We start from the raw sequence: 42,121 nt of genomic DNA, 5'->3' as shown, positions 1-42,121 counted from the left end.
CCGACGGGGCACAACAGGACCAGTCACAACCACATCAACAAAACAGTCAACATGACCATGCATCTGCACCAAAACTAGCGACACCCAATCATAGGTTCAAGCATCACCACCGGCACACACCACAAACATGGCACACAGCACGCAACCACACGTCAATGCAATCAAAAAAATAAAAAGTACATTGGCACACTATCGAGTTCTCAAACAACAACCGCACACCCAAACACACCACCAAACACGGTGGCACATTCAAAGCGACGAAGATTGACACTAACAAAACATTCTCAACAACGCAAACCAGCGCCGTATCACAGAACCTATTTCATTATGTCGGCCAACGGTAGTTTTCCTAACCGCCATCTCACCATCCAACCCGGTAAAGAGTCTGTCTGGCGGGGCGTTGTCGGTCTCGCTGACTCACATAAAGTTACACACACACCAACAACAACACAAATCGCCAGGACAGACGGCATTTTTATAACTTCATATCGGGGTTCTTTTGGGCGCCATTGACACGCCCGACGACGTACAACGCGAGCGTCAGAAGCACCACGAGCAATGCGCAGCTAGCCGCGATGAGCATGCCGTTCCCCGGCTCTGGGTCACGGATGAACTGCCAAAGGATCATCACTGCCATGAACGTCACTACCTGCTTGCGCCCCCACGCCAACGGCATTGCAAGTCCGGTGAGGATCAAGATGAACGTGGTTAGGAGGGGTGCGGCGGGGAGAGTGTGGGCGTCGAAAAGTGAGGGAAGGGCTCGGAACGCAACGTAGATCCCCGCGGATACCACCACTGCCCCCATGCCGTGCAGGCCCCACGCGCGGCGCGGAATGCCGTACGCGCGGGCGGTCGCTGGCGAGGCCGCGCCCCACACGAGTAGATTGCCGCGAAGGTGCCGAACAGGAACAGGTCAGGGATAGTCGCCACGAATGGGACCCACTCTTTGTCGGCGAACGATTGGACCGCGAGCTGCACGAGGGCCGTGGCCACACCAAAACCTGCGGCCAGGAGAAGCGGCTGCTTCCAGAAAAGCTGGAAGATGAGGGGTTGGTCGAGGCGGAGACCCATGATGGCCGATCCTTCATCGGGGGAGCTGAGTTCGTCGCCGGTGGTGGCGTCGTTACGTACGTACAGGGCGAGCCACGCGGTGACCAGCGCGATGGCGAGCAGACCGTACAGCGATGGGCTCACGATGAACGTCGGGATGCAAAGGACGGCCCAGACCGCGAGGGCAGCGCGGCGCTTGTACGCGAGGGCGCGCTTGCGGTTCATCCCGTAGGAACGAAAAACATTCTGCTCGGGGATAAGGGTCGCGTAGAGGAGGAGCGAGGAGAACGTCGCCGCCATGATGATCAGCGGAATACTACCCAGCCAGTCGGCAAAAATGGTCGCAGCGCCCATGAGCAGGCCAAAGAGTGTCATCCAGAAGCGCCATTTCGAGCCCGCGAATAGCTGCGCGCGGAAGAAACCGGGGCGGACAAAGGTCTGCATTTAGCTCACCTCCAGAAGGTGCTCGATAACATCGCCGAAGTCGATGGGCCGCAGGGGGTTGTGCAGGCCGAGGCGTTCGGCGTGGGCGTCGGCATCGTCGGCGGTCACGTGCGCGCTGACCTTGCCGTCGCGGCCCAGCACCAGGGCGCTGCTCAGAATTTTCGACGCCTCTTCGATATGGTGCGTGGCCATCACAAACGTGCGCCCACCCTCGGCGACGTCGAGGAGGTGACGGTAGAACACGTTGGTGTTGTGGACGTCGAGGCCGACGTAGGGCTCGTCGAGAAGCGTGAGCTCGGCGCCGGACGCAATGCCGATAATGTTGCCGACCATCGCCCGCTGCCCGCGTGACATCTTGCTGTACGTGGTACCGAGCGCCTCGTCGAGGTCGAAGTCGTCGATGAGGCGGCGCGCGAGCCCATCGTCCCAGTTCGGGTACCGCAGCTGCGCGCCCTTGAGAATGTCCTTGCCGCTCCAGCTCGCCGGGTAGCCGACGTCGACGCCGGTCAGCGCGACGCGGTCCATCACCCCAGCATTATCGAATGGAGGCAGACCGAAGACCTCAACCTCGCCGCCGGAGGACTTCAGCTGGCCCGCGACGATCTGCAACAACGTCGACTTACCGACGCCATTTCGCCCCAGCAGTCCGTGGATGCCGCCAGGCGGCAGGTCGAAGGACACCCCATTGAGTACGTGCTTCTTCCCGAAGTGCTTCTCCAGCCCATCGGTGCGGATAATCATTGCGTTCATCGATACATTCCTCTGCTTTCTGCTACTCGATATACAAGGTCGATCAAGTCGTCACGGCTGAGGCCGACGCGGACGGCTTCGTCGACGAGAGGGGCAACGAAAGTGCCCGGGAATGCCTCCCGGCGCGTTTCCAAAATCCGTTCGCGCGCGTCCGGGGTGACGAACATCCCGAGTCCACGGCGCTTCTCGAGGACGTGGGCGTCGACAAGGAGGCCGAGGCCCTTGCGTGCTGTCGCGGGGTTGATGTTGTGGAAGGCTGCGAGCTCGTTTGTCGACGGCGCCCGCTCGCCCGACTTCAGTGTCCCGTCGACGATGAGGTCCTCCACCAACTTTGCGATCTGCACGAAGAGCGGCTCAGAATCTCCAACCACCAATCCTCCCTTCAGGCTCATCGGTTAGTTACTCCACTAACTAACTATAGAACCATGGTCAGGTGGCTGGCAAGGACCCCTACGAAAATTCTTCGACTACTAAGGTGAGTAGGGACACAAACATATGTAGCCTTGTGATGAAAAGAAATTAACGACAATAAAGAATCGGAATTTAGGAGCCATGCTTGAACGCACACTGGTGTTCGTCGACACTTCTTACCTACTGGCGAGCTTTTACAACTCATGGGAGATCGGCGCCCGAGCACAATTAGAAATCGACTTACCCGAGGTCGTCGCCAACCTCGGAGTCATGATCAGCCACCAACTCCACCAACCCATCCACCGTCAAATGTGGTACGACGGCATCCCCGACTCCGGACCCCACCGCTACCAGCGCGCACTGCGCTCCTGCGACGGCGTCCAACTCCGCACCGGGCAACTCATCGAATGGGGTGAACGACGCACCCAAAAAGGCGTCGACACCCGACTCGTCGCAGACCTGGTCATCAACGCAACACGCGGCCAATTCAGCGACTTCGTCCTGGTCTCCGGCGACGCCGACATGATCCCCGGCGTCGAAGAAGCCACCAACAACGGCGTCCGCGTCCACCTCTACGGATTCGGCTGGGACTCCATGTCCTCCGCCCTCCGCCACGCCTGCGACACCACCACCATCCTCGACCCACGCGAAGACTTCGCAGACTCCATGCAACTCCGCGTCCTCGAAGGACCCCTCCCACCCAGCATCCGCGAACGCCCAATCGCCGACGCCGAACCCGTCGAAGACAACCAAGGCCCTACCGAAGTCCCCGGCCTGGGCCCGGACCCGCTCGCTGCGCCAGAGGAACCCGCTTCGGATTCGGCGCCAGCCTCGGACGAGCCAGTCGACCCACCGGCCGCGGAAACTCCAGTTGCCGCGGTGGCCCCGTCGCCTGCGGACATGCCGAAGTCAGGCCCAAAGCCTGGCCCGGTATCCACGGAACCACCGACACCGGACGAACCTGTCGCACCCGCCGAGGAGCCAAAGCCGGAAACCATCTGCGACGAAGACACCGAGGACGTACCGGCCCCCAAACCGGCACCGAAGCCGTCGATGATGGCGCCGCGCCGCAAACTCCGCTCACGCTACGTCCCACTACCAGAAGAGGTCTGGACGTCCTCCGGTTTCCAAACCCCCTACGACGTGGGGCAACAATACGCAGCCTGGTGGTTCGAGAACGCCGCCTCCAGCGAGCAGCGCGACAAGGCACACATGCTTTCCGGCGGCGGGCTGCCACCGGAGATCGATAGGCCGCTGCTGCAGTTCGCCTGCGAGACCCTGCACGAATACACCCTGACGGAAACCCAGCGCGTCAACCTTCGCGACGGCTTCCACTCCGGTATCCGGGGCGTACTCATCAACATTCGCCGCGAAAGCTAACACACTTTCGATACAACAAGGCCCCCGCCCGACACATCCAGGTCGGGTAGGTTCAGGTCGGGCAGGGGCCTTCTTTTTGTGTTGTGCGCTGCGGTTTTTCTAAATGTGAGTAACAGGATTGTAGTATTCCCCATTTCGAATGTTTTTTCGGGGATTACTACAATCCTGTTACTCCCATTTGCAGCGTTAGAGGCGCAAAGCTAGTCCTCGCTGGACTCGCCGGTTTCGATTTCCTTCGGCGCCTCGGATGAAGACGACGAGGACTTGCCCCCAGAAAGTTCGGCGCGGATCTGGTCGAGGCGCGCACTGGCGGCGACGTCGCTGCCAGCGGACTCGATTTCGGCCATCCGGTCGGTCATGGAAGACTTGGCCAGCTCCTGTTCGCCGAGCGCCTGGGCGTAGCGGCGCTCGATCTTGTCGCGGAGACCGTCGAGGGTCGGGACGTTGTCGTCGCCACCGAACTGGTTCATGGAGTCCATGGTCTTGGTGGTCTGCTCTTGCATTTTCGCCTGGTCAAGCTGGGATTCCAGCTGGGATACCTGGGCGAGCTGCTCCTGCAGGCGCGCCTCGGATTCCTTCTGCTTCGCTTGGGCTTCCTGCGCGGCTTGCTCGGCGGCGGCGTAGGCCTGCTTGGTTTGCTCGAGTTCCTGCTCGACGGACACCAGCTGGGTGGCGATGACCTCTGCGGCGGCGTCGTCATTCGTTTGGAGGGCGGTCTTGGTCTTCGCCTCGAGGTCCTGCTGGGACTTCAGCAGGCGGTCCAGTTTCATGCTGAGCTGGTTGCGGTTGCCAATGATGGCGGCTGCGTGCTCAGTGATCTCCTGGTGCTGCTTCTTGGCGGCGGCGACGGCCTGCTGGATTTGCACCTTCGGGTCGGCGTTTTCGTCGATCTTGGTGTCAAAGGACTGCATCATGTACTTCCAGCCCTTCACGAATGGGTTTGCCATTACTGTTCCTCCTGAGCGTTTTGGGCCTCGACCTGGCGGCGGACCTCGTCCATATCGAGTGCTTTGACCTGTTCGACGAGGTCATCGAGTGCGGATTCCGGCAGGGCACCGGGCTGCTCAAGGAGCAGGATCCCGTCGCGGAATACCAAGAGCGTGGGGATCGCCTGGATCTGGAGCGCCTTCGCAAGCTGTTCATATTCTTCGGTGTTGAGCTTCGCGAAGGTCACCTCCGGGTGCTTCTCGGAGACCTTCTCAAAGACAGGCGCGAACTGTCGGCAGGGGCCGCACCAGGACGCCCAGCAGTCGACGATGACGATACCTTCGCCGTTCACAGCCTCGTCGAACGTGTCCTCCGTGAGGTCGATTGTGGCCATAAGGCAGCTCCTTTTCGTTTTTGTTAGATTGGCAGCTATTAGTGCAACACTAACAAGTGCGGGGCGATTCCCGCAGGAAAGAAGGATTCACTATGGCAACGCAAACATTTCAGGTTGAGGGTATGAGCTGCGGGCATTGCGAACTCAGCATCCAAGAAGAGGTTGGGGAAATCCCGGGCGTGACCTCGGTGAAGGCTGATCACACAACCGGCAAGGTTGTGGTTGAGGGCGCAGAGGTGAGCAGGGAGGACGTCGATAAGGCGGTTGAGGAAGCGGGGTTCAAGCTGCTCTAATGTCGAATGCACAGATAGAACTCGGCGTTTCGGGCATGACGTGTACGTCGTGCTCGTCGCGGGTGCAGCGGAAGCTGAACAAGATGGAGGGGGTCGAGGCGTCGGTGAATTTTTCGACGGAAACCGCCTCCGTCGAATACGATCCGACGCTCGCGGACCCTGATGCGTTGATCAAGACGATTCGGAACGCGGGCTACGATGCGTTCACGTTCACCGACGCCGACGAGCCGCTCGTCGACGCCCCCTCCGAACCCGAGCGCGACCCCCTCTTGTGGACCATCGTCTGGTCTGCGGTGGTGTCGCTGCCGGTGATGCTGGTGTCGATGATTCCGGCGCTGCAGTTCACGTACTGGCAGTGGGCCGCGTTTGCTGCCACGACCCTTGTGTATTTCTCGGCGGGGTCGCTGTTCCACCGCAATGCCCTGTTGAACTTGCGTCACGGCAGTATGACCATGGACACGCTGATTTCCATGGGCACCACGGCCGCCTACGGGTGGTCGATCTATGCGCTGTTCTTCGGCAACGCGGGCGAGCCGGGCATGAAAATGCACATGAGCCTGATGCCGAACGCGGCAGCGATGGACGAGGTCTATCTGGAGACGGTGTGCGTCGTTATCACGTTTTTGCTGCTTGGCCGCTGGTTCGAGCACCGCGCGAAGGGGCGTAGTTCCGAGGCGTTGCGCAACCTGCTGCAGATGGGTGCTAAGGACGCGACGGTGCTGCGCGACGGCGTGGAGACGCGCGTGCCGATCGCCGATGTGAAGGTCGGCGACACGTTCGTGGTGCGCCCAGGCGAGAAGGTCGCGACGGACGGCACGGTGGTCGAGGGACGCTCGGCGATCGACGCCTCAATGCTCACCGGCGAGTCTGTCCCCGTCGACGTCAAGGAGGGCGACGACGTCACGGGCGCGACCCTGAACACGCACGGCCGCCTCCTTGTACGGGCAACGCGTGTTGGTTCGGACACGACGCTGGCGCAGATGGGCCAGCTGGTCAAGGATGCACAGGCAGGCAAGGCGCCGGTAGAGCGGCTGGTGGACAGGATCGCGCAGATCTTCGTCCCAACCGTGATCGCTATCTCGGCGGTTTCCCTGGTGGCGCACCTCCTGTTGGGCTACAGCGTGGCTGCTGCGTTTACGGCGGCGGTGGCTGTGCTCATCATCGCGTGCCCGTGCGCGCTCGGCCTGGCCACCCCGACCGCCATCCTGGTAGGCACCGGGCGTGGCGCCGAGCTGGGCCTGCTTATCCGCGGCCCGGAGATCCTGGAGTCCACCCGCCAGGTGGACACCATCGTGATGGACAAGACCGGCACCGTCACCACCGGCCAAATGACCGTGGTTGACGCGAATGGCAACAGCGACGCCCTAGCACTCGCCGCCGCGGTGGAGGCGCACTCGGAGCACCCGATCGCCCGCGCCATCGCCGCCCACGTGCAGGACGCTCCCAGCGCCGCCGTCACCGATTTCCGCAACGAGCCCGGCATCGGCGCCAGCGCGACCGTTGACGGCAAGCACGTCCGGGTGGGACGCCCAACGGTTGACCTCGGCGAATACCGGGACGCCTTCGAATCCATGGAGGCGACGGGCGCGACCGTGGTCGCCATCGAGGTCGACGACGCGCCCAGGGGAGTGATTGCGGTACGCGACGCCGTGAAGGAAGACTCCCGGGTGGGCGTCGAAAAGCTGAAGGAGCTGGGGCTCGAGCCGCACCTGCTCACCGGCGACAACCGCGCGACCGCGCTCGCTGTGGCGCAGGAAGTGGGTATCGACGCCACCAATGTCACCGCCGGCGTACTCCCCGCCGACAAGGTCGAACTGGTACGCAGCCTGCAGGGCGCGGGCAAGCGCGTGGCAATGATCGGTGACGGCGTGAACGACGCCGCGGCGCTCGCCCAGGCTGACCTCGGCATGGCGATGGGCGCGGGTACCGACGTGGCCATCGAGGCCTCTGACATCACCCTGATGAATGACTCGCTGGTGAGCGCCGCCGATGGCATCCGTCTCTCGCGCGCGACGCTGCGCACCATCAAAGGCAACCTGTTCTGGGCCTTTGCTTACAACGTGGTGCTCATCCCCGTGGCAGCCATCGGGCTGCTCAACCCCCTGCTCGCAGGCATAGCGATGGCCTTTTCATCCGTGTTCGTGGTGACGAACTCGCTACGGCTGCGCCGCTTCCGCGCTACGCGCTAAACAGGCCGCGGAGGCGGTGCAGCACACCGCTCGGCTGGGAAGTAGCGGCCAGCTCGTCGATGCTGCGGGGGAGGTTCAGCAGCATCGTCGAATCCTGGTTCTTCGCGACGGTAATACGTTCCTCTAATTGGGCCACCGTGTGGGCGCACGCTGATGGTGCGTCGTGCATCATCCGGACAGACATTGTGATTTTTCCTTCGTTCGTACCTGTGTTAGGTCACAATGCTAGCCAGAAAAGCGCAGCGTGTCATACATGGCGAGCCAACCCTAAGCAAGGGCAGGCTTGGCTGCCCACCCCCGGACGGGTGCAGGATTAGCCGTGCGCCATGTTCACGAAGCGCGAGTAGTGCAGCTGGTGGGCCACCGGAATCGTGTCAATTGGTCCGCCGCGGTGCTTCGCCACGATGATGTCCGCCTCGCCGGCGCGCTCGTCGTCACGGTCTTGGGAATCCGGGCGGTACAGCAGGAACACCATGTCGGCGTCCTGCTCGAGGGAGCCGGACTCACGGAGGTCGGCGAGCTGTGGCTTCTTGTCGGTGCGGGCTTCGGGGCCACGGTTGAGCTGCGAAATCGCGATCACTGGGACCTCGAGCTCCTTCGCCAACAGCTTCAAGTTACGGGAGAACTCGGAGACCTCCTGCTGACGCGACTCCACGCGCTTGCCGGAGCTCATCAGCTGCAGGTAGTCCAACACGATCAGGTCGAGGCCCTGCTGCTGCTTCAACCTGCGTGCCTTGGAACGGATCTCCATCATGGTGAGGTTTGGGGAGTCGTCGATAAACAGTGGGGCGTCCTGGATCTCCTCGAGGCGGCGGGTGAGCTTCTCCCAGTCCTGCTCCCCCATCTGGCCCGAGCGCATCGAGGACAGCTTGATCTCCGTCTCGGCCGAAAGCATGCGCATGATGATCTCGGACACGCTCATTTCCAGCGAGAAGATCACCGAGGTCTTGCCCTGCTGGATCGAGCAGGAGCGCATGAAGTCCAGCGCCAACGTCGACTTACCCACGCCCGGGCGGGCAGCGATGATGATCATCTGGCCCGCGTGCAGGCCGTTGGTGAGCTTATCCAGGTCGATGAAGCCGGTCGGTACGCCCTGTTCCAGGCCGCCGCCCTGCGCGATGGCGGCGAGCTCGTCGACGGTGTCCTGCAGCAGGTCGCCGAGGACCTTGTAGTCCTCGCCGGCGTTCTTGCGGGAAATCGCGAAGAGTTCCTGCTGCGCGCGGTCGACGACGGCGTCGATCTCCATGCCGTCCTCGCCCTCGTAGCCGAGCTGCACCACGTGCGTACCGGCGTTAACGAGCTGGCGAAGGATCGACTTCTCCTCAACGATCTCCGCGTAGTAGCGGGCGTTTGCGGCCGTCGGCACCTCGGAGATCAGCGTGTGCAGGTATGGCGCTCCGCCTACCCGCTCGAGCTCGTTGTTGCGGTCGAGCTGGCCCGCAACGACCACCGCGTCGATGTCGGAGCCGTGCGAGTACAGGTCCGTGATCGTCCTGTACACGAGCTGGTTCGCCGGGAAGTAGAAGTCCTCCGGGCGCAGCGCATCCGAAACGTCCGTAATGACGTCCTGGTTGAGCAGCATCGCGCCCAGCACCGAGCGCTCTGCGCGCTCGTCGTGTGGGGGCTGGCGGTACTCCTTCAGGTCCTTGCGGCCGCGGTTGAAGTTCGACGCCCCGCCGTCCCACTGGCGCGGTTCCGGTGGCACCGAGGACTCTGGCGGCTCCGGTGGCAGAACGTAGTCGTCGTCATAATCGTCGAAGCTCGCAGCGCTCGAGTTCTCAGCCATGCAGCACCCTTTACCCTTTCGTGTCGCACAACAGCGTACCGGATAGGCCCGACATTCACGTACCACCAGGTGAATTATCCACAGGGCGTGTGGATAGTTTTGCATCGTGCCTGGGATTGTTCCACAGGTGGTGTGCACAACGTGTGGAGAACGTGTGGACAAGCCCGTAGATAGCAGGCCACGATCCGATATCACTGCTGCTCAAAGGCTTTTTATTCACTTCTCGGCAACAGCCTACCCCCGGTGGATAACCCGCTACCAGCCGGTTTGACGCAGCGCCTTTCAGTGCGCTAGGCGCTTGGCCCCAGGAACAAAACACGCCGAGCTGTGGAGAGTTATCCACAGTTGAAACAGGCAAACGAAAACGGGCCCCGCTCCTCACAAGCGGGACCCGTTCTCAAGCTGTTGTCGTTGGACTACCTATCGGTAATCGTCGTTATTTGCTAACGACCTCGAAGTTCACTTTGCCTTCCACATTGTCGTGGAGGTTTACCTTGACCTGGTATCCACCGGTCTTGGTAACAAGGCCCTTCGGTACATTGATGCGGCGCTTGTCCAGGGATGGACCGCCGGCTGCCTTGACAGCTGCTGCGATGTCGCCAGGCTTGACGGAGCCGAACAGCTTGCCCTTCTCGGAGGTACGCACTGGTACCTGCACGCCGGTCAGCTGGTCGAGCTGGTCACGCAGCTCCTTGGCGTGGTCCAGGTCGCGGACCTCGCGCTCCTTCTGTACACGCTGAATATCACGGATCTGCTTCTCTGCGCCGCGGGTAGCTGGGATAGCCAGGCCACGTGGGAGCAGGAAGTTACGGCCATAGCCGCCCTTGACCTCGACGATCTCGCCTGCCTCGCCAAGGTTATCAACGGCAGCGGTGAGGATCAGTTTCATGAATCCTAACCTTCCTTGAGTTGAAAATGCTTATGTGTGGGAAATGCTTAGAACGGGGGCTCGTCGTCCATCCCGCCGAATCCTCCGGCGGGTGGAGCAGAGTTCCACGGATCGTTTTGCGGCTGCGACTGCTGTACCTGCTGCTGTTGCTGTGCAGGCTGCTGCGGCGCCTGACCAAAGCCGCCCATATTCTGAGGCTGCTGTTGCTGTTGCTGTTGCTGCGGGCGTCCGTACCCGGAGTTGCCGTCGCGTGGCGTGCGCTGCACGTTCGCGGTGGCGTACTTCAGGGACGGGCCTACCTCATCAACTTCGACCTCAAACACGGTGCGGTTTTCGCCCTCGCGGGTCTGGTAGGAACGCTGCTTCAGGCGACCGTTGACGATCACGCGCATGCCCTTCGTGAGGGATTCTGCGACGTTTTCTGCCATCTGGCGCCAGCAGTTACAGGTCAAAAACAGGGCCTCGCCGTCTTCCCACTGATTCGTGTCGCGGTTGAACTGGCGTGGCGTGGACGCGATGCGGAAGTTCGCTACCGCTGCACCACTCGGAATAAACCGCAGTTCCGGGTCCGCAACCAGGTTGCCGACGACGGTGATCGGTGTATCGCCTTGTGCCATTGTTTTGACTCCTTCGTTTCCGTGGTTCCGAAAGCCGTTCTTTACTTGTCGGTACGCAGAACCTTGGTGCGCAGGACTGATTCGTTCAGGCTCAGCACACGGTCGAGTTCTTGGACGGTATCTGCTGCACATTCAAGATTGATGACAGCGTAGATGCCCTCTTCCTTCTTGTTGATTGGGTACGCAAGGCGCTGCTTGCCCCACACATCAACGTTTTCTACCTTGCCGTTTTCCTTACGGACGATCTCGAGGAACTTGTCCAGGGACGGGGCAACGGTGCGTTCATCCTGCTGTGGATCGAGGATGATCATTACTTCGTAGTGACGCACGGACCTCATCACCTCCTATGGTCTAGATTTGAATAGTTTCGGCCGCCGCACTGTGCGGTGGCAGGAGGGTCGTTGCGTCAAGCAACCCCACCAGCGTACCCCACCCGTTACGCTGGGCAAAATACTTCTCGACGCCCCTTCCGCCCTTACTGCGGGTTCGGCGCGGCGACGAAGACCGCGAGAATCACCGGGATGACGGTGATGAACACGAACGCGGTAATGCCGTAGCCGACGGCGCGAGGGGTTTCTTGACGGTTCGTCGCTACGAATGCTGCGGCGATGAAACCGAATCCGACTGCAATTGAGGCGATTCCGGTAACGGTTGCGGATCCCATGCTGGCTCCTTCCAATCTTCAGGTGTGCTCAGAAGCGGGTCGTGGCCGTTGTGCGCGGCGGCGACCTTGTCCTCGCGCTTGCCGAACATCTGCTGGATCACCAGCACCATAATCACGATGATGAACGCATCGCGGGCGACGATGACGGTGTCGAGCAGCGCGCCCGGCACTCCCTTTTGGTCCTCGCCCATCATGTGCCACATCAGCACCGGCCAGACCATCATGTCGACCGTCATCCAGGAAAGCAGGAGGCGCCAGTACGGCAGGGCCAGGACAGCGGGGACGATGAACCAGATGGAGTACTGCGGGCTCCACACCTTGTTGAAGAGGAGGAAGAACCCAACGATGAGGACGAACAGCTCGGCCACGCGCGGGGTACGCGGCGCCTTGAGCCCGAGTATGAGTACTGCGGCGCACCCTGCGAGGAAGAGCACCAGCGTGACCGCGTTCAGGATGACGGGGGCACCTTCGCCGCTGTCGAAGCCGCTCCAGCCGAAGACGCGGTTGATCACGGCGTAGATGGTGGTCCACTCCCAGCCGCGGTCCGTGTTGAGGCGGTTGAATTCGTTCCATGCCTCCGGGTTGTGCAGGTACACCGGCAGGTTCACCGCCACCCAGGTCAATGCGGTGGCGGCCACCATCTTCAGGAAGGGCACGAAGGTGCGCTTCCTGATCGCCAGCACCAGGTAGGCCCCGAGGATGAACAGTGGCCACAGTTTGAATGCGGTGCCGGCGCCGATCAGGACGCCTGCCAGCCAGTACTTCTTGTTGCGCACGGCGAGCATGGCTGCCACGACGAAGAAGATGGATGGGATGTCCCAGTTGGTGAACAGGTGCATGATCAGCAACGGGGAGCCGACGACGAGCAGGGTGTCCCAGATTCGGTTACCGGCTAGCTCGGCCACCATGCGCGCCGTGACCACCCAGATGGCGGCCAGGATGAGCACGGTGACGTAGAAGTACCAGCCGGATTCCGGCAGGATGCGGGAGACCGCAAAGTAGGTGTTGCGGGAGATGAACGCGCAGAACTGCTGGAACAGGCCAGCGAGCACCGGATACTCCATGTAGCGCGTCAGGTCGCCCTCTACCCAGGAGAAGTCGTAGACGAAGCCCGGCTGGTCCAGGCCGCGGCCGCCGTAGAGCGGCAGGATGTCGTTGTAGCAAAAGGAGGTGTACTGACGGTTGCCATCCCAGTTGACCTGCATGATGCCGGCGTCATCAAGCTTGCCCATCGCGCAGTTCGACTTCGACAGCGCGCCGAGGCCAATGAAGACGTAGGCGAGCGCGAAGATGGTGCGCAGCGGCGTCCAGAACTTAGAGCGACCAATTTGGGCGAAGCGCCCCATCGGCCCGCCGAGGAACTCAACCCACCCGCGGGCGGCGGGTTCGGTGAGGGCTGGCTGGACGCGGTCGTTGGGGTCAGGCCAGGTGGTTGCTGTCATCGTTTCTCCGTTAGCCAAAGATATCGTTTATAACCTGATCAATCGCGTCCTGTACTGGGTCCGGTCGCGGCGCGGGAGCCGGGGCTGGCGCGGGGGCTGGGGCTGGTGCCGGGGCCGGTGCCGGTGCCGCCGGCTGGCCAGGTCCGGCCTCGCCTGCAGGGGCGTCGGCGGCGCTGCTCGGCGCGGCGGCGTCCGACGGAGTGCCCGTGGTCGAGTTGCCGGAGAAGCCGCCGTAGTAGCCGCCCAGGTTCACGCCGCCCGAGTACGGGTTCACACCCCAGTAGACAGGTGCAGCTTCAGGGAAGTACTCAAAGTCCTGGCCCTGCAGGAGGGAATCCAGCACGTTCTTCCAGATCCGGCCTGGGGTGTCCGCGCCGAACATGTTGCCGCCGTAGGAGTTGAAGATCGCCGAGGTGTTGTCGGCGGTACCGACCCACACGGCCACCGCGAGCTGCGGCGTCGAGCCAACGGTCCACGCATCCTTGTTCAGGCCGGTGTTGCCAAGCTGGGCGGTACCAGTCTTCGCGGCGGACGGGCGGCCGCCTGCCAGCACGGCGTTGGAGTACGGTACGACGGACTGCATCGCCTTGATCACGTTGTCAGCGACCTGCTGGGAAACGCGGCGCTCCGTGTAGCCGGGGTCGAACTCGTAGAGGACCTCGCCGTAGGCGTCGGTGACGCGCTGCACGAAGTGCGTCGGGTGCGCCAGGCCGCGGTTCGTCAGCGTGGACACGGCCGTGGCCATATCGAGCACACGGGACTGATACTGGCCCAGCACGATGCCCTCGTAGGGCTGGCCACCGTTTTCACGCAGCGTGACCGGGATGCCCGGGATGGAGCGGGCCACGCCGAGGGCGTGCGCCATGTCCGCGGTGTCCTGCGTGGTGTTGTCCAGGTCGTCCTGGATGCGCATGAACGCGGTGTTCGAGGAGGTGCGGATGGCGTCGAGCATGGAGATCATGCCGGAGCCGCCGCCGTCCCAGTTGGTCACTACGTGGCCGCCTGGCAACGTCACCGGGGTGGCCGAGTACATCGCGTTAAGCGGGATGCCCTGCTGCAGGGCCGCTGCCAGCGCGAAGATCTTGAAGGTGGAGCCGGTCTGCAGGCCGGCGTTGGCGTAGTCCCAGCCGGAGGGGTCGTCGCCGCCGTAGTAGGCGCGCACCGCACCCGACTTCGGGTCGATGGCGACGACGCCGGTGCGGGCGTCATCCTGCAGGTAAGACAACTGTTCGCGGGAGATGCGCTCGACCTCTGCCTGCGAGTTCGAATCAATCGTGGTGGTGATCTTCAGGCCGCGGTTGGTCAGGTCCGACTCGGAAATGCCGATGGTGGCGAGCTCCGTCATCACCTGGTTCTTGATCAGGCCGTTCGGGCCGCTGGCCTCGGTGTAGGCGGAATACGTGGCCGGGTCGCGGGTCTCCGGGTACTGCAGCCCGGCGCGCTTCTCCCGGTCGAGCTTCTTCGTCTCGACGAGCCCGTCCATGACGTAGTTCCAGCGGGCCTTCGCGCCGTCCGGGTTGGTCCACGGGTCGAGCTGGCTCGGCAGCTGGATGGAGGAGGCGAGCACGCCGCCTTCCTCCAGCGTCAGCTCGCTGGCCGGTTTGTCGAAGAAGGCGTGCGCCGCCGCCTCGATGCCGTAGGCGTTGCGCCCGAAGTAGACAGTGTTGAGGTAGGCGTTGAGGATCTCTTCCTTCGACCAGGAATGGGTCATCTTGATGGAGTACACCAGCTCCTTCGCCTTGCGCTCGTAGGAGTGCTCGTTGCCAACGAGGGCGTTCTTCACGTACTGCTGAGTGATCGTGGAGCCGCCACCGGCGGAGGTGTTACCCGTGACCTGGCCGATCAGTGCGCGGCCGAAGCCGGTGAAGGAGAAGCCGGAGTTGTTCCAGAAGTCGCGGTCCTCGGCTGCCAGGACGGCGTTCTGCACATCGACGGGTACCTGCTCCAGCGGGATCTGGACGCGGTTGCCCTCCGGCGGGACGATGCGCGCCAGGTCGGTTTTGCCGTCGTTAAAGTAGAGGTTTGAAATCTGCGCCGTTTCGATCTCATGGGGCTCCGGGATGTTGGCCCGCTGGTAGTTCCAGATAAACCACACTGCCGGGATGCTGGCCAGCAAGACCAAAAGCAGGAGCATGGCTAGGACCCACTGGCCAGCCCGCGACTGGGACTTGGATGGGGTCTTGGTTTTCTCGTCTACGTTAGTCACACATTGTCCCTGTACGATCACCTACAGAATTGCTACAGCACACACTACCCGTATCCGGCGTTTTTACCGCACTGGAGTGGCGGTCCATTCCTGGAGTAAGTGGTTCCAGTGGCAGTGGGGGCACACTTCGACCTTGTGCACGGTGATGGGGCCGACCTCGCCCACAAGGGTGTCAATCTCCACTTCGCTGCGGGCGGTGCCGGTGCGTCGCCCGAGTTTTTCGCTGTAGACCCAGCGCACTTCGCGCATGTCGCGGCCGCAAATTGGGCAGTTTCTTTTCGACGCCTCTCCGTGATGTTCTGCCGCGGCGCGGAGGAGGAAGTCGGCGTCGCAAAGCTCTGCTTTGGGGACGAGTCCTGCGTGGTAGGCGCGAAGGGCCGCCCGGCGTTGCCATTCGTGCGAAACTTCGTGCTGGTAGGTGAACATCGCCGCCATACTAGCGCAACAACATAGTTTCCTTCACCTATGTATAGAATGATTCGTCACACGTTTTTGTTCGTTTGTACAAGGCAGGTTCTTATGACTGATCGTCCTGATGCGCTGGAGTTGGCACAGCGTGTTCGCCCGGCGATGACGAGTTTGTACGTCGCGTATTTCCGTAATACGGAACGCTCCGACCTGACTGGGCCGCAGTTGTCGATTCTGCGCCGCCTTGAGGTGGAGGGACCGAGCCGCATCAGCCATATTGCCACGTCGGAGGGCGTGCGGATGCCGACGGCCTCGAACACCATCAACCAGCTGGAGAAGCGCGGCCTGGTGCACCGCACGCGCTCCGCGGAGGACAGGCGTGGCGTGCTCGTCGACCTGACTGAGCAGGGCAAACACGAGCTGATCAGGGTGGGCAAGGAGCGCACCCAGTACCTCGCGAATATGCTCGACACGCTTGACGACGCCTCCCTGCAACAGCTGGACGCCGCCACCGACGCAATTGTGAGGTTGGCGGAAGTCTACGCGAACCCGGAAACCTAATACACTAAGTCGGTATGGCGCCACGATCTTTCTCTTCCGAACTCGCCCAGTCCTTTACGGCTGAGCGGCCGCTTCGTGTGCTTGTGGGCTGGGACGCTTCCAACTCGGAGGCGATCGAGTTCGCGGCCTGGCTGGGGCGCAGCCTCCCCGTGACAGTGCAGGTGGCGGCCGCGGTGACGGGTTCGTGGACGAAGTCGCTGTCCTCGAAAAAGTATGACAAGTGGCTGCAGAAACAGAGCGAGACGATCACCGAGAAGGCGACCAAGGCGCTGAAGCACGGGCTGCCGCACGCCCAGTGGGCTGACCCGGTGGCGCAGGTGCTGGAGCGCGGCAGCCTGGCGGAGTGCCTGTATGAGATGGCGGACGGTTTCGAGGCCGATATTTTGCTGCTCGGCTCGAAGTCGAAAACTGCGAAGGGTCGCTTCCTGCCTACCTCCGACGCGGACGAGATGATGCACTCCTCCCCGCTCCCGCTGGGGTTGGCGCCGAAGGGCGTGCAGCTTTCGAAGAAGGGCATCACCCGCGTCACCTACGCGCTGATTGATTCGGGCGCGGTGCGCCCGAGCTTCTCCGGGCTTGCCTACGCCGCCACGCTCGCTTGTCTTCTCGACGTCCCCCTGCGCATCATCGCGTTTTCCCCCAACGAGGGCGGCGGCTTCGACGACCAGGAAGACCAGATGGAGTGGAACGAGGCCGCGCTCGGCCTGCTGGACCGCGCGCGCGACTCAGCGTTCTCGGTCGCCGAAAACCTTGGCCCGGAGTACACCGAGCGTCTCGACGTCTCCTCCTTCGTCGCCACCGGCAAGGGCTGGAAGAAGGCAATCGATTCGGTGAAGTGGAAGAAGGGCGACATCCTGTGCCTGGGCTCGAAGCCCTCGGGCCCGCTGAAGCGTGTGTTCGTGGGCACCCGCGAGGGCGAGTTCATCCGCTTCGCCCCGGTGCCCGTCATCGTGTACCCGCGAGGGGAGCATTAGTAATGGGCGAAGTATTTGACCACCCCGAAAACGACCTGCACTCCGGCGCGGACCGGTTCTCCCGCGTCCGGCCGGAGCCTGCCAGCTTCGACGAACTGGCGTTAGAGCCGGACCCGTTGGAGGTCGCAAGGCGCAACAAGGCGTCGACGAAGCAGGCGATCACGCTCGCAGTGGTGACGGTGCTGGGCACCCTGCTGTTCGCGTGGGCGCTCGCCGCCGTCGCCCGTGTGCAGGGCGGCCCGCTGTGCGAGGTCGGGGACGCGACGTGGCTGTGCACCGAGACGTGGCGGACCTGGTGGGCCGTCGTCACCTCGATTCCGCCGGTGGCCGGTTTGCTCACCTGCGCGGTGCTGATGGTGCGCAAACTCAACCGCTACGAGCGCTGGATCCCCTGGATGGGCGTGTTCTGGCTGCCCATCGTGCCGTTCACCATGTGGTGGCTGACGGTCACGATTGGGATGCTGGCGCTTGATGCGACGCACTAGCGCTCTCAGCGCAATCGGCGCAGTACGGGTTCTCCTCCCGGCAGGCCTCGCAGCTTAGGTACTGGTGGCGGCACTCCGGCTCGTTCGCGCAGTTATAGAACATGTTCGACGGCGCCCCGCAGTGCACGCAGTGGCCTAGCTGCACGTAGTCCGGGTCGTTCTCCGGGCCGAACTCGGTGTGCATCCGCTTATCGAACACGTACAGCGAACCCTCCCACAGTCCCGAGTTGCCGTACTTCTCGCCGTAGCGGACGATGCCGCCGTCGATCTGGTAGACCTCCTCGAAGCCGCGGTTCTTCATCAGGCTGGACAGGATCTCGCAGCGGATGCCGCCGGTGCAATACGAGATGACCGGCTTGTCCTTCATCCAGTCGTACTTGCCGCTCTCCAGTTCCTTGATGAAGTCGTGGGTGGTGTCCACGTCCGGGACCACGGCGTTCTTAAACTTGCCGATCTCGGCCTCGCGGGCGTTGCGGCCGTCGAAAAATACAACGTCCGGGTTGTTGGCCACCAACTCGTTGACTTCCTCCGGCTTCAAGTGTGTGCCGCCGCCGACGACGCCGTGCTCGTCGACCTTCAGCTCACCCGGCGCGCCGAACGCCACAATCTCGTCACGCGCCTTGACCGACAGCTTCGGGAAGTCCTCCGCGCCGCCCTCGGACCACTTGAACTCGATGCCGCGGAAGTACTCCTTCGTCTTCTTCACGTAGGTCTTGCACGCCTTGATGTCGCCGCCGACGGTGCCGTTGATGCCGTCCTTCGAGATCAGGATGCGGCCGGTCAGTCCCAGGCCCTCGCAGAGGTCGCGCTGCCAGAGGCGTACCGCGTCCGGGTCCGCGATGGGCTGGAACTTGTAATACAGGAGGATCTTGCTCGTCATGCCCACGAGTCTAGCGCTTGTGGTAGAGCCCCTTCTTCCAGTACTTCGGCTCGGAGGTCACTAGCACACCGAGGTTGCGGAAGATGCCCTCGTCGACGGAGCCCAGGATGGTGCTGGTGTGCGCGTCGCATCCGCGCAGGTTCTTCAGCTGCTCCAGCGCCGCCGCCGCATCACTACTTGTCGACGCCGACACCGACAACGCAATGAGCACCTCATCAGTATGCAGCCGCGGGTTCACGGACCCGAGGTGGCGCGTCTTCAGCGTCTGGATCGGTTCAATAGAATCCGGGGACAGCAGGTGGACGGAATCATCAATCCCAGCGAGCACCTTCAGCGCGTTCAGCAGCACCGCAGCCGACGGCCCCAGCAGGTCCGTCGTCTTGCCGGTCACGATGGTGCCGTCGGGAAGCTCCAGTGCAGCGCCCGGGGAACCGGTGGCCTGTGCGACCTCTAGCGCCGGGGCGACCACCACGCGGTCCTGCGGGGTGACCTCCGCCTTGCGCATAATGTTCAGGATCCGGTCGGAGACGGTGTGGTCGGTGTCGTCGCGGCGCTCGTCCACGAGCGTCTTGTAGTAGCGGCGCACAATCTCCTGCTTCGCCGCGTGGCGGCAAGCGGCGTCGTCACTGATGCAGTAGCCCGCCATGTTCACGCCCATATCCGTCGGCGACTGGTACGGCTCCTCCCCCGTCACCTCGCGCAGCAGCGCCTTAAGCAGCGGGAATACCTCAATGTCGCGGTTGTAGCTGGTGACGGTCTCCCCGTAGGCGTCCAGGTGGTATTGGTCGATCACGTTGACGTCATCAAGGTCGGCCGTCGCCGCCTCGTACGCCAGGTTCACCGGGTGCGACAGCGGCAGGTTCCAAATGGGGAACGTCTCAAACTTGGCATAACCTGCGTTAATACCGCGACGGTGCTCGTGGTAAATCTGGCTCAGGCACGTGGCCAGCTTGCCGGATCCGGGACCCGGCGCCGTCATCACGATCAGGTCGCGGGTCGTCTCCACGTACTCGTTGCGACCGAAACCCTCCTCGGACACGATGCGCTGCGTATCGTGCGGGTACCCGGCAATCATGTAGTGGCGCGACACCGTCAGGCCCAGGCGCTGCAGTCTTTCGATGAACGCCTCCACCAGCGGGTTCTCACCCTCCAGCTGGGTCACCACCACATTTTCGACGAGGAACCCGCGCTCCCGGAACACATCCACGAGGCGCAACACGTCCTCCTCGTAAGAAATCCCGAGGTCCGCGCGCATCTTCTGACGCACCACGTCACCCGCGTTGAACGCAATCACGATCTCGACCTCATCCTTAATGCGGTCCAACATCGCAATCTTGTTATCCGGCGTAAACCCCGGCAGCACGCGGGAGGCATGATTATCGTCGAAGAGCTTGCCACCCATCTCTAGGTAGAGCTTTCCCCCAATTGCTTTTCGCCGGGCCGAAATGTGCTCCGACTGCATCGCAATGTACTTATCCCGATCAAATCCAACGCTATATGGCATGGAACCTGAAGTATACCGGCCGCGCGCCCGCATCTCTATTTGTGCACGTTGGGGCGGGGTTGCTTCCCGTCGACCGGAGCACTTTCACGCCACCCACTGCCCCCTACAATTGTTCCCCACCCATCACTGAATTTGGGGAACAATCTTCGTGGACAGGCGTTCCGACCTGGGGAGACGCTACCGTTGGTCGACGGGAACCGGCCCAAAACCCAAAATGATTCCCCAGGTCGGGAACTATTTCAACCAGGTGAAGGAGAGACACCCGGCGCGATCGACTTGCATTGGTCGACCGGAGCAAAAGTTGGTGTGCGCTGTACCTTGGTCGGTGAGACGAAAGGAGTAACAACACTAATGCCCGAAGGCCACGTCATCCACCGCCTCGCCCGCCAATTGAACGAAACGTTCGCAGGGCAGCCCATCGAGATTTCCTCCCCGCAAGGGCGTTTCGACGTCACCCCGCTCACCGACGCCACCCTGACGGAGGCCCGTGCGGTGGGCAAGCACCTGTTTTTGGAGTTCTCCACGGCGACGGTGCATGTGCACCTGGGCCTGATTGGTTCCTTCCGTTTCGAGCCTGCAGAGGACGTGTGGGGCCAGATCCGGCTGCGCCTGGCCAACGAGGACGTGGCCGCGAACCTGCGCGGACCGCAGTACTGCCGCTACGTCTCCCCGCCGGAGGAGCAGGCGATCCTGGACCGCAGTGGCGAGGACCCCCTCGATCCGGACGCGGACCCAGAAACGCTGTGGAAGAGGGTACGGTCGTCGAGACGCACGATTGGGTCGTTGATGATGGACCAGCAGTACTTCGCGGGCGTGGGCAATATCTATCGTGCGGAGCCGCTGTTCCGCCTGGGTATTTCTCCGTTCGTGCCGGGCCGGGCGTTGGACCACGAGGAGTTCCTGCGTCTGTGGCGGGACGTGCGCGAGTTGATGGAGTACGGGGTGGAGCACGGTCGGATCGATACGGTGCGCCCCGAGCACAGCCCCGAGGCGATGGACAGGCCACCCCGGAAGGACGATCATGGCGGGGAGGTGTACGTGTACCGCCGCGCCGGCGAGCCCTGCTTCGTCTGCGGCACACCGATCGAGGTACGCAAGTACGAGGGCCGGAATTTGTTCTGGTGCCCCTCCTGCCAGGCTGAATAGCGCGTAGAATGGCGGAATGTTTGCTGCACCGTTTGCCTATTCCGCCGCGGAGATTCGGGCCGCGGAAGCTCCCCTGCTTGCTGCTGAGGCGTCCCCGGATGCGTTGATGCAGCGCGCCGCGCACGCGGTGGCGCGGGTGGCGCGTGAGATGTCGGGGCCGCGGGAGCGCGTGTTGCTGTTGGTCGGTCCGGGCGGCAACGGTGGGGATGCGCTGTACGCGGGCGCGGAGCTCGCCAGGGAGGGCTGGCACGTCAATGCCTGGCTGCCGCTGGGCCGGGCGCAGCAGCGTGCGCTGGATGCGTTTGTGGGGGCCGGAGGTGGGGTCGTCGAGAAGCCTGGGGTGTGCGACCTCCTTATCGACGGCCTCTTCGGCCTCGGCGGGGCCGGCGACCTGCCCGACGCCGTCGCCGACATCGAGGCGAACCAGGTGCTGGCCGTGGACGTGCCGAGCGGCGTGGACGCCGACACCGGCGAGGCCGGCCGCAACGCGCTGCAGGCCGACGTGACGGTGACGTTCGGTGGGTGGCGTTACGCGCACGCCCTGTCGACGCGCTGCGGGAGCGCACTGTGCGCCGACATTGGCCTACCGCTGCCGGAGAGCGACGTGCGGGTATACCGCGCGGTGCCAGACACGCAGCTGAGCCTCGATGGAATCAGGCCGATGGGGCCGGTGCCGGTAGACGTCAAGGAGCCCGGCGCCGCTGACGACAAGTACACCGGTGGCGTTGTTGGCATCCACGCTGGCAGCGGCACGTATCCGGGGGCGGCGCTGCTGTGCACGGCGGGAGCGGTGACGGCGACACCGGCGATGGTCCGGTTCGCGGGCGCGCAGGCGCTTGAGGTGGTGCGGGCGCACCCGGAGGTCGTGGCTACCCGTGAGCTGGAGCAGGCGGGTCAGGTGCAGGCGTGGGTGTGTGGCCCTGGCATCGGACTCGACGAGGAGGCGGATGCCGCCGTCGATTGGGTGTTGCGGCAGGGTGTGCCGGTGGTGCTCGACGCGGATGCGCTCACCCTTGTGGCCCGCGCGCCGCGCAGGTTGGAGCAGGTTGTGGTGACTCCGCACGACGGTGAATTTTCACGCCTATATAGAGGTATGACCAAAGGTCGCGTCGAAGAGACCGTCGAGTGCGCCCGTGCGCTCGGCTGCACGGTGGTCCGTAAGGGGCGTGCCACGGTCGTCTCTAACGGTCAGGAAACCATCCTTATCGACGCCGGCTCCTCCTGGGCCGCCACACCCGGCTCCGGCGACGTGCTGGCCGGGATCCTCGGAGCGCGCGTGGCACGCGACGGAATGGACGACGTCCTACTTTTGGCCCAGTCGGTTCAGGTCCACGCGGTGGCCGCATGGCTCGCATCCCTGACGCCGTACGGTCACGCACAGACTTCTGCTAGCGAAATTGCAAGAAATGTGCGTAGCGCCACGGCGTGGTGCACACGGTTTTAACAAAAGCAGTGTAGGGGATGCTAAATTACAGCGATGTAATTTAATGCCGATGAACTGCCCCTTTCACCTCATGTACCCCCGGAAGGGGTTGGATGAGGTATGGTCCCTTTGCCCGGTTTGTGGCTTCCTTAAACGCAGATGTTGAACAATCCCGCAAACACATGTCATAGACCTGCGAGTATGTGAATATTAAGGTTTATTTACGGTTTTTCCTGGAAAAATTCGGAAACACACGTCAATAAACGAATACGTTTCCGCAGCTCCCTCGGCTACACTCAGAAATATGTTCAACAATCGGAGACTCCAAGGAATCGCAATCGCGCTCTCGCTCGGCGCGTGCGCCATGGTCGCCCCTTCCGCTGAAGGTGCCACCGTTGGTGAGAATGTCTCCGGCGTATGCTCCATCCGCCTTAACGCCGAAGAGACAAAGCTGTACGAGCAGTCGAAGGGCAAGGCAGCAACGTTCGACGTCGACAAGGCGTGGCGGATTGCATTCGAAGATGCTTTCCCTGCTGCCAAGGGACACGGCGAGAAGCTGTCCAATGATCTGAAAACAAACTTTACGTTCCGCCAGGAGTTCCAGCCGGACCCTCGCCCGAAGCTCGCTGAGCTCGCTAAGCAGGTCGCTGAAGATGCAGAACTTCCGGAGTCTGTCGCCCTCGACTACATCACGCACAAGTGGAGTGACGCAGTGACACCGGGCTTCGAGAACCCGGGTCGCCTCCCAGAAATCCTCGAGTACGACAAGTACTTCGAAAAGGGCGAGATCCCAGCCTCGAAGCAGTCCTTCCGCGCACCGACACCAGTTTTTCCGACCATCGGTGACCGCGACGCCCTGATCGAAGCCAAGAAGACTCAGTTCAAGGACCTCAGCGATGACCAGGCGACCGCCTGGGTTGACCAGTTCGAGAACCAGGAAGGCCTGCAGGACACCCGCACCATGGCGAACGTCGAGGCCGCACTGAACCAGGCGAAGGACAACTGCCGCGACGGCAAGACCGGCATCGTGCTCTTCCCAACGCTGCACACCAACCCGGACGCAGTCTCCCAGGGGGCTGAAGGGAAGGCCCGCAACAAGGAGCAGCCAACCACCACAGAGTCTTCTCCGAAGCCTTCTGTCTCCGTTGACATTCAGGTGAACCCGCTACAGGGGAAGACCACCGTCAACCCGGAGCCTTCGAAGACAGTCGATACGAGCGATAACTCGGCTGCCCTCATCGGTGGCATCGTTGGCACCATCGTTGTAGCAATCCTGGCAGTTCTCGGATTGTCAGCAGCCAAGATGCTGTAACCTCATCTCCATGGAGTCTCGGAGATACATAACTGGCGTTGTAGCCCTCGGGCTCAGCGCCAGTTTCTTGTTTCCAGTTGCGGACGCCGCCGTCATCGGCCCCCAAGATCCCGTAACCAAACAATGCGCGTTCTACCTCTCGCCAGCCGAATACGCCCGGCTCATGAACGCGGCGCGCCTCCACTTCGCTGCGCCCGAAAAAGAGTACTACCTCGACTACCAAACGTTCCGTCAGGCGTTTCCACAGCTTGGAAAGGTCGAAGAGGACGTCAATAAGCGGATCCGCGAGGAGGAAAGCCGCGAATACCTCGCACCGAGTAACTTCGCGCAGCCCGACTCACTGCAGCACGCATACGCGGTTGAGGCCTTCACCAAAGCCGGGCTGCCTGTGAGCGTCGCCGAATGGTACCTGGATAAGTACAGTCCGCAGCGGACAATCCCGCAGGCGTCTGCGGATGACGTGCTCACCTACCGCTACTTCGAACTCATGGGGCAGTTCCAGGTGCTCGGTCCCCGGGAGCGCACGCTGTTCCACCCGGTGAACCAAGCCACAGAGGCTGACGGTATCGCGCGCGAACTCCAGCACCGCTTCCCTGGGCTCAGCGACGCCGACGCCGCCACCTGGGCGAAGCAGTACGCCGACACGTTCTTCTACACCAACCTGCGGCGCGTCAAGGAGTACATCCAGCTGCGGGAACACGCGGACCGTCTCTGTGCCAGTGGCGGCGACGCCACCCTCGCTCTGCCGATCCCACCGAACGCGACCAATACAGCCGTACCGCCTATCCCAACGCAGACCTCCACGCAGACCGCAAACCCGACCGTTGAACCGACGGCGGTCCCTACGCCGAGCACTTCTCCGGAGCCAACCCCCGCCGAGGAAAAGGAGCTCACCCCGCTCGCGATCGCTGGGATCGTGCTGGGCGTGCTGGGCGCGGTGCTGGCGGGAGGGACCGTGATCATGCAGGCGCTCAACCTGGGGGCGTTCGCCTAGCAGCCTTCACCTAACACCGAGCGTGTAGGTTGTCACGTGTGAGTAAACAGTCGTCGCTTCCTATGCTGCCTCTTTCCGCGATGAGCTTCGCGGCGTTCGTCTACGTCACCTACGAGATGTTCGCGGTCGGCCTGATTCGACCCATGGCGCAGGACCTCGGCGTGACGGAAGGCCAGATCGGCCTCCTCATGAGCGTCTACGCCGGCCTGGTCGCCGTGGTGACCATCCCGCTGATGCACTTCACCCGCAACTGGGACCGCAGGCCCGTCTTCCTCGCCACGCTCGGGTTCCTGGCCGGGGGCGTGATCCTGCAGGGCATCGCGAACAGCTACGCGGTGCTCGTCGCCGCCCGCGTCACCGCGGCGTTTACGCACGGGTTGTTCTGGTCCCTCATCAACCCGATGGCGGCACGCCTTGCGCCGCGAGGGATGACAGGCAAGGCGGTAGCGACGGTGTCCTTTGGTTCGACGATGTCGGCGGTGATCGGTACGCCGTTGACGACCATGCTCGGCGGATGGATCGGGTGGCGCGGCGCTACCTGGGTGCTGGGCGTGGCGGTGATTTTCTCGGTGGTGGCGTTGGTGGCGTCGCTGCCCTCGATGCCGGCGAAGCACCCCGAGCCGGCAGCGGGCGGCAAGCGGACAAAGTCGGCGATCCCGTCGCTGGTACTCTTCCTGACGTTCAACGTCACCGCCGTGTTTACCACCTTCACCTACCTGGCGCTGCTGATGACAACGACTGCCGGGCCGAAGCTAGTCCCGTTCGGGCTGTCCCTCTTCGGCATCTGCGGCGTGGTCGGTGTGCTCACGGCGGGCAACACGGTCGACCGGCGCATGATCCGGGTCAACGGGCTCGTCGCCATGCTGTTGGTGGGCTCGGCGGTGCTGGGGCTGCTCGCACTAGAGACGAAATCGGTGCTGCTGATCATCGCGATGATCATCGTGTTCGGGCTGGCGAACGGGGCGCTGCCGCCGTCGGCGACCACCATCTTCCTGCACGCCGGGAAACGCAACGAAGACCTGGCAAGCTCCATCTACGTGGTCACGTACCAAGTCGGGATCGCGGCCGGATCCGCGCTCGGCGCCGCGGTGGTGGACGCGGGCTTCCTGCCCGGCACGCTCTGTATGACGGCCGGGCTGGCGGCCTGCGCGTTCATTACCTTGGTGGTGGCGTCGCGGCCTCGGCTACGCTAGGGCGCGTTCCCGCGACACGCGGCCGTCGCGGACGCGGACAACCTCGTCGCGCTCAGAGATGAGGCTGGCGTTGTGGGTGACAAACCCGCACGCGATGTCGTGCTCCTCCACCAGGGTGCGCAGCAGCGCGACAATCTCGTGGGAGCGCTCCGAATCGAGCGCAGCCGTCGGCTCGTCCGCCAGGATCAGCCTCGGCTCCCCCATCAGCGCACGGGCAATGCCGACGCGCTGACGCTGCCCGCCCGAAAGCTGCTGCATGCTGCGGTCCCCGAGCCCGTCCAGGCCGACTTCCGCGAGCAGCTCGTTCGCGCGGTCCACGCGAGGCTTCACGCCACGAATGTGGTCGGTGACCAGCAGCTGATCCCTCACATTGAGCGCCCCAATCAGGTTCGCCTGCTGGAAAATCATCCCGATCTTCTGCAGTCGGACCTCGTCGGAGACCGGGGTGTCGTCGACAAGAATGGTGCCGCTGTTCGGGGTGAGCAGGCCTGCTGCCGCGGAGAGCAGCGTGGACTTGCCGGAGCCGGACTCACCAATGATGAAGGTGAGGTGGCCGGGGTTGGCGTCGAAACTGATGTTATCCAGCGCCGTAACTGTCTCTTCGCCGTCTTGGAACGTGACGGTGACGTCCTTCATGTGCAACATTTACGCAATACCTCCCAGTGCGAGCTGCGGCTCAACGTTTGTAATTTGGCGCGTTGCGAAGAACGCGCCGACCATCCCAATCACCCAAATCGCGAGCGGCGGGCCGGCGACCGTGAGCACCGTCAGCGAGAACGGCGCCACCTTCGACGCAGCCAGCCCAATGCCCAGCGCGATCAGGGCGCCAACCACCGCGCCGATGCCCAGCAGCACCGCCGCCTGGCCCAGCGCGTCCTTGCGCAAGTAGCTATTCGACGCCCCAATCGCCTTCAAAATGGCCAGGTCACGGGTGCGCTGCATGGTCCACACCGTCAAGAACGCCACGATGACCAGCGCCGCGATGGCGTACAGGAAGCCCAGGATCATATTGAACGACGCCTGCTCCGACTTGTACGCAGCCAGACCGTCGAAAGACTCCTTCATGGTCATGCCGCGGTCATCGTTGGCTAGCAGCACCGTGCCGTCGGCGTCGGTGTGCATGGCGGCCTTCCAATCCTCGGTGTTCACCCACAGGACCGCGGTATGGGAGAAGTACAGGTCATCTGTAACGGCGTCGACGGTGATCGGGGTGCCGCCGACGGAGAGCTCGTCACCAGGAGCGACGTTGAGCTCACGCGACGCGACCGCGCCGTCGCCGAGCACCTCGCCGCCGGGTAGCTCAGTGCCCTTCGGCAGCCCAAGAATCGAGATGGACTCCTCCTTCCCGTTCTCCCGCAACAGCAGGGTCTGGCCGGTGCCCAGCGGGACCGTGCCCTCCTCCGCCGTCACGCGCGACGTCATATAGGACGGCTCATCCATGTCCTGAAAGACGACCGATTTCGCATCTGGTCCTTCCAGTGCCTCCAGGGCCTCCGTGTTCTGCTTGCCCAGCCCATTGGTCAAACCGGTCAGCATCACCACGAGCAACGTGATCAACCCGACCGTGCCAACAATGAGGCCGAAGCGCCCCTTGGCTTTCACAATTTCTCTCAATCCGACGAACATGCCCACATTGTGCGTGTGAGCAGGCACGTTCCACATCGGGAGCGGGGTTGAACCTCGAATCAACCGTCCGGTTGATCCGCCCTCCATCGGATGTCGGGTGCACCGTCTATGGTTAGCAGCGTGAACACCACCAACCGGATCCTCACCTTCCTGCGCGTCAGCCTGCACGTGCTGGTCGCCGTGCTGCTGCTCGTCGGCATCGTCTCTACCAGGTGGAACCCGCTCGCCGTCTGCATGGCGGTCCCCTTCGCGGTGCTGTACATGGCCGGGACCGTCGCCTACAACGAAGGCAGGCGGTTCTCCCGCGGCGCTACCTACGTGTGGCTGGCCGCCGTCCTCGCGCTGTGGGTCGTCATGGCGCTGCACGCCCCGGAGTTCGTGTGGTTAGAGTTCCCGCTGGTCATCCTGGTCTCCGTGGTGCTGCCCACCTGGCCCGGTGTCGCGGTGGCGGCGCTGCTGCTGGCCTTCACGCTGTCAGTCACGGCGCCCGGTGCCGGAATGGGCGGAGTGGTCGGGTCGGCACTCGGCACCGTACTGGCGCTGCTGATCTACCACTCCTACCAGGCCCTGCGCGCGGAAGCCGACCACTACAAACAGCTAGCCTACGAACTTCAAGCCGCCCACATGGAACTCGCCGCCGCCGAACACGCCTCCGGCGTCCTCGAGGAACGCGCCCGCCTCTCCCGCGAAGTCCACGACACCATCGCGCAAGGCCTCAGCTCCATCGTGCTGCTCGGCCGCACGCTGGACAAACAAATCACCGAGCCCGGCGCGAAACAGATCCTCGACACCATCCGCGCCACCGCCGCCGACAACCTCGCCGAAGCACGCCGCTTCGTCGCCGACAACGCCGGGCCCGCCGAACCACTCCCACGCAGGCTCGAGGAGCTGGCGCGGGGAGCGGAGGGGCGTCAACAAGCACTCGGGCAGCGGCTCACGGTGGACCTCAACGTCGAGGACGTGCCCGAGCCCGCAGCCGGCGTCATCGAACGCGTCGTGCGCGAAGGGCTCTCCAACATCGTGCGCCACGCCGGCGCCACCCGCGCCGTGGTCACGGTGGAGCAGCTTGGGGACGTCGCCACCGTCGACGTCTTCGACAACGGCCGCGGCATCACCGGTCCCGAAGGTTACGGCCTGCGCGGGCTGCGGGCGCGTGTCGCGGAGGTCGGCGGTACCCTCAGCGTCGAAGGTAACGTACTAGCAGCAAGCATCCCCCTGGGAAAGGACACCCATGAGTGAGATCAACGTCATGCTTCTCGACGACCACCCCGTCGTCCGCGCCGGCCTTCGCGCAGTACTCGACTCCTTCGGCGACATCACCGTCGTTGGCGAGGGCGCGGACGGGCGAGCCATCGACACCATGCCCGACAACGTCGACGTCGTGGTCACCGACATCCAAATGCCGCACGTGGACGGCATCGAAGTCACCCGGCGACTCGGCGAAGCAGGCGGCCCGCCCGTACTGATCCTGACCACCTACGACACCGAAGCAGACGTCGTTGCCGCCGTCGAAGCCGGCGCGCTCGGCTACCTGCTCAAAGACGCCCCCGAGGACGAACTCCACGACGCCATCATCGCCGCCGCCCAGCGCAAACGCGTCCTCTCCCAAGAAGTCGCCGGGGTCCTCGCCGAGCGCCTCATGCGCCCCGACGAAGCCTTAAGCGCCCGCGAAATCGAAATCCTGCGCGCCCTGCAGACCGGCGCCTCCAACCGCGCCATCGCCGACCGACTCTTCATCTCCCAGGCCACGGTGAAAACCCACCTGATCCACATCTATAACAAGCTTGGGGTGGACAACCGGACCGCCGCCGTCGACCGGGCGAGGGAGCGGAAGATTATTTAGGGGCTTTGGTGGGTGCTAGATTGCTCGGCAGTGCTTGAGCTCGAATCCTTTTCCTCGTGGAGGCTTTTTCTGCGCTGGAAAGACTTCCGATGCTGGCTTCGGTGCATAAGCACTAGCACTCGGCGCAACCGAAATTGCTGCCCCCGTGAAAGCTAAACTTACTATCCCAACTACTCATGAACGGAGCGGCTTTCGAATGACCAGTCTTTCTTCCTTGTCAAATGGTGAGCTGCAAGGCTTTTACGAAGAGCTTTACGTGTATTGCTCTGAAAAGGATTCTTACCACATTGCAGAGCGTTTCCAGAAGGAACTCAAAGTTTCCTTCTCCGAAATTGACGCTCTTCCTGATTTCACAGTTAGTGAATGCGATGAAGACGAGTACGAACTTGCTAAAGAATTAGAACCTGGTAGCAATCAGGAAAGCTTTCATCCGTACATGATTACCCAGCACTTCTTCCTGGAAGTCTTAAACCTAAGTGACCAGGTGATTGACCCTATTAGTTATGCTGTTTTCGCAGCCGTTCAACGAGCGACAGAAGATGTCCCATACTTCAGTTTCATGGGCTTTCTCAAGGACAATCGCTCTGAGGATAAGTAGAACCGGATCGAAATCGATAGCTCTTTTTCTCTAAGTTCGAGCGTTGAGCTGGACGTGCACGCAAAAGACCAGGTCGCTGATTGTTAATGTGGGTATTTGGCGCTAACCGCGGCAGAACGTGCACCAAATTCCCGATTTTCCGGAAAGGTGCCTGGCTATTTCCCCAGGTCGCGATCTCTGCGCAAAGGAATTTGGTGTCACCCTCGCCGACCCGAGTGACAAAAGACGCAACCCACTTTTCACGACCTGGGCTTTTACCGGGTTCAGCCGACAGGATTGCGTCCATTGTCACTCGCTCCCCACTCCATGCACCAAATTCCAGCGTTTGAAAACCGACCTTAGGATACCTGCACGCCACAGAAGTGCTAGATGTTTTTAGGTCTGGAATGTGGTGCAGTGCTGCCCAAAAGCACTCCCAGAAGGGCCAGGCCGGCGCAGGTGAGGATGCCGTTGGCCATCGAGGCAGTCGGGTTGGACCCGAGCGCCACCAGGGGCGGGACCAGGCCACCGATGATGAATTGGAAGAAGCCCATCGCGCCGGTGCCGGCGCCGATCCCGATGTCCCGGATCTCCTCCACGGCGAGCGCCGAGGCGTTGGCCATGATGAACCCGGCCATGGCGGAGAGGATGGCGATGAAGGGGAGCATCGTGAGGTTGGGACCGAGCTGGCTGTAAGCGAGCAGGATCAGCCCGGCGAGGATGTCAACAGATAACGCCACAACGAGCAGGGTGCGCGGCTGGTGGGTCTTCACCAGGCGCATGTTGATGGAGTTCGACAGGGGGATGAGCAGGGCGATGCCGCCGAAGATGAGGGAGAAGGTGGTCGGTGTAACGCCGAGTTGCACCTGCAGGACCAGTGGGGATGCCGAGATGTAGGAGAATAGGGTGCCGAATCCGAGCCCCGCGGCGACCATGTAGCCGAGGAACGCGGGGCGACGTAGGCACCGGCCCATGCGGGGGAAGATGGTGCGCAGGGTGCCACGAGTCCGCCGCTCGGGTGGGAGGGTTTCGGGGACGAAGCGCCAGGCGATGAGGATTTGGGCGAGGTTGACGGCGGCGATGGTCCAGAAGACGCCTCGCCAGGTGAAGGTGGGGATGATCAGGCCGCCGAGGACGGGGGCGATGGCGGGCATGAAACCGGAGATCGCCATGAGGCCCGAGAGGCCGCGGGCAGCCTCGCGGCCGTGAGCGATGTCAGGGATGACGGCCCGAGTGACGACGACGGCACAGCCCCCTGCCAGGCCCTGCAGGAATCGAGCGGCGATCAGGAAGGAGATCGTGGGGGAGACGGCGCACGCCACCGACGCCGCGAACGCCACCGCGGAGGAAACCAGGATGGCGGGCTTGCGGCCCGTGCCGTCAGAGATAGCGCCAAAGAAAAGGTTGCCGAGTGCCATCCCGAGCATGAACCCCGAGATGGTCAGTTGGGCGGAGGAGGGGGACGTCGATAATTGGGTGGCGAGCTCGGGCATGCCTGGCAAGTACATGTCGATGCCGAGCGGGCCCGCCGCGGTAAGCAGGGCGAGCGCGAACAGGAGGCCACCGGAAAGTTTCTGCACGTCGGTAGGATAGCCGCACGCGTGCGACGGTAGAAATCTGACCGGCAGCGTTTCATAGTTGTCCAAACCGTACTGGCGGGCTTAGCGTAGGTGCATGCAATTGCCTAAGTATGGCCCCGCGTGGGCCGGGTCCCTGATGGGGACGTCGATCGCCTCTACACTGTCCGGGTTGCACGGGTTCCGCTTCGGACAGATCGCGTTTGCACTAGTAGCGGCGGTGTTGCTGGCGGTGTTCACGGTCGGCATCCGTAACGAGCCGCCGCGGCACCAGAACATGGCGGCGTGGGGCATGTACACGATGGGCCTGCTGGCGTGCGGCTCGGCGTGGACGGCGCTGACCGGCAACGATATTTTCCAGCTGATCAGCTGGTGGATTGGCGCGCCGCTGTCGATCGCGGTGTGCCTGTGGCAGCTGTGGGGCTTCTGGAAGGTCTCGGAGCACTACACCACCCCGGCGTTCCCGTGGGGACTGGCGCCGGTCACGCCGATGGTCGCCGCGACGTCGGGCGGGCAGCTCGCCGCAGAGCACGGCGTGTTCTACCACCACGCGGGCATCGTGTGCTTCTTCTTCACGTTCATCCCCGCGATCCCGCTGTTCGCTTACTGTTACTGGTCGCTGTGGCGGCGCCGCGAACGCCCGCGCGGCGCGGCGGCAGGCACGGCCTGGATTCCACTCGGGGTTGTCGGCCAGTCGACGGCCGCCTCCACCTTCCTTTTTCGACGCCCACCTCTACGGCATCATCATGTTCACCATCGGCGTTCCGTGCGTGCTCTTCGGCATGTACTGCTTCTACCAGGCGGTCTTCACCTGGGCGCCGTACGGCCCCGGCTGGTGGGGTTCCACATTCCCGGTCGGCACCCTGTGCCTGGGCTCCTGGAACCAAGGGTGGCACGCCCTCTCCTTCGGCCTGCTGCTCCTCCTACTGTTCCACTGGTGCGCGTGCGCACTCCGATTCGGCACCTGGCAGCGTGAGCGCGTGTGAAAACCAGGACCAGCTATAACCTGCCACCAGCGGGACCGGCGTGGGGCGGCAGCCTCATGGGGACCTCGCTGGTAGCAACGCTGCTGGTCATCAGCGGCCTCGACCCCCTGGCGTGGGTCGTCGCCTGTATCGGGGTCGCCATCCTCGTGGCGCTCGTGGTCGGGTTCATCATCTACCGCACGCCACGCTTCCGCCAGGACACGATGGCGCCGTGGGCCATGACCTTCATCGGGATCATGTCACTCGGCACTGCCTGGACCAACCTCACCGACAACCTGACATTCATCCTCGTCGGCTTCTGGATCGGGGCACCCGCCTGCCTCGCCGTCTACGCCAACCAGCTCCGCGGCTTCCAAGGACAACCGAACTTCGCCTGGGGGCTTGCCCTCGTCGGCCCCATCATGGCGTCCAACACAGCCGCCACCACCCACGTCAAAGGCGGCGGCGACCTCTACTGGGTACTCGGCGTGTGCTGCATGGTGGCGTCGATAAGTGCGGCGTACCCGCTGTTTGCCAGAGTGTATGTGGCGGCGTGGCGTCGAAAAGTAGACTTAAGCGGGCCGAACGCCGCGACCGCCTGGATCCCCCTCGGTGTGGTCGGGCAGACCGTCTCCGCCGTCGACCTCCTCTTCGGCAAAGACGCCGAACTCATCGTCGGCACCGTGCTCCTCATCGCCGCAATCCCCATGATCGCCTTCGCCATGTGGCACTTCTACCCCGCCGTCGCGCACTGGGCCCGCTACTCCCCCGCCTGGTGGGCCTCCACCTTCCCCACCGGCACCATCAGCGTCGGCAGCCACCACCTCGCCGAAGTCTGGAACCTCGAATGGCTCACCATCATCGCCACCGCGCTGCCCGCCCTCCTCGTCCTCCACTGGCTGCTCTGCGTCACCCGATGCACATTCTGGGTAGTTCGCGAGCGCTAAAAGATACAAAACTATAGAGTGAACGACATGAACATCTCTCTATTAATCACCGTAGAAAACTCCCGACCCGAGATTTCACGATGCATTAATGTTGACCACTCGATGTACCTGGGGGAACTCGCACTCATTATCGACGCCACCCTCGGCTTCTCGAGCGCCGCAACACACATGTTTTCGGGAACCATCAACGGCGAACAACGCGTCTACACCGCCCAACCAGCCGCCGGCGAATACGACGAAACCGACCTCACCGTCCAAGACATGCCCGAAACCATGAGCTACATCTACGACGCCGGCGCCAACTGGAACATCAACGTCCAAGTACTGGGGCCGTCCACCATCGCCGGGCCAACCCCCGTCCTCATCTCCGCGCTCGGCCCCGACGTCATCGAGCACCTCAAAGGCCCCGCCATGATGACCGAACTCTACGACGAAGCCGTCCGCCTCGCCGCCGGCCAACCCGCCGACATGCACATCACCCCAACCCTGTTCTCCTCTATGCCCGTCATGTCCCCCGGCCACATGGTGGACAGGCTCACCAAAGCCGACCCCGTCAGCATCTCGAACCGCATGTACTACAGCGTCGAAACCATGGTCACCCGCCAAATGATGAACTCCGACGCCAACACCGAAGAAGACGAACACGTCCGCGAAGCACTCCGCGAATACCTCGCAGGCCGCGACGACCTCAAAGACATCATGGCCATCGACCCCAACCCCGAAAGCAACCCCGCCGTCATGGCCGCCATCGGCGAATTCCTCGAGGACTACTACGGGCCTAACCCAACCTTCGACTCCCCCGTCTACACCGGCATCACCGAAGCGCTCTACAACCTCATGGACGGCCTCCTCCCCGACGACCCCATCTGGCGCAGGCACCTCCACAACTTCTTCGTCGAATCCGGCCTCATGCGCGCCGAGCAAACCGGGCGCTACACCATCACCAACGAGGGCGTCGAGCTACTCAGCGGCGGCGACAACCCATTCGACTTCGCCGAAAACATCGCCCGCGGATTCTACGCGACCTTCGGCCGCGAAAACTGGAACCAACTCATGTTCAACCTCATCTCCGACTCCCCCCACCTCCCGGACTCAACCATCTATAAAGAAGGCACCGCGATGCTCGAGGCCTTCGGGTTCGGCGAGGACACCGACGACGGCTTCGCCCTCAACGGGGATGGCTACGACATGCTGAAATGCATCGCGATCGACTTTTCTTCGTAGTACTTGTGCGGTGCGGGGTACGCGGGGCGGGGTACGCGCACCAAATTCTTTGTTTTCGCGCACGGCCCGGCGCGTTTGCCCAGGTCGCGGATTTTCCAGGCAGGAAAAAGGTGCGCAGGACTGGTGGCGAGTGACAAAAGACGCTCACACATTTGGTGCAGATGTTCATAATCGCAGTTCAGAAAAGGGCTAGTTTTTCCTAGCTGCGTGGTTTGTCACTGCACGCCTTATTCCCTAATTCACAAGGACCAGCCACAGGCCCAGGCCACCAAGCGCAACCAGCGCACACGCAGTAGCAAGGACGGAGGCCGTGTTTGGTTGGGAGCGTTCCTGGGCAAGGTTGTGGGCTTCGGTGCGGTAGAGGCGTCGATATCTGGAGATGAGCACCACTGCCAGGGTGAGCAGGAGCCCGATGGCACCGAAGACGGGCACCGGGTAGGCGTGAGACCAGCGCAGGAGCACCATCGAGCAGACGAGCATGGCCAGGGCGGTGCGGGTCCAGCTCAAGGCGGTGCGCTCGGGCTGGAGGCCAGGGTCGGGGACTGGGATAGTCACGAGAGCAGGCCTACCAGCACAACGATGGAGGCGACCAGGATGCCGACGCCGAGCAGCGGCGCGATCGCGGGGGCGGGCAGAGGGCGCCCGTGGCGCAGCGCTCGCTCGACGCGGACCCAGCGGATGGCGGCGCCGGCGGCGATGGCCATGCCGATCACGATGACGGTGGCGGCAGCGAAGGTTTGAGTCTCTGGGGTGATGCCGGTGACGTCGAAAGCGCCGAGGGCGATGCCGCCGGCGAGAAATGCGAGCGCGGTGCGGGTCCAGGCGAGGAATGTGCGCTCGTTAGCGAGGGTGAAGCGGGCGTCGGGTTCGTTGCCGTCGGGGAAGATGGTGCGGGTGAAGCTGGGCATGTGGGCAAGTGTAGCGCCCAGGGTGCCGCCGACGGTGTTGATGATGAGGTCGTCGATATCTGAGTAGCCGGCGGCGAGCACGTACTGGGCTACTTCAATGCTTAGTGACGCCACCATCGACACCAGGGCGGCCTTCCAGACCTTGCCGAGCCGGAGGCGGGCCAGGTAGCCGACTGGGAGGAAGAGGACGATGTTGCCGATGAGGTTGAGCCACGGTCCCCACCAGACTCGGTAGTAGATGAAGGAGCCGAAGGGGATGAGGCGCAGGTGACGGACCTCGTGGGAGGTTGTGTCCCACACCCCGGGCAGGCCAACGTACGCCTTGCCGACGGTAAAAAAGAGCACGGCCGCGGCGGTCAGTGCCACGGCCGTGTAATAGGTGCTGCGTTTAGGCAACGGCTACCTCGTGCGGGACGGGGCCGCCGGAGACCTGGCGGTAGGCGTACACCATCGCCAGGAGTGCTGGGGCGGTCAGCAGCGTGCCCAACACCAGCGAGACGAAAGCGGCCACGCCGGAGGCGGTGCCACTGCCTGAGACGGTGGCCATCAGGATCCCGCAGACGATCATCAGGCCGAGCAGGCCGCCGTAGTTGCGCTTCGCTGTGGTGAAGCCGGCCTTGAAGGCGTCGCCGAAGGTGCCGTTGTTGTCAGCCGCGTAGAACGACTGGAAGATGAAGAACGGCGAGATAAGCAACATAATCAGCACCGCGATGCCGATCCCAACGAATAGGGTCACGAACGCGGATGGGTCGATAGCGCTGAGATCACCGCTCGAGGCGGTCAGGAGCGCCTCCGGGTCCGCGCCGGCGAAACCAGCGACGAACCCGATCACCATGAGCAGGGCGAAGATCAGAGTCGTGATGATGCCGACGACCACCGACATACCCAGCGTCTTGCCGTAGGCAGCCGACTTGATGTCCTTCAGGACGAACTGCTTCGGACCAACCAGGGTCTGCTGCAGCGCGGCCGCAATGAACAGTGGGGCAGCAAAGAACAGGACCAGCATGCCCAGGGCGCTGACCGTGTCGCTCTGGAAGACGGCCCCGATGTTATTCAGCAGCGCGTACACGAACGCCAGCACCAGCCAGGTGCCCGGGTTGGAGTAGGCGGTTTTGAAACCGTACTTCAGCGCAGCACCGACGGAGAGCTTCCCGGTGCCCAGCCCGTGCGCGACGCCATTGACGGCCGGGTTGCTGATCGGGTGCGGGGTGACGCCGTCACCGTACTGGGTGGGCGTGATGCCGACGAAGCCGTCGTCGTTAGCAAGCATGGCTGCTGCGGGGCTCGTCGGGACGGCGAGCTGGGCGCCGTGGTAGCGCAACGCGCTCTGCCCGGACGCCTGCGCGGCCGAGTTGACGTCAAACGCACCGAAATCGGCCTGCTCCCCGTAGGACTGGCCGGAGGGCTGTCCCGAGGGCTGGCCGTAAGGCGACGCGCCGTATTCCGGGTAGGACGGGATGCCACCCGGGTTCTGCGGATCGTTGTTAGGTGTATTTGGTTCAGTCATGCTGTCCAACAGTACACACAAACGCTCCGCAGCACCTACACGTTTCCTGAACGTTTACTTAACGACCAGGTTCACCATCCGGCCCGGCACCACAATCACCTTGACCACATTCTTGCCGTCGGTCAGTTCCTTGACACGCGCATCCGTCAGCGCAACCGCCTCGGTGTCCTCCTTCGAGGCGTCCGTCGGGACGTCGATCCGGGCCTTCACCTTGCCGTTGATCTGGACGGGGAGTTCGATGGTGGCGTCGACAAGGAAAGATTCCTCGAAGGTCGGGAACGGCTCGAACGTGATCGTGTCGGCGTGGCCGAGCTTCGACCACAGCTCTTCGGCGATGTGCGGGGCGAGCGGCGCAACCATCTGCACCAGCGGCGCAACCGCGGCGCGCGGGGCGCCCGACGGGTACGTCTTGGTCAGGTAGTTCGTGAACTCAATCAGCTTTGCGACGACCGTATTATCCCGCAGGTGCTCGTAATCATCGCGGACACCGGCGATTGTGCGGTGCAGCTGCTTGTTGTCATCCTCGGTGAGCGCGGCGTCGGTGACGGTGACCTCGCCGGACTCCTCGTCCACAACCAGGCGCCACAGGCGCTGCAGGAAACGATGCGCTCCGACGACGTCCTTCGTCGCCCACGGGCGCGACGTGTCCAGCGGGCCCATCGACATCTCGTAGACGCGCAGGGTATCCGCGCCGTAATCGCGGCAGATGTCATCCGGGGCGACGGCGTTCTTCAAGGACTTGCCCATCTTGCCGTACTCGCGGTTGACCTCCTTGCCGTCGCGGTAGAACTTGCCGTCCTTCTCCTCCACCTCGGCGGCCGGGACGTACACGCCACGCGAATCCGTGTAGGCGTACGCCTGGATATACCCCTGGTTGAACAGGCGACGGTACGGCTCCTTCGAGGACACAAAGCCCAGGTCATAGAGCACCTTGTGCCAGAAACGGGCGTAGAGCAGGTGCAGCACCGCGTGCTCCACACCGCCGACGTAGAGGTCCACGCCGCCCGGATCGTTCTCGCTGCGGGGGCCGGTCCAGTAGCGCTCGTTCTCGATGTCGCAGAAGGCGTCCTGGTTCGTCGGGTCGATGTAGCGCAGCTGGTACCAGGAAGAACCCGCCCACTGCGGCATCACGTTCGTGTCGCGCCAGTACTTCTTCGTGCCCTCGCCAAGGTCAAGCTCGACCTCGACCCAGTCGGTGGCCTTCGCCAGCGGCGGCGCCGACTCAGAATCCGCGTCCTCCGGGTCGAAGGACACCGGGTTGTAGTCCTCCACCTGCGGCAACTCCACCGGCAGCATGTCCTCCGGCAGGCCGTGCGCCTGGCCGTTCTCGTCGTACACGATTGGGAACGGCTCGCCCCAGTAGCGCTGGCGGGCAAAGAGCCAGTCGCGAAGCTTGTACTGGATCTTCTCCTCACCAGCACCGTTGGCGGCCAGCCACTCGATCGCCTTCGCGATCCCCTCGTCCTTACCCAGGCCGTTGAGGTCCAGGCCCTGCTCGTTCGCCGAATTAATGTGCGGCGCGTCGCCCGTGAACGCTTCCTCGGAGACATCGCCGTCGAGCACCGGCACGATCGGCAGGCCGAAGACAGTCGCAAACTCGTAGTCGCGCTCATCATGCGCCGGCACCGCCATAATCGCGCCCGTACCATAACCGGTCAGCACATAATCAGCAATAAAGATCGGCACCTGCTCGCCGCTCACCGGGTTCGTCGCAAACGAACCCAAGAACACGCCAGTCTTCTCCTTATTCTCCTGGCGCTCCAAGTCACTCTTGGCAGCAATCGCCGCCCTATACTTCTCGACGGCCACCTTCGGCGACCCCGCCCCATTCATCCAACGCTCATCCGTGTCAGCCGGGAAAGCATCGGCCGTGAGGGCGTCGACAAGCGGGTGCTCAGGCGCGAGCACCATGTAGGTCGCGCCGAACAGGGTGTCCGGGCGCGTCGTGAACACCTCAATCGGACCTGCGTCCGACGCAAACGCCACCTGTGCACCACGCGAACGCCCAATCCAATTGCGCTGCATCGCCTTGACCTTCTCCGGCCAATCCAGCAAGTCAAGGTCATCGAGCAGGCGATCCGAGTAGTCAGTAATACGCATCATCCACTGACGCAAACGCTTCCGGAACACCGGGAAGTTCCCGCGCTCCGAACGGCCCTCCGCAGTGACCTCCTCATTCGCCAGCACCGTGCCCAAACCAGGGCACCAGTTCACCATCGAATCGGACAGGTACACCAAGCGGAACTCGTCAATTGCCTTGTGCTTCTCCGCGTGCGTCAAGTTGCGGAAGTTACGGCCGTCCTTGGTTGTGCGCGCGCCCGTGAGCAGGTCACGGACCAGCTCCTCAATCGGACGCGCCTTCTGCAGCTCCTCATCAAACCAGGCGTTATAAATCTGCAGGAAAATCCACTGCGTCCACTTATAAAACTCCGGGTCGGTCGTCGCCACCGAACGACGCGGATCATGCCCCAACCCCAACTGGCCCAGCTGACGCTTCATATTCTGGATATTCGCCTCAGTCGTCGTCCGCGGATGCGTACCCGTCTGAATCGCGTACTGCTCCGCCGGAAGACCAAACGCGTCATAGCCCAACGTATGCAGCACGTTCTTGCCCAACATGCGGTTATAGCGGGCAAACACGTCCGTCGCGATGTAGCCAAGCGGGTGACCCACATGAAGCCCCGCCCCCGACGGGTACGGGAACATGTCCTGCACATTCAGTTTGTCCTCGGGCAGTGGGCCGCCCGTGGCGAGGTCGCCGACCGGGTTCGGCGCGTTAAACGTGCCGTTGTCCTTCCAGAACGTCTGCCACTTCTGCTCAATCTGATTTGCCAGGCCAGCGCCGTAACGGTGCGCTGGGGTTTCGCTCGCGTTAGTCATGGATACACAGTGTAGTGGGTGAGGTGCGGCGAGGTGGGATGTGTCGTGGGAGCGTTGCTAGAGATTTTGTGAACAGATTTGCGTGCGGTTCCGGGCGACCTCTTAGCGTCGACCAATGCAGGTCAGCGCAAAATTGGGGAATTGGCGTCGAAAACAAACGGGGTCCGCTCGGTCAAGCTGCCTGACGTTGCCGATGGCTTGGGGATGCAGTGCATAACCGAGTTTCATTTCCTGCAAGCGGGAGCGCCACCACGCATGATGCGTGCAATGTGTTTCGGAGCGGATACCATTGCCGCTGGCGTGGATGAACAAGCTGAAAAGCGAGCGAGGCTATCGCGGAGCAGTGTTTCGAGGATCCCTGCTTAAAATTTCGGGAATAGGGTCGTTGGCAGTGTAGTAAGCCAGAACATCTTGGTCGAGGCATTTTAAAAGATCGAGAAACTCTTGGCGGTATGCCTTGCAGTCGATGTTGATGAGCGTTTCTTGGTGGCTAATTCTGTTTCGGAGCAGCACAGCGTGGTGCATGATAAGACTTGCACGGTCAGGTGTAATTTGTGAAGGCCCACCTGATAGAGCTTTGTGGGTGATCACTTCATAGACTGCTTTTACTCTTGTGTACGTAACTTCGTCCGGAAAGAATTTTCTGCTCCCGTCGTCCTGCATTTCGGGCTCTCGGTAGAAAAAATTTTGTTTCCATTGAGTGAGTGAGACCTGAGCGATTACGTCATCTCGTGTCAAGTCGTGCCCACTACGTAAGTGGTGTCCAGTGAAGAGACCGGCACCGCTATCTCGAATCTCTTTAGCCTTCTGCGCTTTGTTTATAGCGGGGCCTGAGATTGCTTTACTGATTTCCGATAATGGAGACTGAACGTTTTGGTCCGGAGTGAGAATCCAATTTTTGTTACTGCCCGGGGGCTGATCGCTCCAAATATCGATGGCCGCGCAAATCTTATTTCGAAGAACTACTTCTAGGATAGCGATGAGGCTCCCCATTGCTGCAGAAAGTTCAGCATCCCAAGCGTACAACTTGAGTGCTCTACCAGCATGATTTCCGCTTTGCGCTAGAAATTTTTCCATCCGTTGTTGGCCGAGCGCTTTTAATACGTTTTTAGCGTGTGTGCTTCCGTACATAGCCTTACACCCCCATGAAGGCACCTTTAGACTTGACTATTGTCTGTCCCATTGGTTAGCGTGTCAAGCGAGAGAGTGAGTAGAGTCTCCGGCTCGAGTGCACTCCAGTAGAAGGAACCTCGCCCGAATACCGACGCAGCGTCGAAGCATCGGGAGGGGTTCTTTCGTTTTAAGTTGGGTGTGGCGATACTCCCCGGGTGCGGGGCCAGGGGTTTTGGTCGCCCGGAGGAGGTCGACGGGAATTGTAAACCATTCGCGTACCGGATGACCTTGCCAAGTTGATTGGCATAGCTCAGCGGCAGCTTGCGTTGAACTTCTCCAGGAGTCGCATACGTGAAGAGGAAGTGAGGACAAGGTCCCTCGCTATGACAAGGTCCCTCGCTATAAGGTGAGAAAGCTCTACAGGACATTTTGCGCATGTAGGGCTTTCTTCCTTTTGCTGAGACCGATCCTTTTTGACGGGTGGCGCACCAAATTCAAGGTCCCCCCCTTAGTGCCAGGGTGGTTGTGAACGTTAATCCGTAGGAGGTTTTGTTCATGACCGATCCACAGTTACCTGAGTTGGTGCCGTCAGCGTTGACGTCACCACCGGCCGTTGAAACCCCGGTGATTGT

Annotated in this window: 42 protein-coding genes and 1 pseudogene; 18 read left to right on the top strand and 25 right to left on the bottom strand. The window is 62.5% G+C overall.

Features of this window, described 5'->3' with window-relative positions:
• Positions 1-475: 475 nt before the first annotated feature.
• The 4 genes from BJP08_RS02910 to BJP08_RS02895 are packed head-to-tail and all read right to left on the bottom strand — an operon-like array spanning position 476 to position 2,636.
• Positions 476-697: a hypothetical protein gene (locus BJP08_RS02910; RefSeq protein ID WP_143109998.1), complete on the bottom strand. Its 222-nt coding sequence runs from the start codon at positions 695-697 to the stop codon at positions 476-478.
• Positions 698-708: 11 nt separating this feature from the next.
• Positions 709-1,494, bottom strand: coding sequence for a hypothetical protein (locus BJP08_RS02905; protein WP_071568178.1), 786 nt, complete (start codon positions 1,492-1,494; stop codon positions 709-711).
• On the bottom strand, positions 1,495-2,244 hold the full coding sequence (locus tag BJP08_RS02900) for an ABC transporter ATP-binding protein (protein ID WP_071568177.1): 750 nt from the start codon (positions 2,242-2,244) through the stop codon (positions 1,495-1,497).
• A complete protein-coding gene (locus tag BJP08_RS02895) occupies positions 2,241-2,636 on the bottom strand; it encodes a GntR family transcriptional regulator (RefSeq protein WP_071568176.1) in 396 nt (131 codons plus the stop codon). Before BJP08_RS02895 ends, BJP08_RS02900 begins: the two co-directional genes overlap by 4 nt.
• A gap of 160 nt (positions 2,637-2,796) precedes the next feature.
• Between BJP08_RS02895 and BJP08_RS02890 the strand changes: the two genes are divergently transcribed.
• The gene (locus BJP08_RS02890; RefSeq protein ID WP_071568175.1) at positions 2,797-4,035 is read left to right on the top strand and encodes an NYN domain-containing protein; all 1,239 of its coding nucleotides are present in this window, start codon (positions 2,797-2,799) and stop codon (positions 4,033-4,035) included.
• A 200-nt stretch (positions 4,036-4,235) separates the two neighbouring features.
• Here BJP08_RS02890 and BJP08_RS02885 read toward each other — a convergent pair whose 3' ends face one another.
• Both BJP08_RS02885 and trxA read right to left on the bottom strand, forming a co-directional pair.
• A complete protein-coding gene (locus BJP08_RS02885; protein WP_071568174.1) occupies positions 4,236-4,982 on the bottom strand; it encodes a PspA/IM30 family protein in 747 nt (248 codons plus the stop codon).
• Complete coding sequence (gene trxA, locus BJP08_RS02880; RefSeq protein ID WP_071568173.1) at positions 4,982-5,356, bottom strand: thioredoxin; 375 nt, start codon at positions 5,354-5,356, stop codon at positions 4,982-4,984. The genes BJP08_RS02885 and trxA overlap by 1 nt, the downstream gene beginning before the upstream one ends.
• A 92-nt stretch (positions 5,357-5,448) precedes the next feature.
• Here trxA and BJP08_RS02875 point away from each other — a divergent pair, with 92 nt between their 5' ends.
• Both BJP08_RS02875 and BJP08_RS02870 read left to right on the top strand, forming a co-directional pair.
• The gene (locus BJP08_RS02875; RefSeq protein ID WP_071568172.1) at positions 5,449-5,649 is read left to right on the top strand and encodes a heavy-metal-associated domain-containing protein; all 201 of its coding nucleotides are present in this window, start codon (positions 5,449-5,451) and stop codon (positions 5,647-5,649) included.
• Positions 5,649-7,838, top strand: coding sequence for a cation-translocating P-type ATPase (locus BJP08_RS02870; RefSeq protein ID WP_071568171.1), 2,190 nt, complete (start codon positions 5,649-5,651; stop codon positions 7,836-7,838). Before BJP08_RS02875 ends, BJP08_RS02870 begins: the two co-directional genes overlap by 1 nt.
• Here BJP08_RS02870 and BJP08_RS02865 read toward each other — a convergent pair.
• The 9 genes from BJP08_RS02865 to BJP08_RS02825 all read right to left on the bottom strand — a co-directional run bounded on the left by BJP08_RS02865 (position 7,828) and on the right by BJP08_RS02825 (position 15,868).
• Complete coding sequence (locus BJP08_RS02865) at positions 7,828-8,022, bottom strand: hypothetical protein (protein WP_070361729.1); 195 nt, start codon at positions 8,020-8,022, stop codon at positions 7,828-7,830. The two genes, BJP08_RS02870 and BJP08_RS02865, sit on opposite strands and share 11 nt — an antisense overlap.
• Before the next feature lie 129 nt (positions 8,023-8,151).
• On the bottom strand, positions 8,152-9,624 hold the full coding sequence (gene dnaB, locus BJP08_RS02860; RefSeq protein ID WP_071568170.1) for a replicative DNA helicase: 1,473 nt from the start codon (positions 9,622-9,624) through the stop codon (positions 8,152-8,154).
• A gap of 436 nt (positions 9,625-10,060) precedes the next feature.
• Positions 10,061-10,513: a 50S ribosomal protein L9 gene (gene rplI, locus BJP08_RS02855; protein ID WP_071568169.1), complete on the bottom strand. Its 453-nt coding sequence runs from the start codon at positions 10,511-10,513 to the stop codon at positions 10,061-10,063.
• 47 nt (positions 10,514-10,560) lie between these two features.
• Positions 10,561-11,130 carry a single-stranded DNA-binding protein gene (locus BJP08_RS02850; protein WP_071568168.1) on the bottom strand — a complete coding sequence of 190 codons (570 nt, stop codon included), beginning with the start codon at positions 11,128-11,130 and terminating at the stop codon, positions 10,561-10,563.
• Between the two features lie 41 nt (positions 11,131-11,171).
• Complete coding sequence (gene rpsF, locus BJP08_RS02845; RefSeq protein ID WP_071568167.1) at positions 11,172-11,468, bottom strand: 30S ribosomal protein S6; 297 nt, start codon at positions 11,466-11,468, stop codon at positions 11,172-11,174.
• Positions 11,469-11,605: 137 nt separating this feature from the next.
• Positions 11,606-11,794 (bottom strand): hypothetical protein, encoded by a 189-nt coding sequence (locus BJP08_RS02840; protein ID WP_071568166.1) that lies wholly within the window; start codon positions 11,792-11,794, stop codon positions 11,606-11,608.
• Positions 11,722-13,236 carry a glycosyltransferase family 87 protein gene (locus tag BJP08_RS02835; RefSeq protein WP_071568165.1) on the bottom strand — a complete coding sequence of 505 codons (1,515 nt, stop codon included), beginning with the start codon at positions 13,234-13,236 and terminating at the stop codon, positions 11,722-11,724. The genes BJP08_RS02840 and BJP08_RS02835 overlap by 73 nt, the downstream gene beginning before the upstream one ends.
• Positions 13,237-13,246: 10 nt before the next feature.
• The gene (locus BJP08_RS02830) at positions 13,247-15,370 is read right to left on the bottom strand and encodes a transglycosylase domain-containing protein (RefSeq protein ID WP_083428379.1); all 2,124 of its coding nucleotides are present in this window, start codon (positions 15,368-15,370) and stop codon (positions 13,247-13,249) included.
• A gap of 135 nt (positions 15,371-15,505) precedes the next feature.
• Complete coding sequence (locus tag BJP08_RS02825) at positions 15,506-15,868, bottom strand: DUF5318 family protein (protein WP_071568183.1); 363 nt, start codon at positions 15,866-15,868, stop codon at positions 15,506-15,508.
• 93 nt (positions 15,869-15,961) lie between these two features.
• On the opposite strand from BJP08_RS02825, the gene BJP08_RS02820 reads away from it, so the two are divergent.
• The 3 genes from BJP08_RS02820 to BJP08_RS02810 are packed head-to-tail and all read left to right on the top strand — an operon-like array spanning position 15,962 to position 17,870.
• Positions 15,962-16,411: a MarR family winged helix-turn-helix transcriptional regulator gene (locus BJP08_RS02820; protein WP_071568163.1), complete on the top strand. Its 450-nt coding sequence runs from the start codon at positions 15,962-15,964 to the stop codon at positions 16,409-16,411.
• A 14-nt stretch (positions 16,412-16,425) separates the two neighbouring features.
• The gene (locus BJP08_RS02815) at positions 16,426-17,385 is read left to right on the top strand and encodes a universal stress protein (protein WP_071568162.1); all 960 of its coding nucleotides are present in this window, start codon (positions 16,426-16,428) and stop codon (positions 17,383-17,385) included.
• Between the two features lie 2 nt (positions 17,386-17,387).
• A complete protein-coding gene (locus tag BJP08_RS02810) occupies positions 17,388-17,870 on the top strand; it encodes a hypothetical protein (RefSeq protein ID WP_071568161.1) in 483 nt (160 codons plus the stop codon).
• Here BJP08_RS02810 and BJP08_RS02805 read toward each other — a convergent pair.
• A complete protein-coding gene (locus BJP08_RS02805) occupies positions 17,833-18,750 on the bottom strand; it encodes a rhodanese-related sulfurtransferase (RefSeq protein ID WP_071568160.1) in 918 nt (305 codons plus the stop codon). The two genes, BJP08_RS02810 and BJP08_RS02805, sit on opposite strands and share 38 nt — an antisense overlap.
• A gap of 10 nt (positions 18,751-18,760) precedes the next feature.
• Positions 18,761-20,254, bottom strand: a complete 1,494-nt coding sequence (locus tag BJP08_RS02800; RefSeq protein WP_071568159.1) for a DUF1846 domain-containing protein — start codon at positions 20,252-20,254, stop codon at positions 18,761-18,763.
• Positions 20,255-20,605: 351 nt separating this feature from the next.
• Here BJP08_RS02800 and BJP08_RS02795 point away from each other — a divergent pair, with 351 nt between their 5' ends.
• The 5 genes from BJP08_RS02795 to BJP08_RS02775 all read left to right on the top strand — a co-directional run bounded on the left by BJP08_RS02795 (position 20,606) and on the right by BJP08_RS02775 (position 26,322).
• Entirely contained in the window at positions 20,606-21,400 is a 795-nt protein-coding gene (locus tag BJP08_RS02795; RefSeq protein WP_071568158.1) for an Fpg/Nei family DNA glycosylase, read from the top strand.
• Positions 21,401-21,416: 16 nt separating this feature from the next.
• Positions 21,417-22,844: a bifunctional ADP-dependent NAD(P)H-hydrate dehydratase/NAD(P)H-hydrate epimerase gene (locus BJP08_RS02790; protein ID WP_071568157.1), complete on the top strand. Its 1,428-nt coding sequence runs from the start codon at positions 21,417-21,419 to the stop codon at positions 22,842-22,844.
• 283 nt (positions 22,845-23,127) lie between these two features.
• Entirely contained in the window at positions 23,128-24,135 is a 1,008-nt protein-coding gene (locus BJP08_RS02785; RefSeq protein ID WP_143109997.1) for a hypothetical protein, read from the top strand.
• A gap of 10 nt (positions 24,136-24,145) precedes the next feature.
• Positions 24,146-25,129, top strand: a complete 984-nt coding sequence (locus BJP08_RS02780; protein WP_143109996.1) for a hypothetical protein — start codon at positions 24,146-24,148, stop codon at positions 25,127-25,129.
• Positions 25,130-25,191: 62 nt separating this feature from the next.
• Positions 25,192-26,322: an MFS transporter gene (locus BJP08_RS02775; RefSeq protein ID WP_071568154.1), complete on the top strand. Its 1,131-nt coding sequence runs from the start codon at positions 25,192-25,194 to the stop codon at positions 26,320-26,322.
• On the opposite strand, the gene BJP08_RS02770 is transcribed toward BJP08_RS02775, so the two are convergent.
• Both BJP08_RS02770 and BJP08_RS02765 read right to left on the bottom strand, forming a co-directional pair.
• Entirely contained in the window at positions 26,314-26,967 is a 654-nt protein-coding gene (locus BJP08_RS02770; RefSeq protein WP_071568153.1) for an ABC transporter ATP-binding protein, read from the bottom strand. The two genes, BJP08_RS02775 and BJP08_RS02770, sit on opposite strands and share 9 nt — an antisense overlap.
• A complete protein-coding gene (locus BJP08_RS02765; RefSeq protein ID WP_071568152.1) occupies positions 26,968-27,948 on the bottom strand; it encodes an ABC transporter permease in 981 nt (326 codons plus the stop codon). It abuts the gene before it with no gap.
• Between the two features lie 120 nt (positions 27,949-28,068).
• On the opposite strand from BJP08_RS02765, the gene BJP08_RS02760 reads away from it, so the two are divergent.
• From BJP08_RS02760 to BJP08_RS02750, 3 genes are all read left to right on the top strand, one after another.
• Positions 28,069-29,187 (top strand): sensor histidine kinase, encoded by a 1,119-nt coding sequence (locus tag BJP08_RS02760; RefSeq protein WP_255364744.1) that lies wholly within the window; start codon positions 28,069-28,071, stop codon positions 29,185-29,187.
• Complete coding sequence (locus BJP08_RS02755; protein WP_218160224.1) at positions 29,180-29,791, top strand: response regulator transcription factor; 612 nt, start codon at positions 29,180-29,182, stop codon at positions 29,789-29,791. The genes BJP08_RS02760 and BJP08_RS02755 overlap by 8 nt, the downstream gene beginning before the upstream one ends.
• Positions 29,792-29,987: 196 nt before the next feature.
• Positions 29,988-30,389 (top strand): hypothetical protein, encoded by a 402-nt coding sequence (locus tag BJP08_RS02750; RefSeq protein WP_071568150.1) that lies wholly within the window; start codon positions 29,988-29,990, stop codon positions 30,387-30,389.
• A gap of 365 nt (positions 30,390-30,754) precedes the next feature.
• On the opposite strand, the gene BJP08_RS02745 is transcribed toward BJP08_RS02750, so the two are convergent.
• Positions 30,755-31,948 (bottom strand): multidrug effflux MFS transporter, encoded by a 1,194-nt coding sequence (locus tag BJP08_RS02745; protein ID WP_071568181.1) that lies wholly within the window; start codon positions 31,946-31,948, stop codon positions 30,755-30,757.
• Positions 31,949-32,042: 94 nt separating this feature from the next.
• Between BJP08_RS02745 and BJP08_RS11855 the strand changes: the two are divergent.
• The 4 genes and pseudogenes from BJP08_RS11855 to BJP08_RS02730 form a co-directional block, all read left to right on the top strand.
• Positions 32,043-32,594 (top strand): annotated as a pseudogene (locus BJP08_RS11855) (hypothetical protein); the annotation flags it as partial.
• A gap of 97 nt (positions 32,595-32,691) precedes the next feature.
• Positions 32,692-32,931 carry a hypothetical protein gene (locus BJP08_RS11850; protein ID WP_369816373.1) on the top strand — a complete coding sequence of 80 codons (240 nt, stop codon included), beginning with the start codon at positions 32,692-32,694 and terminating at the stop codon, positions 32,929-32,931.
• A complete protein-coding gene (locus tag BJP08_RS02735) occupies positions 32,928-33,857 on the top strand; it encodes a hypothetical protein (RefSeq protein ID WP_071568149.1) in 930 nt (309 codons plus the stop codon). Before BJP08_RS11850 ends, BJP08_RS02735 begins: the two co-directional genes overlap by 4 nt.
• A gap of 27 nt (positions 33,858-33,884) precedes the next feature.
• Complete coding sequence (locus tag BJP08_RS02730; RefSeq protein WP_071568148.1) at positions 33,885-35,081, top strand: hypothetical protein; 1,197 nt, start codon at positions 33,885-33,887, stop codon at positions 35,079-35,081.
• Between the two features lie 234 nt (positions 35,082-35,315).
• On the opposite strand, the gene BJP08_RS02725 is transcribed toward BJP08_RS02730, so the two are convergent.
• The 5 genes from BJP08_RS02725 to BJP08_RS02700 all read right to left on the bottom strand — a co-directional run bounded on the left by BJP08_RS02725 (position 35,316) and on the right by BJP08_RS02700 (position 41,507).
• A complete protein-coding gene (locus tag BJP08_RS02725; protein ID WP_071568147.1) occupies positions 35,316-35,636 on the bottom strand; it encodes a DUF202 domain-containing protein in 321 nt (106 codons plus the stop codon).
• A complete protein-coding gene (locus tag BJP08_RS11980) occupies positions 35,633-36,334 on the bottom strand; it encodes a VanZ family protein (RefSeq protein WP_369816379.1) in 702 nt (233 codons plus the stop codon). Before BJP08_RS11980 ends, BJP08_RS02725 begins: the two co-directional genes overlap by 4 nt.
• A gap of 43 nt (positions 36,335-36,377) precedes the next feature.
• Complete coding sequence (locus BJP08_RS02710; protein ID WP_071568146.1) at positions 36,378-37,496, bottom strand: hypothetical protein; 1,119 nt, start codon at positions 37,494-37,496, stop codon at positions 36,378-36,380.
• Positions 37,497-37,550: 54 nt separating this feature from the next.
• On the bottom strand, positions 37,551-40,376 hold the full coding sequence (gene leuS, locus BJP08_RS02705; RefSeq protein ID WP_071568145.1) for a leucine--tRNA ligase: 2,826 nt from the start codon (positions 40,374-40,376) through the stop codon (positions 37,551-37,553).
• Between the two features lie 330 nt (positions 40,377-40,706).
• Entirely contained in the window at positions 40,707-41,507 is an 801-nt protein-coding gene (locus BJP08_RS02700; protein ID WP_071568144.1) for an Abi family protein, read from the bottom strand.
• Positions 41,508-42,121 lie beyond the last annotated feature (614 nt).

This window comes from Corynebacterium sp. NML140438, from assembly GCF_001875725.1.
In the GTDB taxonomy this organism is placed as follows: Bacteria; Actinomycetota; Actinomycetes; order Mycobacteriales; family Mycobacteriaceae; genus Corynebacterium.
The sequence above is the reverse complement of the archived record's forward strand: the minus strand, read 5'-3'. Positions and strand labels throughout refer to the sequence as shown.

Bases quoted from the DNA above. Each gene is read 5' to 3' on its own strand.
- BJP08_RS02830 (WP_083428379.1), bottom strand. From the start codon at position 15,370: ATGCTCCTGCTTTTGGTCTTGCTGGCCAGCATCCCGGCAGTGTGGTTT.
- BJP08_RS11850 (WP_369816373.1), top strand. From the start codon at position 32,692: ATGTTCACCATCGGCGTTCCGTGCGTGCTCTTCGGCATGTACTGCTTC.
- rpsF (WP_071568167.1), bottom strand. From the start codon at position 11,468: ATGAGGTCCGTGCGTCACTACGAAGTAATGATCATCCTCGATCCACAG.
- BJP08_RS02870 (WP_071568171.1), top strand. From the start codon at position 5,649: ATGTCGAATGCACAGATAGAACTCGGCGTTTCGGGCATGACGTGTACG.
- BJP08_RS02790 (WP_071568157.1), top strand. From the start codon at position 21,417: ATGTTTGCTGCACCGTTTGCCTATTCCGCCGCGGAGATTCGGGCCGCG.
- BJP08_RS02890 (WP_071568175.1), top strand. From the start codon at position 2,797: ATGCTTGAACGCACACTGGTGTTCGTCGACACTTCTTACCTACTGGCG.
- BJP08_RS02815 (WP_071568162.1), top strand. From the start codon at position 16,426: ATGGCGCCACGATCTTTCTCTTCCGAACTCGCCCAGTCCTTTACGGCT.
- BJP08_RS02850 (WP_071568168.1), bottom strand. From the start codon at position 11,130: ATGGCACAAGGCGATACACCGATCACCGTCGTCGGCAACCTGGTTGCG.
- BJP08_RS02840 (WP_071568166.1), bottom strand. From the start codon at position 11,794: ATGGGATCCGCAACCGTTACCGGAATCGCCTCAATTGCAGTCGGATTC.
- BJP08_RS02785 (WP_143109997.1), top strand. From the start codon at position 23,128: ATGTTCAACAATCGGAGACTCCAAGGAATCGCAATCGCGCTCTCGCTC.
- BJP08_RS02820 (WP_071568163.1), top strand. From the start codon at position 15,962: ATGACTGATCGTCCTGATGCGCTGGAGTTGGCACAGCGTGTTCGCCCG.
- BJP08_RS02700 (WP_071568144.1), bottom strand. From the start codon at position 41,507: ATGTACGGAAGCACACACGCTAAAAACGTATTAAAAGCGCTCGGCCAA.
- BJP08_RS02885 (WP_071568174.1), bottom strand. From the start codon at position 4,982: ATGGCAAACCCATTCGTGAAGGGCTGGAAGTACATGATGCAGTCCTTT.
- BJP08_RS02730 (WP_071568148.1), top strand. From the start codon at position 33,885: ATGAACATCTCTCTATTAATCACCGTAGAAAACTCCCGACCCGAGATT.
- dnaB (WP_071568170.1), bottom strand. From the start codon at position 9,624: ATGGCTGAGAACTCGAGCGCTGCGAGCTTCGACGATTATGACGACGAC.
- BJP08_RS02875 (WP_071568172.1), top strand. From the start codon at position 5,449: ATGGCAACGCAAACATTTCAGGTTGAGGGTATGAGCTGCGGGCATTGC.
- trxA (WP_071568173.1), bottom strand. From the start codon at position 5,356: ATGGCCACAATCGACCTCACGGAGGACACGTTCGACGAGGCTGTGAAC.
- BJP08_RS02750 (WP_071568150.1), top strand. From the start codon at position 29,988: ATGACCAGTCTTTCTTCCTTGTCAAATGGTGAGCTGCAAGGCTTTTAC.
- BJP08_RS02825 (WP_071568183.1), bottom strand. From the start codon at position 15,868: ATGTTCACCTACCAGCACGAAGTTTCGCACGAATGGCAACGCCGGGCG.
- BJP08_RS02780 (WP_143109996.1), top strand. From the start codon at position 24,146: ATGGAGTCTCGGAGATACATAACTGGCGTTGTAGCCCTCGGGCTCAGC.
- BJP08_RS02765 (WP_071568152.1), bottom strand. From the start codon at position 27,948: ATGTTCGTCGGATTGAGAGAAATTGTGAAAGCCAAGGGGCGCTTCGGC.
- BJP08_RS02755 (WP_218160224.1), top strand. From the start codon at position 29,180: ATGAGTGAGATCAACGTCATGCTTCTCGACGACCACCCCGTCGTCCGC.
- BJP08_RS02770 (WP_071568153.1), bottom strand. From the start codon at position 26,967: ATGTTGCACATGAAGGACGTCACCGTCACGTTCCAAGACGGCGAAGAG.
- BJP08_RS02895 (WP_071568176.1), bottom strand. From the start codon at position 2,636: ATGAGCCTGAAGGGAGGATTGGTGGTTGGAGATTCTGAGCCGCTCTTC.
- BJP08_RS02800 (WP_071568159.1), bottom strand. From the start codon at position 20,254: ATGCCATATAGCGTTGGATTTGATCGGGATAAGTACATTGCGATGCAG.
- BJP08_RS02905 (WP_071568178.1), bottom strand. From the start codon at position 1,494: ATGCAGACCTTTGTCCGCCCCGGTTTCTTCCGCGCGCAGCTATTCGCG.
- BJP08_RS02805 (WP_071568160.1), bottom strand. From the start codon at position 18,750: ATGACGAGCAAGATCCTCCTGTATTACAAGTTCCAGCCCATCGCGGAC.
- BJP08_RS02835 (WP_071568165.1), bottom strand. From the start codon at position 13,236: ATGACAGCAACCACCTGGCCTGACCCCAACGACCGCGTCCAGCCAGCC.
- BJP08_RS02865 (WP_070361729.1), bottom strand. From the start codon at position 8,022: ATGTCTGTCCGGATGATGCACGACGCACCATCAGCGTGCGCCCACACG.
- leuS (WP_071568145.1), bottom strand. From the start codon at position 40,376: ATGACTAACGCGAGCGAAACCCCAGCGCACCGTTACGGCGCTGGCCTG.
- BJP08_RS02810 (WP_071568161.1), top strand. From the start codon at position 17,388: ATGGGCGAAGTATTTGACCACCCCGAAAACGACCTGCACTCCGGCGCG.
- BJP08_RS02900 (WP_071568177.1), bottom strand. From the start codon at position 2,244: ATGAACGCAATGATTATCCGCACCGATGGGCTGGAGAAGCACTTCGGG.
- BJP08_RS02710 (WP_071568146.1), bottom strand. From the start codon at position 37,496: ATGACTGAACCAAATACACCTAACAACGATCCGCAGAACCCGGGTGGC.
- BJP08_RS02795 (WP_071568158.1), top strand. From the start codon at position 20,606: ATGCCCGAAGGCCACGTCATCCACCGCCTCGCCCGCCAATTGAACGAA.
- BJP08_RS02775 (WP_071568154.1), top strand. From the start codon at position 25,192: ATGCTGCCTCTTTCCGCGATGAGCTTCGCGGCGTTCGTCTACGTCACC.
- rplI (WP_071568169.1), bottom strand. From the start codon at position 10,513: ATGAAACTGATCCTCACCGCTGCCGTTGATAACCTTGGCGAGGCAGGC.